This window comes from Kitasatospora sp. NPDC086009 (assembly GCF_044540385.1).
Classification (GTDB): Bacteria; Actinomycetota; Actinomycetes; order Streptomycetales; family Streptomycetaceae; genus Kitasatospora.
The window spans coordinates 1-57,671 of sequence record NZ_JBITSA010000006.1; the positions used below are offsets into that span (position 1 = coordinate 1).

At 73.6% G+C, this 57,671-nt stretch carries 34 protein-coding genes and 1 tRNA gene (1 of these 35 running past the window's edge); 26 read left to right on the forward strand and 9 right to left on the reverse strand.

Translation table 11 applies throughout. The features are described from left to right. The first annotated feature begins 501 nt into the window (after positions 1–501). The 3 genes from ACIF6L_RS16675 to ACIF6L_RS16685 all read left to right on the forward strand — a co-directional run bounded on the left by ACIF6L_RS16675 (position 502) and on the right by ACIF6L_RS16685 (position 2,123). Positions 502–583: transfer RNA gene (locus tag ACIF6L_RS16675), tRNA-Leu, on the forward strand. Positions 584–725: 142 nt separating this feature from the next. Beyond that, positions 726–1,637: a Bax inhibitor-1/YccA family protein gene (locus ACIF6L_RS16680; protein ID WP_396488666.1), complete on the forward strand. Its 912-nt coding sequence runs from the start codon at positions 726–728 to the stop codon at positions 1,635–1,637. A gap of 81 nt (positions 1,638–1,718) precedes the next feature. Continuing rightward, complete coding sequence (locus tag ACIF6L_RS16685; protein ID WP_396488664.1) at positions 1,719–2,123, forward strand: hypothetical protein; 405 nt, start codon at positions 1,719–1,721, stop codon at positions 2,121–2,123. 241 nt (positions 2,124–2,364) lie between these two features. On the opposite strand, the gene ACIF6L_RS16690 is transcribed toward ACIF6L_RS16685, so the two are convergent. The 3 genes from ACIF6L_RS16690 to ACIF6L_RS16700 form a co-directional block, all read right to left on the reverse strand. Beyond that, positions 2,365–3,318, reverse strand: coding sequence for a hypothetical protein (locus ACIF6L_RS16690; RefSeq protein ID WP_329489352.1), 954 nt, complete (start codon positions 3,316–3,318; stop codon positions 2,365–2,367). Between the two features lie 292 nt (positions 3,319–3,610). Continuing rightward, positions 3,611–4,831, reverse strand: coding sequence for an acetyl-CoA C-acetyltransferase (locus ACIF6L_RS16695; RefSeq protein WP_359806144.1), 1,221 nt, complete (start codon positions 4,829–4,831; stop codon positions 3,611–3,613). Positions 4,832–4,942: 111 nt separating this feature from the next. Continuing rightward, complete coding sequence (locus ACIF6L_RS16700) at positions 4,943–6,037, reverse strand: SGNH/GDSL hydrolase family protein (protein WP_396488662.1); 1,095 nt, start codon at positions 6,035–6,037, stop codon at positions 4,943–4,945. A gap of 271 nt (positions 6,038–6,308) precedes the next feature. On the opposite strand from ACIF6L_RS16700, the gene ACIF6L_RS16705 reads away from it, so the two are divergent. The 4 genes from ACIF6L_RS16705 to ACIF6L_RS16720 all read left to right on the forward strand — a co-directional run bounded on the left by ACIF6L_RS16705 (position 6,309) and on the right by ACIF6L_RS16720 (position 10,683). Beyond that, positions 6,309–7,709, forward strand: coding sequence for a cystathionine beta-synthase (locus ACIF6L_RS16705; protein ID WP_329489355.1), 1,401 nt, complete (start codon positions 6,309–6,311; stop codon positions 7,707–7,709). 563 nt (positions 7,710–8,272) lie between these two features. Continuing rightward, entirely contained in the window at positions 8,273–8,611 is a 339-nt protein-coding gene (locus ACIF6L_RS16710) for a hypothetical protein (protein ID WP_359806138.1), read from the forward strand. 187 nt (positions 8,612–8,798) lie between these two features. Continuing rightward, positions 8,799–10,085 (forward strand): Ig-like domain-containing protein, encoded by a 1,287-nt coding sequence (locus tag ACIF6L_RS16715; protein WP_396488659.1) that lies wholly within the window; start codon positions 8,799–8,801, stop codon positions 10,083–10,085. A gap of 106 nt (positions 10,086–10,191) precedes the next feature. Then, the gene (locus tag ACIF6L_RS16720; protein WP_396488657.1) at positions 10,192–10,683 is read left to right on the forward strand and encodes a DUF1203 domain-containing protein; all 492 of its coding nucleotides are present in this window, start codon (positions 10,192–10,194) and stop codon (positions 10,681–10,683) included. Positions 10,684–10,701: 18 nt separating this feature from the next. On the opposite strand, the gene msrA is transcribed toward ACIF6L_RS16720, so the two are convergent. Then, positions 10,702–11,367, reverse strand: coding sequence for a peptide-methionine (S)-S-oxide reductase MsrA (gene msrA, locus ACIF6L_RS16725; protein WP_359806160.1), 666 nt, complete (start codon positions 11,365–11,367; stop codon positions 10,702–10,704). A gap of 143 nt (positions 11,368–11,510) precedes the next feature. On the opposite strand from msrA, the gene ACIF6L_RS16730 reads away from it, so the two are divergent. Continuing rightward, on the forward strand, positions 11,511–12,665 hold the full coding sequence (locus ACIF6L_RS16730) for a cystathionine gamma-synthase (RefSeq protein ID WP_396488655.1): 1,155 nt from the start codon (positions 11,511–11,513) through the stop codon (positions 12,663–12,665). 6 nt (positions 12,666–12,671) lie between these two features. Here ACIF6L_RS16730 and ACIF6L_RS16735 read toward each other — a convergent pair whose 3' ends face one another. Next, complete coding sequence (locus tag ACIF6L_RS16735; protein WP_359806133.1) at positions 12,672–13,151, reverse strand: MarR family transcriptional regulator; 480 nt, start codon at positions 13,149–13,151, stop codon at positions 12,672–12,674. Positions 13,152–13,273: 122 nt separating this feature from the next. Between ACIF6L_RS16735 and ilvA the strand changes: the two genes are divergently transcribed. From ilvA to ACIF6L_RS16750, 3 genes are all read left to right on the forward strand, one after another. After that, positions 13,274–14,485 carry a threonine ammonia-lyase gene (gene ilvA / locus ACIF6L_RS16740; RefSeq protein ID WP_359806131.1) on the forward strand — a complete coding sequence of 404 codons (1,212 nt, stop codon included), beginning with the start codon at positions 13,274–13,276 and terminating at the stop codon, positions 14,483–14,485. 171 nt (positions 14,486–14,656) lie between these two features. Next, on the forward strand, positions 14,657–15,727 hold the full coding sequence (locus ACIF6L_RS16745; RefSeq protein WP_396488652.1) for an ATP-binding cassette domain-containing protein: 1,071 nt from the start codon (positions 14,657–14,659) through the stop codon (positions 15,725–15,727). 1 nt (position 15,728) lies between these two features. After that, entirely contained in the window at positions 15,729–16,586 is an 858-nt protein-coding gene (locus ACIF6L_RS16750) for an ABC transporter permease (protein ID WP_396488650.1), read from the forward strand. A gap of 74 nt (positions 16,587–16,660) precedes the next feature. Here ACIF6L_RS16750 and greA read toward each other — a convergent pair whose 3' ends face one another. After that, a complete protein-coding gene (greA, locus tag ACIF6L_RS16755; RefSeq protein ID WP_329489364.1) occupies positions 16,661–17,161 on the reverse strand; it encodes a transcription elongation factor GreA in 501 nt (166 codons plus the stop codon). Between the two features lie 287 nt (positions 17,162–17,448). Further along, positions 17,449–17,862: a DUF4307 domain-containing protein gene (locus ACIF6L_RS16760; protein ID WP_352289884.1), complete on the reverse strand. Its 414-nt coding sequence runs from the start codon at positions 17,860–17,862 to the stop codon at positions 17,449–17,451. A 271-nt stretch (positions 17,863–18,133) separates the two neighbouring features. Between ACIF6L_RS16760 and mca the strand changes: the two genes are divergently transcribed. Further along, entirely contained in the window at positions 18,134–19,039 is a 906-nt protein-coding gene (gene mca, locus ACIF6L_RS16765) for a mycothiol conjugate amidase Mca (protein WP_329489367.1), read from the forward strand. A 49-nt stretch (positions 19,040–19,088) separates the two neighbouring features. Then, positions 19,089–19,280 (forward strand): hypothetical protein, encoded by a 192-nt coding sequence (locus ACIF6L_RS16770; RefSeq protein ID WP_396488647.1) that lies wholly within the window; start codon positions 19,089–19,091, stop codon positions 19,278–19,280. Positions 19,281–19,363: 83 nt separating this feature from the next. Here ACIF6L_RS16770 and ACIF6L_RS16775 read toward each other — a convergent pair whose 3' ends face one another. Together ACIF6L_RS16775 and eccCa are read right to left on the reverse strand one after the other, a co-directional pair. Further along, positions 19,364–21,946 carry a hypothetical protein gene (locus ACIF6L_RS16775; RefSeq protein WP_396488645.1) on the reverse strand — a complete coding sequence of 861 codons (2,583 nt, stop codon included), beginning with the start codon at positions 21,944–21,946 and terminating at the stop codon, positions 19,364–19,366. Beyond that, entirely contained in the window at positions 21,943–25,878 is a 3,936-nt protein-coding gene (gene eccCa, locus ACIF6L_RS16780) for a type VII secretion protein EccCa (protein ID WP_396488930.1), read from the reverse strand. Before eccCa ends, ACIF6L_RS16775 begins: the two co-directional genes overlap by 4 nt. Positions 25,879–26,227: 349 nt before the next feature. On the opposite strand from eccCa, the gene eccD reads away from it, so the two are divergent. The 13 genes from eccD to ACIF6L_RS16845 all read left to right on the forward strand — a co-directional run. After that, positions 26,228–27,634 carry a type VII secretion integral membrane protein EccD gene (gene eccD, locus ACIF6L_RS16785; protein WP_359806122.1) on the forward strand — a complete coding sequence of 469 codons (1,407 nt, stop codon included), beginning with the start codon at positions 26,228–26,230 and terminating at the stop codon, positions 27,632–27,634. Positions 27,635–27,715: 81 nt separating this feature from the next. Then, positions 27,716–29,164: a type VII secretion protein EccB gene (gene eccB, locus ACIF6L_RS16790; RefSeq protein WP_396488643.1), complete on the forward strand. Its 1,449-nt coding sequence runs from the start codon at positions 27,716–27,718 to the stop codon at positions 29,162–29,164. 74 nt (positions 29,165–29,238) lie between these two features. Next, positions 29,239–29,580 (forward strand): hypothetical protein, encoded by a 342-nt coding sequence (locus ACIF6L_RS16795; RefSeq protein ID WP_359836713.1) that lies wholly within the window; start codon positions 29,239–29,241, stop codon positions 29,578–29,580. A 47-nt stretch (positions 29,581–29,627) separates the two neighbouring features. Then, entirely contained in the window at positions 29,628–29,915 is a 288-nt protein-coding gene (locus ACIF6L_RS16800) for a hypothetical protein (protein WP_329489373.1), read from the forward strand. Continuing rightward, positions 29,915–30,328, forward strand: coding sequence for a hypothetical protein (locus tag ACIF6L_RS16805; RefSeq protein ID WP_396488640.1), 414 nt, complete (start codon positions 29,915–29,917; stop codon positions 30,326–30,328). The genes ACIF6L_RS16800 and ACIF6L_RS16805 overlap by 1 nt, the downstream gene beginning before the upstream one ends. A 48-nt stretch (positions 30,329–30,376) precedes the next feature. Continuing rightward, positions 30,377–32,632, forward strand: coding sequence for a hypothetical protein (locus ACIF6L_RS16810; protein WP_396488639.1), 2,256 nt, complete (start codon positions 30,377–30,379; stop codon positions 32,630–32,632). Positions 32,633–32,706: 74 nt separating this feature from the next. Next, positions 32,707–33,180, forward strand: a complete 474-nt coding sequence (locus ACIF6L_RS16815; protein ID WP_396488638.1) for a YbaB/EbfC family nucleoid-associated protein — start codon at positions 32,707–32,709, stop codon at positions 33,178–33,180. Further along, positions 33,173–33,472 (forward strand): hypothetical protein, encoded by a 300-nt coding sequence (locus ACIF6L_RS16820; protein ID WP_396488636.1) that lies wholly within the window; start codon positions 33,173–33,175, stop codon positions 33,470–33,472. The genes ACIF6L_RS16815 and ACIF6L_RS16820 overlap by 8 nt, the downstream gene beginning before the upstream one ends. A 76-nt stretch (positions 33,473–33,548) precedes the next feature. Continuing rightward, positions 33,549–51,980: a protein-glutamine glutaminase family protein gene (locus tag ACIF6L_RS16825; RefSeq protein ID WP_396488634.1), complete on the forward strand. Its 18,432-nt coding sequence runs from the start codon at positions 33,549–33,551 to the stop codon at positions 51,978–51,980. Between the two features lie 99 nt (positions 51,981–52,079). Beyond that, on the forward strand, positions 52,080–52,523 hold the full coding sequence (locus ACIF6L_RS16830) for a hypothetical protein (protein WP_380387469.1): 444 nt from the start codon (positions 52,080–52,082) through the stop codon (positions 52,521–52,523). Positions 52,524–52,646: 123 nt separating this feature from the next. After that, on the forward strand, positions 52,647–53,933 hold the full coding sequence (locus tag ACIF6L_RS16835) for a hypothetical protein (RefSeq protein WP_396488632.1): 1,287 nt from the start codon (positions 52,647–52,649) through the stop codon (positions 53,931–53,933). A 124-nt stretch (positions 53,934–54,057) separates the two neighbouring features. Next, a complete protein-coding gene (locus tag ACIF6L_RS16840) occupies positions 54,058–57,501 on the forward strand; it encodes a right-handed parallel beta-helix repeat-containing protein (RefSeq protein ID WP_396488630.1) in 3,444 nt (1,147 codons plus the stop codon). A gap of 80 nt (positions 57,502–57,581) precedes the next feature. Next, on the forward strand, positions 57,582–57,671 hold the beginning of the coding sequence (locus tag ACIF6L_RS16845) for a S8 family serine peptidase (RefSeq protein ID WP_396488629.1). The gene runs 1,257 nt beyond the window's last position; only the first 90 of its 1,347 coding nucleotides appear in the window; it begins with the start codon at positions 57,582–57,584; its stop codon lies off the right edge, out of view.

Here is a 57,671-nt window from a genome sequence, read left to right on the forward strand (position 1 = left end):
GTCGAGCGCGACGACGCGGGTCTCCCCGTCCCCGTAGACCTTGTTGAGGCCGGTGGCGCGGGCGGCCGCCCGGCCGGTACGGACGGCGGTTGCGGTCGACGTGGTCACGGGGTGCTCCTTGGGGTCGGGCTGCGGACGGCGCCGGGGGTGCGGGACGGCTCCGGAGGGCCGGTCCGCGCAGGGGTTCGGCGGTATCTCCATGCTCGGCCACGTGGTCACGGCTTCTCGTCGCTCCGCCGGACGGTTGGCCTGACCACCGCTGGGCGTACGTCCGGAGAAAGCCCTCATCCTCGGGTATGACGTCAACCCTTACCTGATCCCGCTGGCCGGATAGCACGCTCGGATTGGCCAAATCACGAACTGTTCGTCAGATGGCAAGGAAACATGACAACTTCCCTGGCTGGGAACATGCGAAAGGGGGAGGCGGGCGACTAGGCTCGGGGATGGCCCGCACGGGGACGGAGCACCACCTCCGACTGTCGGCAGGGCAGGTCCTTGAAGGCCCGGATGGTGGAACGCAGACACGGGCAGCTTAAAACTGCTTGGCCGTGAGGCCGTGCCGGTTCGAGTCCGGCTCCGGGCACCGCTCGACCCGCGGGGACGCCACCGGGCGTCCCCGCCGGGCGCCGCTCCCCGGATCCTCCTTGCGGCGTATCCCTATTCTTTTGCCAACCCATTACCCTTGTGGTGCGGGCGGTGCAGTGCCGCCACGGAGGGAATGAGCAATGAGAAGCAGCAACCCGGTCTTCTCGCGGGAGGGGTCCTTCACCCGCGAGCCCGGCTACGCGGGTTTCGGTACCACGCAGGCCCCGCCGGCCGGGAGCCCGTACGCCGCAGGCCCCCCCGGCCAGAGCAGCCCGTACGGCGCCAACCCGTACGGCAACAACCCCTACGCCCAGCAGCCGCAGGGCCAGGGTCCGCTGACCGACGAGCAGCTGGTCGAGATGTACGGCGCGCCGTCCGCCGGCCCGCTGGACACCGGGCGGATGACGCTCGACGACGTCGTCGCACGCACCGCCATGACGTTGCTCACCCTGGTCGCCTTCGGCGGGCTGGCCTGGTTCGCGCTGCCGGACCGGAACTTCGGCCTGGCCATCGGCGCCTCGCTGATCGCCTTCGTGGTCGGCCTGGTGATCTCGTTCAAGCGGAGTGTCAGCCCGCCGCTGATCCTGCTCTACGCGGGCCTGGAGGGCTTCGCGCTCGGTGCCGTCACCAAGGTGTTCAACACCATCTGGCCGGGCATCGCGATCCAGGCGGTACTGGGCACGGCGGCGGTCTTCGCGGCGATGCTGATCGCCTACAAGACCGGCCGGATCCGGGTCACCCCGCGGTACACGCGGATCGGCATCGCGATCGCCATGGGCTTCGTGCTCCTGCTGCTGGTCAACGCGGTCGCGTCGATGTTCGGTGCGGAGATGGGGCTGCGCTCCGGCCCGCTGGGCATCGTGGTGGGCCTGGTCGGCATCGGCCTCGGCGCGTTCTTCCTCTCGCTGGACTTCGCGGCCATCGAGCAGGCCATCGCCCAGGGCGCCCCGCAGAAGGAGTCCTGGCGGGCCGCCTTCGGGCTCACCCTGTCGCTGGTCTGGATCTACATCGAGATGCTGCGGCTGATCGCGATCCTGCGCGGCGACGACTGACCACCGCGCCCCCCGCGCACTGCCGCCGGGCCCCGGAGCCTTCCGCTCCGGGGCCCGGCGGCTTTCGTCTAGGCTCGCGCCATGCCTGAAGCAGCCTCCCTCGCCGAAGCCGTCGACGCCCTGGCGGACCGTTTCCGCTCGATGCCGCAGAGCCGGCTGCTGGGAGCCGTCCCCGGTCACCCCTCCCGGGCCGCCGCCGCGCTGGCGCTGGCCGGCCGGCTGGCGGCGGCGGCGCAGGCCGCCGAGGGGGCGGCGGACGGCGCTGGCGGGCCGGCCGTGTCGCCGCGCGAGTTCCCGGACGCCGGTGCGTTCGCGGCCGGCGACCAGCTGGCCGTCGCCGGGCACGACCTGGCGGCCGCCCTGACGGCCCTGCCGGCCCAGGCGCGGGTGCCGCTCCCGGAGCCGCTGGGCGGGCCCGCGGCGGCCCCGGTGGTGCTCGCCCGGGCCCTGGCCGAGGTGGCCGCCACGGCCGCGCTCTGCGGCTGAGCCCGGGCCCGGCGGCAGCGGCCCGGCGGACGGCCGGAGCGGCGGCCCGGTACGTGGGCCCGGTACGTGGGCCTGGTACGTGGGCCCGGTACGTGGGCCCGGTGGGCGGCCGGTGCGGGCCGCCGGCGGGAAACGGCGGACGGGAACGCCGAGGGCCGACCGGATCGGTAACCCCTTGATCCGGTCGGCCCTCGGGTGAACGTCGGCCGCGGCTGTCGCGGCCGCGTCCGCGCGCGTGGTGTCAGATGCTGGCGACCACCCGGTCGGCGAGCACGTAGACGGCGTCGTCGTCGGTGGAGAAGGTCAGCGAGTACGAGCCGGAGAACCGCGAGCCGCCGAGCAGCCGGACGTCCTCGCCGGCCCGGACGGCGTCGATCAGCCGGTACGCGGCCTCCCGGTCGCCGGGGGCGACGCAGAGCGTGGTGCCGTCGGCGAAGGCGTACACGTCCAGCGTGCCGAGCGGGCCCGGGCGGACGTCCGTCAGCGCCACGCCCTCCTCGGCGAGGGTGGCCAGCCGGGTGTCGGTCCACTCGCGGGACGGCGCCTGGCTGGGCACGAAGTCCGGGTGCGAGGGGTGGCGGCGCGGGTCGGGGGCGGGCGCGGGCGCGTCCTCGACCATCGGCTCGGCGTCCAGCAGTCCGGCCTCCAGGCCGGTGGCCAGCAGGTCGGCCTCGCGGCGGGCCCGGGCGTCGCCGCCGCCCTCGGCGACCGGGACCCCCGCGGGGTGCCCCGGGCGCAGCGGGGCGCCGCCGTCGGTCCCGGGCGCGTCGGGCTCGGCGCCGCCCTCGTTGATCAGGTCCTCCAGCGCCGACCGCAGCGCCTCACCGAACTCCGGGTCCATGGTGCCCGCGTTGTCGGCGGCCTCCTGCGGACCGGTCGGCCGGGGGAAGAAGAGCGGCCACTCGTCGGTGGAGCCGAGCACGCCGGCGAAGGGGGAGTCGAACAGTGGCGCGTCCTCGGCCGCGCGGGCCTCCTGCTCGGCCCAGAAGGCGCGGGCCTCGGTGATCTCCCGCTCGCGGTCGGCGGCGAGTGCCTCGGCGACGGCGCGGCGGATCGCGGCCTCGTCGACCGGTGCGGGCGTGGCGGTGGCCGCGGCGCGGGCGTCCAGCCGGCGGGAGAGCCCGCGGAGGTGGACCAGCACGGCGGTCGTCACGGCGATCAGTATCAGCAGGAGGAGGGTGTAGACGGCGCTCACGGAACGTACTCCTAGGGAGGAGTGGAACGGGGTTACCTCTCCACACTGCCCCATACGGGGCTGTTACCGCAGTGGCGAATGTCTAATTTGCCCGGGACTTTCGCTCTTGTCCCCAAATTGTTAGGTAACACCGTTCTACGCAGCGGAGTTGATCCGCTCCGCACTGTCGATTTCCGGGCCCGATTCGAAAGAAAAGAGGGCCGGATCGACCTCGCGGTGTGATCCGGCCCTCAATTACTGTGCGTCACTCCAAATGGGTGGTCTGGACCCTTCGGGGTTGACGCCGGGAGGTTCAGCTGAGCCGCTCGACGACCATCGCCATGCCCTGGCCGCCACCGACGCACATGGTCTCCAGGCCGAACTGCTTGTCGTGCCACTGGAGGGAGTTGATCAGGGTGGTGGTGATGCGGGCGCCGGTCATGCCGAAGGGGTGGCCGACGGCGATGGCGCCGCCGTTGACGTTCAGGCGGTCGAGGTCGACGCCCAGGTCCCGGTAGGAGGGGATGACCTGGGCGGCGAAGGCCTCGTTGATCTCGACGAGGTCGATGTCGCCGATGGTGAGGCCGGCCCGGCGCAGCGCCTGCTTGGAGGCCTCGACGGGGCCGTAGCCCATGATCTCGGGGGAGAGGGCGCTGACGCCGGTGGAGACGACGCGGGCGAGGGGGGTGATGCCGAGTTCGCGGGCCTTGGTGTCGGACATGATGACGAGGGCGGCGGCGCCGTCGTTGAGGGGGCAGCAGTTACCGGCGGTCACGGTGCCGTCGGGGCGGAAGACGGGCTTGAGGCCGGAGACGGCTTCGAGGGTGACGCCGGCGCGGGGACCGTCGTCGGTGGAGACGACGGTGCCGTCGGGGAGGGTGACGGGGGTGATCTCGCGCTCCCAGAAGCCGGACTTGATGGCGGCCTCGGCGAGGTTCTGGGAGCGGACGCCGAAGGCGTCCTGGTCGGCGCGGGTGACGCCCTTGAGGGCGGCGAGGTTCTCGGCGGTCTGGCCCATCGCGATGTAGGCGTCGGGGACGAGGCCGTCCTCACGGGGGTCGTGCCACTCCCCACCGCCCTGCTCGGCGCGCTGGGCGGTGCGGGCCTGGGCGTCGTCGAAGAGCGGGTTCATGGTGCCGGGCATGCCGTCGGAGGTGCCGTTGACGCTGCGGGAGACGGTCTCGACGCCGGCGGAGATGAAGACGTCGCCCTCGCCGGCCTTGATGGCGTGCAGTGCCATCCGGGTGGTCTGCAGCGAGGAGGAGCAGTACCGGGTGACGGTGGTGCCGGGGAGGTAGTCCATGCCCATCTGGACGGCGACGATCCGGGCGAGGTTGTGGCCCTGCTCGCCGCCGGGCAGGCCGCAGCCGAGCATCAGGTCGTCGATGTCGCGGGGGTCGAGCTGGGGGACCTTGGCGAGGGCGGTGGCGATGATGTGGGCGGTCAGGTCGTCGGGGCGGACGTCCTTGAGGGAGCCCTTGAAAGCCCGGCCGATCGGCGAACGGGTGGCGCTGACGATGACGGCTTCGGGCATGACGGGCTCCTCGCTGAGTGACCTTCGGGCGGTGGGGTGTCCGGGTGGCGGTCCGACGGGAACGACCGGGTGCGCGGGGGACGCCCGGGAGGAAAGTTACCGTCTGGTAGATCAGGCGTCACCCGCCCCGGCGTGTGAGCTGGCCGACGTGTTCCCGCGGTCGGGCCCGGCGGCCGGGGCCGACCGCCCGGCGGGCCCCTCGGCGGCCCAGGTGCCCGGCAGGCCGACTCGCAGCCGGTGGCGCAGCAGGGCCCAGCGCCGACCCGCGCCCTCCGCGCCGACGGCGGCCACCTCGGTGCCGGAGCGGCCCGCCGCGGCGGCCGCGGCCACCGCCACCGGCAGCACCGTCTCGCCCGGCACGGCTCCGACCGGCCGCTCGTCCTCGGGCCAGAGGCCCAGCACCGCGCAGAGCGAGGGCAGCACGGCCATCGCGGCCGTCGCGTACCCCTGGGCCGACGGGTGGTAGCGGTCGGCGGCGAACATCTCCGGCCGGGCCGCGAACTCCGGCCCGAGCAGTGAGCCCAGCGAGACCGTCCGGCCGCCGGCCTCCACCACGGCGATGGTCTGCGCCGCCGCCAGCTGCCGGCTGACCCGCCGGGCCACCCAGCGCAGCGGCGGCCGGACCGGCTTGATGGTGCCGAGGTCCGGGCAGGTGCCGACCACCACCTCGCAGCCGTTGGCGCGCAGCGCGGCGACCGCCTCGCCGAGGTGGCGCACCGCGAGCTGGGCCGGGCTGTGCCGGGTCACGTCGTTGGCGCCCACCATGATCACGGCGATGTCGGGGCGGTGCGGCAGGGCGAGCTCCAGCTGGCCGGAGAGGTCGGCGGAGCGTCCGCCGGAGCGGGCCACGTTGACCAGCCGGACCGGCCGCTCGGCCACCGACGCCAGGCCGGCGGCCAGCAGCGCGCCCGGGGTGTCGCGGGCGCGCAGCACCCCGAGGCCGGCGGCGGTGGAGTCGCCGAGGAAGGCGAGCACCAGGGGCGGCTGGCCGGTGCTGCCGGCGTCGGCGAAGGCCTCGCCGTAGACGCCGTCGGCCCGGGGCGGGTCGCCCTCCAGAATGCCGATGGCCTGCACGGCCAGCTTGCTCTCGGTCAGCAGCACGCCGACCAGGCCGACGCCCAGCAGGCCGAGCCCGCCGCCGCCGTACGCCGCCGCGGTGGCGATGCGGCGGGCCACCCGGGCCCGCGACTCCTGTGCCCCTGGCATCCGGTGCCCCCTTCGCGTCCTCGTGCCGCCCCCAGTCGGAGCCGCCACTCGCGTTGCCTGTACACCTCCTACCCGTCCTCGGCCGTGCGCTATCGACGGGACTGGGCCATCCGTGGGCGCACCGCGCGGGCGGCGGTCGGGCGGCGGTCCGGAAGGGGGCCGCGTGGGGGCGGGACGCAGGTGCGACGCAGGGGAGGGCCGGGGCCGGTGGCACGGCCTAGGCTTTGCAGTACCGAAAGCACTCGCATGCCCACAGACCGGGAGGACCCCCGTGCGGTACCACAACTCGATCATCGACCTGGTCGGCAATACGCCCTTGGTCAAGCTCAACAAGGTCACCGACGGCATCAGCGCGACAGTGCTGGCGAAGGTCGAGTACTTCAACCCCGGCGGTTCCGTGAAGGACCGGATCGCGATGCGCATGATCGAGGCCGCCGAGGCCTCGGGCGCGCTGAAGCCCGGCGGCACGATCGTGGAGCCGACCTCCGGCAACACCGGTGTCGGCCTGGCGATCGTGGCCCAGCAGAAGGGCTACAAGTGCATCTTCGTCTGTCCGGACAAGGTGTCCACCGACAAGATCAACACGCTGCGCGCGTACGGCGCCGAGGTGGTCGTCTGTCCGACCGCCGTCGCCCCGGAGCACCCGGACTCCTACTACAACGTCTCGGACCGGCTGGTCCGTGAGACGCCGAACGCCTGGAAGCCGGACCAGTACTCCAACCCGGACAACCCGGCCTCGCACTACCACTCCACCGGTCCGGAGCTCTGGGAGCAGACCGAGGGGCGGATCACCCACTTCGTGGCCGGCGTCGGCACCGGCGGCACCATCTCCGGCACCGGCAACTACCTGAAGGAGGTCTCCGGCGGCAAGGTCAAGGTCGTCGGCGCCGACCCGGAGGGTTCGGTCTACTCGGGCGGCACCGGCCGGCCGTACCTGGTCGAGGGGGTCGGTGAGGACTTCTGGCCGACCGCCTACGACCGTGGCGTCGCGGACGAGATCGTCGCCGTGTCCGACAAGGACTCGTTCCAGATGACCCGCCGGCTGGCCAAGGAGGAGGGCCTGCTGGTCGGCGGCTCCTGCGGGATGGCCGTGGTGGCCGCGCTGGAGGTGGCCGAGCGGCTGGGCCCGGACGACGTCGTGGTGGTGCTGCTGCCGGACGGCGGCCGCGGCTACCTGTCGAAGATCTTCAACGACGACTGGATGGCCGACTACGGCTTCCTGCCCTCGGCCACCGACGAGGCGCACATCGCCGAGGTGCTGGCCCGCAAGGACGCCATCGAGCACGAGGGCATCCCGCAGTTCGTCCACATGCACCCCAACGAGACCGTCGCCGAGGCGGTCCGGGTGCTGCGCGAGTACGGCGTCTCGCAGATGCCGGTGGTCTCCCCGGGGGCCGGCCACCCCGACATCATGGCCGGTGAGGTGATCGGCTCGGTCGCCGAGAAGCTGCTCCTGGAGGGCGTCTTCGCGAACGAGATCCAGCTGGACGACACACTGGACAAGGTGATGTCCAAGCCGCTGCCCGTGGTCGGTTCGGGCGAGACCGTCACCAACCTGATGACGGTGCTGGAGAAGGCCGACGCGGCCGTGGTGCTGGTGGAGGGCAAGCCGCAGGGCATCGTCACCCGCCAGGACCTGCTGGGCTTCCTGGCCGCCCGCAGCTCGCACTGACGGCGGCTCATCGAGGCCGCCCGCCCAGGCGGCTGAGGGCTCGTCCGGGGGCGAAGTGGTACACCGGCGTCACCTGCGCGCAGCACGCGCTTAACACGCGTCGGGCATCGTTGAGGTCAACGGCAAGACGCCGAACGAGGCGACGACAACCGTCCGGGAGCGGCTCCCCGGTGGTCGTGGTCGTCTCCGGACACGTCGGACGGCCCTGACCCGGCCGGCCGTGTCCTGCCCTTCGTGCCCGGTTGCGGGCGCGGAGGGGCCCACCGCGGGGGGCGTCGTCGTCCCGCCCCTGTCCGGCTCCGGCCGGTCATCAGGGTGCGGCGGCTCCCGCGGTCGTCACCGCGCCGTTTCGGCGCGTCTCCGCGGCTCCCGGGTGGGGGAGCCCCGGCGGAGACGGCAGGGCCGGTCCCTCCTCGGAGGGGCCGGCCCTTCCCGTGCGTCCGCCCTTCCCGTGCGTCCGCTCGCCGCCGTGCCCGCGGGCGCCCCGGTCGGGAACCGCCGCCCCCCGCCCCTCGGACCCGGCGTGCCTTCGGGCCGGAGCGGTTTCCCGTACGCTCGCACGCATGACCAGCACTGACACGACCGGCCAGGACGAACCGCGCTACGTCCGGCTCAGCATCGAGCTCATCGCCGAGATCACCGACGAGGGGGCGCTCAAGGCGGCGGCCCTGCAGCAGGTGACGGACGACGAGTACCTCGACGACGAGGAGCGCGCCCAGTCCGTCGAGGCCATCGAGGTGGACCCGTCGGGTTCGCTCGCGCACTTCATCGACCCGGTCGCCCTGCTCGGCGACGTCCCGGGCGTCGAGCTCGCCTCGGCGACCTGGGAGTCCGCGCAGACCGAGTTCGACGCCGAGGGGGAGGGCTGGGACGAGTACACGGTGGACGAGCCCGCCGAGTAGTCCTCACCGACTTTCGTCACGGCCCGCGAGTGCCCGGTCTGCTTTCGCAGACCGGGCATTTTGTCCATATTTGGCAGGAAGTTGAGTAGTCTCATACGATCGCCACTCGTCGGTGATGGAACCGTGAAAGGGCGGATTGCGTTTCTCTATCCGTAATGCCCGGGATGATCAGCAGGGAGAAGGCGACGTGACGGCACGGGACGGGCAGGGTCGGGCGGCCGGCGGGAACTGGAGCCGGCGCGGCGTGCTGGCGGGTCTGATCGGCGCGCCGGTCCTGCTGCTGGCGGCGTGCAACGACAGCAAGGGCGACGGCGGGAGCGCCGCCGGCCCGGGCAGCGGATCCTCGGGCGGCGGTGCCACGGGCAGCGGCCCCGCGAGCGCGAGCAGCGCGCCGAAGACCTCCGTGGCCGTCATCACCGTCACCCCCGCCGACGGCTCCACCGCCGCCAGCTTCAGCGAGCCGGTCCGGGTCACCGTCACGGGCGGCACCCTCGGCTCGGTCAAGGTCACCGACTCGACCGGCAAGGCGCTGGCCGGGGAGCTCTCCTCGGACGGCACCGGCTGGACGTCCGCCGCCGCGCCCGCCAGCGGGACCAAGTACACCGTCACCGCCTCGGCCACCGACAAGGACAAGCTGGAGGCGGACGCCAACGCCGTCTTCACCACGGCGACCCCGGCCAACACCTTCGTCGGCTACTTCACCCCCGAGGACGGCTCGGTCGTCGGCGTCGGCATGCCGGTCTCGATCAACTTCAGCAAGCCGGTGACCGACCGCAGGGCCGTCCAGCAGGCGATCACCGTGACAGCCGAGCCCGGCGTCGAGATCGTCGGGCACTGGTTCTCCAGCACCCGCCTGGACTTCCGGCCGCAGGAGTACTGGGCCAAGGGCACCAAGGTCACCGTGCAGCTCCGGCTCAAGGACGTCCAGGCCGCCAAGGGCGTCTACGGCACCCAGTCCAAGGACGTCCGCTTCACCATCGGCCGCGCGCAGACCAGCGTCGCCGACCTCGCCGCCAAGAAGCTCACCGTCACCACCGACGGCCAGGTCAGCGCCGTCTACCCGATCTCCGGCGGCTCGCCGGAGTACCGCACCTGGGGCGGCAAGATGGTCATCTCGGAGCAGTACCAGCAGACCCGGATGAACTCGCAGACCGTCGGCCTCGGCAGCGAGTACGACATCGCCGACGTGCCGCACGCCCAGCGCCTGACCACCTCCGGCACCTTCATCCACGGCAACTACTGGTCCCCGGCGTCGATCTTCGGCAGCCAGAACACCAGCCACGGCTGCGTCGGCCTGAAGGACGCCAAGGGCGGCCAGGACCAGGGCCTGGACGGCTACAAGTTCTACAAGAGCTCGATGATCGGCGACGTCGTCGAGGTCGTGAACTCCGGCGACAAGACCGTCGAGCCCTCCAACGGCCTGAACGGCTGGAACCTGGGCTGGGCCGCCTGGAAGGCCGGCAGCGCGGTCTGAGGCCCCGGGCGGGCCGCCGCGGGCGCCGCGGGGCGGTCCGGGGCCGTCGAACGCGACGGCCGAAACCCGCCGGACACCGGGCGGTCCGGGCGGCAGGCTGGGCGGCATGAGCGATCCCACCGCACCCGCCCCGGCCGTCCGCCCGATCGAGCCGGCCGTCCACCTCGCCCTGCTGGAACGCGACGACGCGGGGCGCCCGCCGGTCCGGTCGGTGGACCGGACCGGCGGTGCCCCGCTGCGCTGCTGCCTCACCCGGGCGCTGCCCGGCGACCGGATCGCGCTGGTCGGCTACGCGCCGCTGCGCCGCTGGGCCGCCGAGACCGGCGCCGACCCGGGCCCGTACGACGAGGTCGGCCCGGTCTTCCTGCACGACCACGCCTGCGCCGGAGCGGGCCCGGCCTGGCCGGCCGGGTACCACCTGGGCGCGCGGGTGCTGCGGGCCTACGACCGGCACGGCCACATCCTGGGCGGGGTGCCCGTCACTCCCGACACCGCCGAGGCGGGCGCCGCGGAGCTGCTCGCCGACCCCGAGGTGGCCGTGGTGCACGTCCGCGCGGTGGAGTTCGGCTGCTTCCAGCACGAAGTCCGCCGGGTCTGAGGCCCGGCGCCGGGCGGGTCAGTCGCCGGTGCGGGCCACGCCGATCGGGCAGCTGGCGCCGGTGCCGCCGAGGCCGCAGTAGCCGTTCGGGTTCTTGGCGTCGGACAGGTACTGCTGGTGGTACGGCTCGGCCGGGTAGAACGGGCCCGCCGGGGCGATCTCGGTGGTGATCGGCCCCAGGCCGATCGCCGTCAGCGCCGGCTGGAACGCCTCGCGGCTCGCGGCCACCGTCGCGGCCTGGGCCGGGGAGTGGGTGTAGACGGCGGACCGGTACTGGGTGCCGACGTCATTGCCCTGCCGGTTGCCCTGGGTCGGGTCGTGCGCCTCCCAGAAGGTCTTCAGCAGCCGCTCGTACGAGACGACCGCCGGGTCGAAGACCACCCGGACCGCCTCGGTGTGCCCCGTCCGGCCGCTGCACACCTCCTCGTACGTGGGGTTGGGGGTGTGGCCGCCCTGGTAGCCGACCAGGGTCGTCCAGACGCCGGGCAGCCGCCAGAACGTGCGCTCGGCGCCCCAGAAGCAGCCCAGCCCGAAGTCGGCCACCTCCAGCCCGGCCGGGTACGGGCCGGTGAGCGGGTTGCCGAGCACGGTGTGCGGCTCGCGCAGGGTGAAGCCCGGCGTCTCCCGGCCGGGCAGCGCCTGGTCGGCGGGGACGAGCGAGGTCTTGTCGCGGTTGAACAGCACGGCCTGCTCCAGCTGGGTCGGGAACCGTTGTGCAGCTTTCAACGCTCACGGCCGCCGCCGGATTCCGGGCAGCCCCGGCGCTTTCCGGACGGCGGCGACCCTTCCGGGAGGCGCCCCGGCATTCGCCCACTACGCTCGTTGTCATGACCGAGCACCAGCTTCCCCAGGGCTTCGAGACCCTCGCCATCCACGCGGGTCAGGAAGCAGACCCCCAGACCGGGGCCGTCGTCACGCCGATCTACCAGGTGTCCACCTACAAGCAGGACGGGGTGGGCGGCCTCCGGGGCGGCTACGAGTACAGCCGTAGCGCCAACCCGACCCGGACCGCGCTGGAGGAGTGCCTCGCGGCACTGGAGGGCGGCTCCCGCGGCCTGGCCTTCGCCTCCGGCCTGGCCGCCGAGGACACCCTGCTGCGCACCATCCTCAAGCCGGGCGACCACATCGTGATCCCCAACGACGCCTACGGCGGCACCTTCCGGCTCTTCGCCAAGGTCCTGACCCGCTGGGGCGTCGAGTTCTCCGTCGCGAACTTCCAGGACCTGGCGACCGTCCGCGAGGCGCTGCGCCCCAACACCCGCGCGGTCTGGGTGGAGACCCCGTCCAACCCGCTGCTGGGCATCACCGACCTGACCGCGCTCGCCGAGGTCGCGCACGGCGCCGGCGCGCTGCTGGTGGTCGACAACACCTTCGCCAGCCCGTACCTGCAGCAGCCGATCGCGCTCGGCGCGGACGCCGTCGTGCACTCCACCACCAAGTACATGGGCGGCCACTCGGACGTCGTGGGCGGTGCGCTGGTGCTGGCCGAGGCGGGCCTCGGCGAGGAGGTCGCCTACCACCAGAACGCGATGGGCGCCGTCTCCGGTCCGTTCGACGCCTGGCTGGTGCTGCGCGGCATCAAGACGCTCGGCGTCCGGATGGACCGGCACAGCTCGAACGCGGAGAAGGTCGCCGAGCTGCTGGCGGGCCACCCCAAGGTGAGCCAGGTGCTCTACCCGGGCCTGCCCGAGCACCCCGGCCACGACATCGCCACCAAGCAGATGAAGGCGTTCGGCGGCATGGTCTCGTTCCGCGTCAACGGCGGCGAGGAGGCGGCGGTCGAGGTCTGCAACCGCACGCAGCTCTTCACCCTCGGCGAGTCGCTGGGCGGCGTCGAGTCGCTGATCGAGCACCCGGGCCGGATGACCCACGCCTCGGTGGCCGGTTCGGCCCTGGAGGTGCCCGCCGACCTGGTCCGCGTCTCGGTCGGCATCGAGTCGATCGACGACCTGCTGGCCGACCTCCAGCAGGCCCTCGGCTGACGGTGCCTAGCCGCCCTGCCGGCCCGCCGTGTACGACTCCATGGAGTGGTTGAAGCGGGCCAGCAGGGCGCAGAACGCGCGCTGTTCCTCGGGCGCCCAGTCGGCCACCAGTCGGCGGGCCAACTCGGCCCGCCCGGCCCGGACTTCGGCCAGCCGACGGGCACCGATCGGGGAGAGTGCGAGCCGTACGGCACGGCGGTCGGCCGGGTCCTGGACCCGGCCGACCAGCCCGGCCGCGACCAGTGGGGCGACCTGCCGGGTGACGGTGGAGGAGTCGACGCCCAGGGCGTCGGCCAGGGCCTTGACGTTGGCGGGTCCGTGCCGCTCCAGCCGGTCGAGCAGCAGATAGGCGGCCCGGTCCAGTACGCCCACCCCGTCGGAGCTGCGGACCTGTTCCATGCGCCGGGCGAACACCGCCAGCTGGTACTGGAGTTGGGCGTGCAGGGGGTCGGTGCGGTCGGTGGCCTGGGGCGAGGTCGTCGTCATCGCGGCTCACGATCGTCGTGCGGTGAGGGAGGCTCAGGACCAGCAGCGTACGCGGGCCGGGCGGGCCCGGGAACAGTGCCGACATCCCGGGTTGGCACTCCCGCCCGCCGTAGGCTGGCGCCATGCACAGCTGGCCGATCACCATCGACGATGTCCGCGGCGCCCAGAAGATGCTCGCCGGGGTCGCCCGGGTGACACCGATGGAGGGCAGCCGGCACCTGTCCGCGCTGATCGGCGCGCCGGTCCACCTGAAGTGCGAGAACCTCCAGCGCACCGGTTCGTTCAAGCTGCGCGGGGCGTACGTGCGGATCGCGGGGCTCTCGCCGGTGCAGCGGGCCGGCGGGGTGGTCGCGGCGAGCGCCGGGAACCACGCCCAGGGCGTGGCGCTGGCGGCCGCGCTGCTCGGGGTCCGCTCGACGGTCTTCATGCCGGTGGCCGCGCCGCTGCCCAAGGTCGCGGCGACCCGCGAGTACGGCGCCGAGGTCCGGCTGTCCGGTGCCACGGTGGACGAGGCGCTGCGGGCCGCGCAGCGCTACTCGGAGGCGACCGGCGCGGTCTTCATCCACCCCTTCGACCACTGGGACGTGGTCACCGGGCAGGCCACCGTCGGCCTGGAGATCCTGGAGCAGTGCCCGGAGGTGCGCACCATCCTGGTCGGGGTGGGTGGCGGCGGGCTGCTGGCCGGGATCGCGGCGGCGGTGAAGCCGATCCGCCCGGACGTGCGGGTGATCGGGGTGCAGGCGGCCGCCGCGGCCGCGTACCCACCCTCGCTGGCGGCGGGTAGGCCGGTGACGCTGGAGCGCTACGCCACCATGGCGGACGGGATCATGGTCGGCCGGCCCGGGGACATCCCGTTCGAGGTGATCAACGCCCTGGCGGACGGTGTGCGGACGGTCTCCGAGGACTCCCTCTCGCGGGCCCTGCTGCTCGGCCTGGAGCGGCTGAAGCTGGTGGTGGAGCCGGCCGGGGCGAGCCCGGTGGCGGCCCTGCTGGAACAGCCGGAGTCCTTCGAGGGCCCGGTGGTGGCGGTGCTCTCGGGCGGCAACATCGACCCGCAGCTGATGCAGCGGGTGCTGCGGCACGGCCTGGCGGCGGCCGGGCGCTACCTGTCGCTGCGGGTGCGGCTGGCGGACCGGCCGGGCGCGCTGGCGGACCTGCTCGGGGTGCTCACCCGGGTGGACGCGAACGTGCTGGACGTGGCGCACGTGCGGATCGACCCGCAGCTCGGGCTGACCGAGGTCGAGGTGGACCTCCATCTGGAGACCAAGGGGCCCGAGCACTGCGCGGTGGTGGTCGGGGAGCTGCGCGAAGCCGGGTACGTCGTCTCGCACTGAGCGAGCGCGCCCGGCGCCGGGTGCTTCCGGGGCCCCTCGGAGCGACGGCCGAGTCGCCCGCCCGGCGAGGACCGAGTCGCCCGCCTGCCCGCATTCGGGGCAGAGTGGGACAGACCGCTGGAATTCGCCCAAGCGACAGCGCCCCTATCGTCCGAGGAGATGAGGCAGGCCATGGCGCCAGCCATCCAAGCCGAGAACCTGGTGAAGACCTTCGGTGACGTACGAGCCCTGGACGGCGTCAGCCTCGACGTCCCCGAGGGCACGGTGCTGGGGCTGCTCGGCCCGAACGGAGCCGGCAAGACCACCACCGTGCGCGTCCTCACCACCCTGCTCCGGCCCGATTCCGGCCGTGCGGTGGTCGCCGGGGTCGACGTCCTGAAACACCCCAACCAGGTGCGCAGCCTGATCGGCCTCTCCGGCCAGTACGCCGCCGTCGACGAGTACCTCACCGGGTTCGAGAACCTGCAGATGGTCGGCGAGCTGTACCAGATGACCGGCCGGGCGGCGAAGGCCCGGGCGCTGGAGCTGCTGGAGTGGTTCAACCTCTCCGAGGCCAGGGACCGCACCGCCAAGACCTACTCCGGCGGCATGCGGCGCCGGCTCGACCTGGCCGCCGCGCTGGTCGTCCGGCCGCCGGTGATGTTCCTGGACGAGCCGACCACCGGACTCGACCCGCGCAACCGGCTGGCCCTCTGGGAGGTCATCGAGACCCTGGTCGAGCAGGGCACCACCCTGCTGCTCACCACCCAGTACCTGGAGGAGGCGGACCGCCTCGCCCACGACATCGCCGTGGTCGACCACGGCCGGGTGATCGCCCGCGGCACCGCCGACCAGCTCAAGGCGCAGATCGGCGGCGAGCGGATCGAGGTCGTGGTGCACCGCGCCGACCTCGTCGCCGAGGCCGTCGAGGCGCTGTCCGAGTACGCCAAGGGCGATCCGGCGGTGGAGAAGAACACCCGCCGGATCACCGTGCCGGTCAGTGGCGGCGCGCGAGTGCTCGCCGACGCCATCCGCGAGCTGGACGCTCGCTCCATCGAGATCGACGACATCGGCCTGCGCCGCCCGACCCTGGACGACGTCTTCCTCTCGCTCACCGGCCACGTCACGGCGGCCGAGGACGAGGAGGGCGGCGCCGCCGGCAAGGGCCGGGGCAAGGGGCACGGCGGGCACGACGGGGGCCGGGCCGGCGGGGACGGCCAGGACCCGGACCAGCAGGCCGTCCCCGCCGGAAAGGAACGGTGAGATGACCACTGCCACCGAGCACGCCATCGGCGGGGAGGTACCCAAGCAGCGCCGGGGCGCGGCGGCCACCCTGCACGACTCCTGGGTGGTCGCCCGGCGCAACCTGCGCCGGATGACCCGGATCCCCGAGATCGTGGTCTTCGGACTGATGCAGCCCGTGATGTTCGTGCTGCTGTTCTCCTACGTCATGGGCGGGGCGATCCAGATCCCCGGGACGCAGGCCAGCTCCGACTCGTACATCCAGTTCCTGATGGCCGGCATCTTCGCCCAGACGGTCACCTTCGCGACGGCCGGTGCCTCCGCCGGCATCGCGGAGGACATGACCAAGGGGCTGGTCGACCGCTTCCGCTCGCTGCCGATGGCCCGCTCGGCGGTGCTGGTCGGCCGCACCCTGGCCGACCTCTGCCAGACCGCCTTCACCCTGGTGGTGCTGGCGGTGGTGGCGCTGCTGGTCGGCTGGCGGATCCACGAGGGGGTGCCGAAGGCGCTCGCCGCGTTCGGGCTGCTGCTCCTGCTCGGCTACGCGTTCTCCTGGATCGGCGCGCTGATCGGCCTCTCGGTCCGCAGTCCCGAGGCGGCCACCTCGGCCGGGCTGATCTGGCTCTTCCCGCTGACCTTCATCTCCAACGCCTTCGTGCCGATCAGCTCGATGCCGGGCTGGTTGCAGGGGATCGCCTACTGGAACCCGTTCAGCGCCACCGTGCAGGCCTGCCGCAACCTGTTCGGCAACCAGGTCGGGCCGGTGGACAGCGCCTGGCCGATGCAGCACGCGGAGCTGATGTCGGTGCTCTGGTCGGTGCTGATCACCGCCGTCTTCTCCTGGCTGTCGGTGCGCAAGTACCGCTCCGCCTCGGGCTGAGCCCGGCCGCCGGGATGCCGCGAGGGCGGCCGTGGACGAGGTCCACGGCCGCCGTCGGCGTCAGGTGCGGGGGATCAGCCGTTGTGCGGCTTGGCGTCGGTGACGGTGACCGAGGCGGCCTTGCCGTTCGGCAGCTCGTACGTCGCCTCGTCGCCGACCTTCTTGCCGTCGATGGCGCGGCCCAGCGGCGACTGCGGGGAGTACACGTCGAGGTCGTCGCTGCCGGCCATCTCGCGCGAGCCGAGCAGGAAGGTCATGGTGTCGTCCTCGTCGCCGTCGAAGGCGACCGTGACGACCATGCCGGGGGCCACCACGCCGGAGTCCGCGGGGGCCTCGCCGACCTTGGCGCGCTCCAGGAGCTGGGTGAGCTGGCGGATCCGCAGCTCGTACTTGCCCTGCTCCTCCTTGGCCGCGTGGTAACCGGCGTTCTCCTTGAGGTCACCCTCCTCGCGCGCCGCCTCGATCTTCTGGGCGATCTCGATGCGCCAGGGGCCGCTCAGATGCTCCAGCTCGGCCTTGAGCTGGTCATAGCCGGACTGAGTGAGCCAGGTCACGTTCTCGCTGGTCTGGGTCACGGGTGCTCCTCGTAGGTGCTGGGGCTGTGCTGAGGGTGTGAGTCGTCAGCAGGGTGGCGGTGGAGATATCGGTCGTAACTACAAAGCAACGCCCGCTCCCGTACCTCTCGGTGCGGAAGGGGCGAAACCACGAGCCTAACAACTCCGGCCGACAAGCGGGAGAGTCGTCGGCGCGTCATTGACGACAGCATTGCGCCGAGATGTACAGGACCGGTGTGCGGGACATCCTGACGGATTCCCGCTCTTCCGATCGAATATGCGCCCGGGCGGGTCGCGATCGACGGCCGCTACTTCGCCGGCGTGCATCCCAGCAGCTCGGCGGTGGTGCCGCGGGCGGTGGTCCGCAGGCTGACCACGGCGTCGTAGTCGCCGCCGGCGGCCGGTACGGGGAAGTCGGCCACCCCGACCACCGCGCCGTTCTCGCCCTGCGAGCGGACGGTGCAGCTGCCCGCCGTGCCGTCGCTCTTGCGCACCGCCAGGTGCAGCTGCACCTCGGTGTCCGAGACGGCCTGGAAGGAGGGGACGCTGCCGTTGATGGTGGTCTCGCGGATCAGGTACGAGCCGCCCAGCCAGGCCACCAGGCCCAGCCCCAGCACGCCGCAGACCGCACCCGCCACCTTGAGACGGCGGTCGGACTCGCGGTCGCCGCGCCGGCCGTAGCGCCCCTCGGGCAGCTGCGGGGTGGTGGTGCCTGCGCTCATCGGGCTCAGTCCTCTCCGGGAGGTACCCCCCGCGGTGGTGCCGGGGGAATGCGACGCTCCTCCAGTCCGTCACTATAGGAGGGGCACGCCCGCGGCCGGTCCGGCGGGGGCGCTGCTCGGCCGTGTCGGCGTCGTGCCGGCGGCGTGGTGAGGTCCTGCCGCGGCGCTCCCGGCGGCGGGCCCGCGGTGACGCGGCCCGAACCGAGCGGCTCGGACGGTGGGCAGACCGGACTTCGCGGAAGGCCCAGACATTGTGGAAGGAACGCACGCGTTGACTGAGCAGTTGCGACTGATGGCGGTGCACGCCCACCCGGACGACGAGTCCAGCAAGGGCGCTGCCACCATGGCCATGTACGTCGACCAGGGGGTGGATGTGCTGGTGGCCACCTGCACCGGGGGGGAACGCGGGTCGGTCCTCAATCCGAAGCTGCAGGGCAAGCCGGAGATCGAGGAGAACATCCACGAGGTCCGGCGCAAGGAGATGGACGAGGCGCGCCGGATCCTCGGAGTCCGGCAGGCCTGGCTGGGCTTCGTCGACTCGGGCCTGCCCGAGGGCGACCCGCTGCCCCCGCTGCCCGAGGGGTGCTTCGCCCTGAAGGACGTCGCGGAGGCGGCCGAGCCGCTGGTCCGGCTGATCCGCGAGTTCAAGCCGCAGGTCATCACGACCTACGACGAGAACGGCGGCTACCCGCACCCGGACCACATCATGACCCACAAGATCACCATGCTGGCCTTCGACGCCGCCGGTGACCCGGACGCCTACCCGGAGTCCGGTGAGCCCTGGCAGCCGCTGAAGGTCTACTACAACCACGGCTTCCCGATGGGCCGGATCCGCGAGCTGCACGCGTACCTCACCGAGCACGGCCACGAGTCGCCGTACGGCGAGTGGATCGAGGGCTGGGAGAAGAGCGGCCGCAAGGAGCGCGAGATCACCACCCGGGTCCGCTGCGACGACTGGTTCGAGACCAGGGACCGCGCGCTGATCGCGCACGCCACCCAGATCGACCCGGACGGGCCGTGGTTCCGCGTCCCGCTGGAGGTCCAGCGCGAGGTCTGGCCGACCGAGGACTACGAGCTGGCCCGGACCCTGATCGACGTCGACCTGCCGGAGGACGACCTGTTCGCCGGCCTGCGCACCCCCACCCTGGCCGCCGAGGCCACCGACACGCGCGACTGAACCACCCCCCGGTGGCCCGGCTCCCCGTGAGCCGGGCCACCATAGAGATATGAGTGCCCCCGTGAACCTCACCCACCTCGCCGCCGAGCTCGCCCTCGACGAGACCAAGGTGACCCCCGGACTGCTGGGCTTCGTCGTCTTCGCCGCCCTCGGCGTGGCCACCTGGTTCCTGGTCAAGTCGATGAACCGGCAATTCAAGCGCGTCGACTTCGTCGAGGAGCCGGAGGCTCCGAAGGAGTGAGGGCCGCCCCCTCCACGCGCGCGATGCGCGAGGACGGGGGCATGCCGAACCGTCTCGCGGACGCGACTGCCGCCCCGCGTGCCTCACCCGACGGCGACTCCCGGCGTCAGACGGAGCCGCTCCGGGCGGGCCGGCGGGCGCAGCCGCGCGGGCGGCAGCAGATCGCGGCGGTCCTGCCACGCCAGCAGCCGGGTCCGGGCCTGCGCGTCGTGCTCCTCGGCCGCCGCGTCCGCGGCGGGGCCGGTCGCGGCAGGGCCGGGGGCCGCCTCGCGCAGCAGCACCCGGACCGGGCGGTCCTCGCCGCCGGGCAGGACGTCCAGGACACGGAAGCGCGAGCCGGGCGGGAAGACCACCTCCGGGTCGCCGTCGTCGGCGATCACGGACGTCCGGCGGCCGGTGGCCGACCAGACGAGGAACTCCGTCGACGTCCCCGGGGCGAGGTCGGCCTCCGGAGTCCCGACGACCGGAGCGGGCTCCGTCAGCAGCGCCCCCCGCACGTAGAGGCGCAGCACCTCCTCGCCCGCGTCCGAGCCCAGCAGCACGGCGCCCCGGTGGTTGGGCAGCCGGCGCAGCCCGGAACCCAGGCACGCCAGGTACAGCTCCAGCGGTCCCGGTCCGCCGGGCCGGCGCGCCGCGGCCACCAACTCGGCGCGGGACGCGGGGATCCCGGTGTCTGCGTGGTGCAGGTACACGGCCGCGAGGTCGTCCTTCAGGTCGTCGCGGGGCTGTGAACGCAGCGCCGGCAGCCGCAGGGCGACCTGCTCGGCCTGGCTGGCGTAGCGGTGGAAGTGCGGGCCGAGCAGGGCCCGGAAGGCGGCCCGTTCGGCGGCGGTGGACGGCCGCCCCGAGCTGAAGGCGGCGTCCGGCGCGATGAGCCGGGGCACGGCGGGGACCTCGGCCGTGTCCTCGCCGTCGCCGTCGCCCGCGCCGCCCGGTGCGGTCGTGGGCTCGGCGGCGTGGTCGGTGGTGGTGGGCAGGATGACGGTGGGTTCGGTGTCCGGCCCGGGGGAGCCGGTGGACTCCGGGCCCGTCTCCGCGGGCACGAGCGCCGGTCCGGCCTCCGGGCCGGGGGCGTCCGTGCCGTCCGGGCCCTGCCCGGCGGGGCCGGGTGCGGGGGAGGGGCCGGTGGACGTGGCGGTCGGCACCGGCGGGGCCGGGAGGCCGGCACCGGTGGCGGGTTCGGTCGCGGGTGCGGTCGTGGGCGCGGTCAAGGGGGCGGGCGCGCGGGTGGGGCCGTTCAGGAGCAGTCCCGGTACCGCCGCGCCCGGGACGGTGAGGGCCGTCAGCAGGCCGTCCACGACAGCGAGCACCTCCGCCGGCACCGTCCGGTCGGCCGAGCCGACGATGAGCAGGGGGCGGTCCGGCCCGGGGTCGAGCAGCCGCGGGCCGTGGTCCGGCGGCGGGTCGTCGGGGCGCAGCCACAGGCCGGCCGGCACCGCCTCCAGGCGCCAGCCCGCCACCGGCGCGGGGTAGAGCGCGGGGCCGTCGGGCGGGGTGCCGTCGGGCAGGGGGCGCCAGGCGGAGGCGACCACGCGGCCCCGCCCGGGTGAGGCGGTCAGCTCGGTCAGCCACGGCTCCCAGCCGGGCGTGCCGTCGGCGGCCAGGACGCGGGCGGAGCAGCCGTCCGCGGTGCGCATCGGCAGGCCGACGGCGGCCCGGACGTCGCGGCCCAGCTCGGCCGCGAGGGCGGCGGTCAGCGCGACCAGCGCCGCGGTGGCCGCCCAGGGCGCGCTCACCAGCAGCTCGGCCGGAGCGGGCCGGACCCGGGCCAGCCGTTCGGCGACCCCGGCGGCCGCGGGCAGGGGCGCGCCGGGGTGGCCGACGACCAGGACCAGGGTGCCCGGCGCCGCCGTGGCGAGGTCCAACGGGCCGGAACGGACATCGGGGGCGGACTCGCCGTGGAGCCAGTAGCCGCCCGGCAGCTCGGTCACCAGCGGGCCCCCGCCGAGCGGGTCGCGCTCGTCGCCCGCCATCGGCGCCGGGGCAGGCGGAGGTGCCTGAGGGGCCGTCGCGGCCGGTACGGGTGTGCCGGCTGCCGGTACGGCGGGGGCGGACGCAGCCCGAGGGTCCGGCCCGGCGCTCCCGGGCCGCGGTGTCCGAGGCTCCGCCGGGTCTGCCGCCCACGCCCGGGCGGCCGTCCCGTCCGCCGTCTCCGGCAGCGGCCACACCGGCCCGAGCCGGCGGGCCGGGCCGGCCGGAGTGAACAGCCACCAGGAAGCCGGCGATCCCGGCCCGGCCCCGTCGGCCAGCAGGGTCCCGTCGGGCCGCAGGGTGACGACGCCGTCCGGGGCGACGATGCCGGTGGCGGCCAGTTCGGCGATCCGCTGGGCGGGCCGTCTGCCGTCCTGCTGGGCGGTGGCCAGGCCGGAGGCCGCCAGGACCAGGATCCCGGCCCGCCGGACGGCCGCGGTGCGCGCCAGCTCCGCCAGGCTCGCGAGCAGGACGGGCTGCGCGTCGGCGGCCGCCGCCAGCACCGTCACGGTCCCGACCACGGACGGCAGTGCGGCGAGCGCGGCGGCGAGTTCGGCGGGCAGCGCCGGCGCCGCCGCGGCCCCGTGCGCCGCGCCGGGTGCGATGACGAAGTGCGGACCCGCCTCGTGCAGCACCGCGGGGGCCGGGGCGTCGCGGTGACGGGTCAGCCAGCGCCGCACCGGCGCGGCGCTCACCGCTGCGCCCCTGCGTCCTCGTCGACGGCGGCGGTCTGCACCTGCACCGTGCGGCGCCGGGTGATGTGCAGGGCCCGCCCGGGCGGGAGGGCGCGGGGCTTGGTGTTGCCGAACAGGAAGCCCTCGCTCGGCGGGCAGGACAGCAGCACCGCCGGGGTGTTGACCTCCTCCAGCTTGCGCAGGAGCTGGTCCGAGGAGGCCCGTCCGATGCCGTTGGCGCTGCGCGCCACGATCAGGTGCAGGCCCAGCTCGACACCCTGCGCCAGGTAGTCCAGCAGCGGTGCGAACGGGTGGGCGGACATCCCGCCGGGGGAGCCGGCGACCAGCTCGTAGTCGTCGACCAGGATGAACAGCTCCGGGCCCTCCCACCAGTCCCGCAGCCGCAGCCGTTCCGGCGGGATGTCCACGCCGGGCAGCCGGTTGGCCATCGCCCGCGCCGCGCCGTCGACGATCTGACGCAGCGCGTCCACGGCGACCGCGTGCCCGAGCCGGTACTCCTGCGGTACCGCGCCCTGCAGCACCCGGCGGTAGTCGACCAGCATGATCCGCGCCTGGTCGGGGCGGTAGGCACTGGTGATGCCGGCCGCCACCAGTTTCAGGAGGTTCGTCTTGCCCGACTCGCTGTCACCGACCACCACCAGGTGCGGCGTCTCCTCGAAGTCGTGCCACAGCGTGTCCATCGAGACGTCCTGGAGCCCCAGCGGGACGCGCAGTCGGCCCTCGGGGGCGGGCAGCGCGGAGGCGGGCAGCTGCAGCGGCAGCATCCGGACCTCGGGCGCGCGCGCCCCCGTCCAGTGCTCCGCCACGGCGTCGACCAGGTCCGCCACCCCGTCGCCGAGGTCGTCGGTGCTGCCGGTGCCGTCCATCCGGGGCAGCGCGGTGAGGAAGTGCAGTTCCTCGGCGGTCAGACCCCGGCCGGGGAGCTTGGGGACCGTCGCGGCGACCCGCATGCCGATCGCGGAGTCGACGGGATCACCGAGCCGCAGCTCGAACCGGGTGCCCAGCAGGTCGCGCAGCGCGCCGGTGACCTCGCCCCAGCGGGTGGTGCCCACGATCAGGTGGATGCCGTAGTTGAGGCCGCGCTGGGCGATCAGGGTCAGCGCCGGCGCGAGGTCGGGGAACTCCTGGCGCACGGTGTTCCAGCCGTCGATCACCAGGAAGACGTCGCCGTGCGCCTCTTGCGGCAGCTGACCTGCGGCCAGCATCCGGCGGAAGGCCGCCACCGAGTCGATGCCGAGCTCGGCGAAGCGCTGCTCGCGCCGCGCGAGGATCGCGTTGACCTCCGCGACCGTGCGCACCACCCGCTCGGGGTCGTGCCGACCGGTGACCCCGCCCACGTGCGGCAGACCGCGCAGCGCGGAGAGCGTGCCGCCGCCGAAGTCCAGGCAGTAGAACTGCACTTCGCGCGGGGTGTGGGTGAGGGCGAGCGCCGTCATCAGGGCCCGCAGCAGGGTGGACTTGCCGCTCTGCGGACCACCCGCGATCCCCACGTGGCCGTCGGCCCCCGAGAGGTCGGCGGTGAGCAGGTCGCGCACCTGGTGGAAGGGCCGGTCGACGACGCCGACCGGAACGCTCAGGGTGCCGCGGCCCGAACCGCCCTCGGTGGTCAGCCCGTACTCCGGGTGCGGCGCCAGCGGCGGCAGCAGCTCGTCCAGGGTGGGCGGCACCCCCAGCGGCGGCAGCCACACCTGGTGCGCCGGCGGTCCCGCGTCCAGCAGCTTGTCGGCCGCGATGGCGAGCAGGGTGCCACCGTCCTGCGCCTCCTCCACCTGCGGCTCCTCCGGCACCGCGACGGGCTGACGCGGCGCCACGTACCCGGTGCCGTAGACGGCGACCTGCCCGGCCGCGGCCTGCTGGCGCGCGGCCGCGGGACGCGGTGCCCGGTAGGGGCCGGAGACGTACGCGGCCTTGAACCGGGTCAGGGTGGCGATGTCGCTGCGCAGGAAACCGTTGCCGGGCTGGGAGGGCAGGTGGTAGGCGTCCGGTACCCCCAGCACGCCCCGGCTCTCCATCGCCGAGAACGTCCGCAGTCCGACCCGGTACGACAGGTGCGACTCCAGCGCGTGCATCCGGCCCTCGTCCAGACGCTGCGAGGCCAGCAGCAGGTGCACGCCTAGCGAGCGGCCCAGGCGGCCGATCATGACGAACAGGTCCATGAAGTCGCGGTGCGCGGCCAGCAGTTCACTGAACTCGTCGACCACGACGAACAGCGTCGGCAGCGGCTCCAGATCGGCCCCGCCCGCCCGCGCGGTCTCGTAGTCCAGCAGCGAACTGTAGTTGCCCGCCGCCCGCAGCAGCTCCTGGCGACGCACCAGCTCCCCGTGCAGCGCGTCGCGCATCCGGTCCACCAGCGCCGCCTCGTCGGCCAGGTTGGTGATCACCGCCGAGGTGTGCGGCAGCCGGTCCAGACCCAGGAACGTCGCGCCGCCCTTGAAGTCGACCAGCACGAAGTTCAGCACCTCCGAGGAGTGCGTCAGGGCCAACGCCAGCACCAGCGTGCGCAGCAGCTCCGACTTGCCCGACCCGGTGGCCCCGATCAGCATCCCGTGCGGGCCCATGCCGCCCTGCGCCGACTCCTTGATGTCCAGCTCCACCGGCGTGCCGTCCGCGGCGATGCCCAGCGGCACCCGCAACCGGTCGGCGATCCCGCGCCGCGCCCAGTTCTGCGCCACGTCGTGCCGGTGCAGGTTCCGGATGCCCAGCAGCGACGCCAGGTCGAAATCACCCGCCAACGGCTCCCCGGCCTCCAACTGGTCCCCGAGCCGGTAGGGCGCCATCAGCGCGGCCAGCCGCCGCACCGCCGGCAACGACAACGCGTCGGGCCGCCCCAGCTCGGTCACCTCGTCACGGTGGTTGCGGTCCGCGCCGACCATCGCCAGCCGGCCCTCCTCGATCCGCAGCCGCAGCCGGTGCCGCAGTGGCTTCCACTCCAGCGCCTCACCCAGGTCCAGCAGCACCGCGTTGCGCCACCCCGCCAGCGCCGCCCGGCTGCCGGGACCGGCCGGTGCACCGTCCAGCACGATCACCGTGAACGGCTCGTCCCGGCCCGGCTGCGCCTCCGGCTCCCACGGCCCGCGCGCCGCGAACTCCTCGCCCATGACCTGCTCCAGCTCCGCGACCGACCCCGCCACCAGCCGCACCGGCCCCAGCGCGTCGGTGTCCACCGGGTGCAGCGCGTGCGGCAGCCACTTCGCCCACTCCCACTGCTCCCGGTGCTCCGCGTCCGCCACCACCGCGATCCGCAGCTCGTCCGGCGCGTGGAACAGCGCCAGCTGCGCCAGCATCGCCCGCGCCAGTGCCTGCGCCGCCGCCCGGTCGTCACCGCGCAGCAGCACCTGGGCGTACCCGCGCACGTACACCGCGATCGGCTGGTCCGCGACCGTGCCGTAGGCGTGGATGAACCGCCGCAGCGCGTGCGCGCACAACGGCTCCAGGTCCTCCACCGGCTTGGTCGACAGCGGCGCCAGCCGCACCGCCAGCCGCTGGTGCCCCACCCCGACCCGCACGTCACCGAAGTCCGGGTGCGTGCCGCGCCGCTCCCACAGCCGCGAGGTGCGGATCAGCGACGCCACCGCTCCCGGCGCCGGGTGCCGCCAGGCCGCCGCCTCCTGCTGACGCACGGTGTGCCCGCGCACCTGCCTGCGCATCTGTGACAGGTACCGCAGGTAGTCCCGCCGCTCGGCCCGCAGCTCCCGCTTGCGGTCGCTGGAACCGCGGATCAGCTGCGTCACCAGCATGCCCACCGCCGACAGGCCCATCATGCCCATCGCCACGTAGCCGAGCACCCCGCCGCCCTCACCCGGGCGCAGGAACACGAACACCATCGACAGCGAACTCAGCGCCATCGGCGCCATCGAGATCACGCTCGACATGCCGCTCTGCGACTCCGGCAGGACCGGCGGCTCCTGCAACTGGATCTCGCCGTCGGGCATCGCCGGACCGGGACGCCGCGGCGGACGGTCGACCAGCACCACACTCAACGAAAGCGCTCCTCGCACCAGGGGACGGCCCGCACCGTGCGCCGTCGCCCGGGACGCACACCGTCCACCCGGACCACGGCCACCACCCCGCCCCCGGTTCACCCCGCCCGGCCCGCTCCCGCCCGCGGTGAACCAACCACCCCCCGCCATCCGTGCCACCGGGCGGGGAGTGGCCGCCCGACCCGCCACCCCCGGACAGCCCCAGGCGGCCGCGCCCTCTTCCGAGGACCAGCCACCGCCGAGCCGGCCCCGCTCCCAGGCCCCCCGGCCCGGCCGGGGCCGCGGACCACGAGGGAGAACCGTGAACGGGAGTGCCAACGGGGCCGCCGTCGCCGCACTGTGCCGACTGAGGTTCCACGCCCCCCGGGCGGTGTTCGAACTCGCCGTCCCCGCCGACATCCCCCTGGCCGACCTGCTGCCCGCCGTCCTCGCCCACGCCGACCTCGACCCCGCCGAACCGGGTCTCGACGAGCAAGGCCTCGAACACGACGGCTGGGTCCTCCAACGCCTCGGCCACCCGCCCCTGGACGAGGAGCTCGGCGCCGACGCCCTCGACCTGCGCGACGGCGAGGACCTCTACCTGCGCCCACGCCGCGACGCCCTGCCCGAAGTCCACTACGACGACCTCGCCGACGGCGTCGCCACCGGCATGCGCGAACGCCCCGACACCTGGCGCCCGGCGCTCACCCACCACACCGCCCTCGTCCTGGCCGTCACCGCCCTGGCCGGCGGCATCGCACTCCTCCTCCTGCCCGGCCCGCCGCAGCTGCGCGCCGGCGCGGCCGCCATCACCGGCCTGTTCCTGCTCCTGGGCGCCCTCAGCGCCTCCCGGGCCGTCGGCGACGCCGCCGCCGGCACCGCCCTCGGCGCCACCGCCGTGCCCTACCTCGCCCTGGCCGGCGCCCTCCTCACCACCGACACCGGACCCTCCGCCACCGGAGCCCGCCTCCTCGCCGGCGGCTGCGCCGGCGCCGGAGCAGCCGTCCTCGCCATGGCCGCCGTCGGCTGCTCCGCCCCGCTCTTCCTCGGCCTGGTCCTGTTCGCCCTGCACGTCACCGCCACCGGCGCCCTGCTGCTCACCGGACTGACCGCACCCGCCACCGCCGCCGTCCTCGCCGTCCTCCCGGTCGCCACCGCCGGCTTCCTGCCCGGCCTCTGCTTCCGCCTGTCCGGGCTGCGCCTGCCCGCCCTGCCCCGCAACGCCGAGGAACTCCAGGAAGGCATCGAGGCCGTCCCCGCCGCCTCCGTCCGCTCCCGCAGCGTCGTCGCCGACGGCTTCCTGACGGCCTTCCACCTCGCCCTCGCCCCCGTCCTCGCCGGGTGCCTGACCGCCCTCGCCGGTCAGGACGGCTGGGCCCCCACCGCCCTGACCTGCGCGCTGTCCCTGCTGCTCCTGCTGCACGCCCGCGGCATCGGCGCCATCCCCCAGCGCCTGGCCGTCCTCGTCCCCGGCGCCCTGGGCCCCGCCGTGCTCACCGCCCACCTCGCCGTCGGCCAGTCCCCGTCCGCCCGTCTGGTCCTGCTCGCCGCCCTGCTCGCCACCGGCGCCGTCCTGGCCGCCGTCTCGTGGACCGTCCCGGGCCGACGCCTGCTGCCCTACTGGGGCCGCGCCGCCGACCTGCTGCACACCCTCGCCGCCATCACCGTGCTCCCGCTCGCCCTCTCCGCCGCCGGCGCCTACCAGGCACTACGCGCCATCGCCGGCTGAACCCGCACCGGCGGCACACCCCACGCCCGGCCCCCGCCCACGCGAGCAACCCCACGCCCCGCCACCGAGGAGAACCACGCCATGCAGTCGAAGCGCGACCAGGTGCAGGCCCACCTGTTCGTGATGGGCCGCCTCGCCACCGGCATGCTCCGCGGCGAACCCGACGCCCCCGACGCCCCCACCGGGCGCACCTCCCGCGGCATCGTCACCGGCATCGTCATCGCCGTCCTCGCCTGCCTGATCGCCGCCGTCTACGGCGTCCTCGTCCCCGGTGGCGCCACCGGCTGGAAGAAACCGGGCACCCTCGTCCTGGTCAAGGAGAGCGGCGCCCGCTACCTCTACCTCGACGGCACCCTCCACCCCCTGCTCAACGAGACGACCGCCCGCCTGATCGCCGGCGAGCAGCTCACCGTCGACCAGGTCAGCGTCCGTTCCCTGGCCGGCACCCCCCGCGGCACCCCGCTCGGCATCCTCGGCGCCCCCGACGGCCTGCCCGCACCCGACCGCCTCGCCACCGCCCCCTGGCTCGCCTGCGCCGCCCTGCGCCCCGGCCCGTCCGGCGCCCGCCGGCCCCAACTGGCCGTCGCCATCGACCCCACCACCCGCGGCACCGCCCTCTCCGACAACCAGGCCCTCCTGGTCACCGCCCCCGACGGCACCACCCACCTGCTGTGGCACGGCCGCCGGCTGCGCCTGGACACCCACAACGGCGCCCGCCTGGCCCTCGGCCAGAGCACCGCCACCGCCCAGCCCGTCCCCCAGGCCTTCCTCAACGCCCTGCCCGTCGGCCCCGACCTCGCCGCCCCCGACATCGACCAGCGCGGCACCCCCGGCCCCGACCTCGCCACCCGCCCCACCCGCATCGGACAACTCTTCACCGGCCCCGGTGGCGACCCCTACCTGCTCACCTCCGCCGGACTCACCCCGCTCACCACGATGGCCTTCGAACTGCTGCGCAACGACTCCCGCACCCAGCAGATCGCCTACCAGGGCGCCGCCGTCACCCCCGCCGCCCTGCGCCCCGCCGACCTCGCCGCCCACAGCGCGCCCCCCGCGACGGCCGCCACCCCCACCACCGCCCTGCCCACCACCCCGCCCGAGCTCCTGACCGCCCCCCAGGGCCGCAACGTCTGCGCCGAGCTGCGCCCGGGCGACCCCGCGCCCACCACCGCCGTCACCCTCCTCGACGACACCGCCCTCCAGGGCCCCGCCCCCGCCGCCCAGCCCGGCGTCGAGGCGGCCTGCGCCACCGCCGACACCATCGCGGTGCGCCCCGGCGGCGGCGCCCTGGTGCGCGCGTTGTCCACCGCCGGCACCGGCACCACCCTCTACCTGGTCACCGACACCGGGGTGAAGTACCCGCTGCCCTCGCCCGAGGTCGCCAAACAGCTCGGCTACGGCGAGGTCGCCCCCCCGGGCCTGCCCGAGGCGCTGCTGACCCTGCTGCCCACCGGACCCAGCCTCGACCCGGCCGCGCTCACCGGCGCCGCCGCCGCACCGAGCCCGGCCGGCCCCACCTGCCTGCGGTGAACCGCCGCCCCCCGCAGTTCCGTTGAGTCGAGTGAGCCCGGCAGCCGAAGCCGGGCCCGGAGGAAGGAACCCCCGTGGCGGCACTCAACCTGAAGACGGACGACGCGGTCGTCCGGAGCGTCCTGGCGACCCTGGAGGGCCACATCGACACGATGATGCGCGCCGCGACGCAGGTCCAGGACGTCAACGGCGAGATCCAGCAGCACTTCCAGGCCGCGTGCAGCTCCAAGTACCAGGAGAAGATCGCGGACTGGCAGAACCGCTACCAGCAGCTCAAGAACGCGTACCAGTCCTTCCACGGCAGCTTCGCCGCCGGCCACACGCAGGTCAACACCGCCCACGACGAGGCCCTGGCGGCCGGCGGAGGCTGGGGCGGCGCCTCCGACGAAGTCCTGAACGGCCTCAACCCCCGCTGACCCCGGCCCCCTTCAGGCCACCCGACGACCCGACCGAGAGGACCCCCATGGCCAGCATCCTGCTCAACCACGCCAATATCGACGAGGCCGCCGACGCCCTGACCCAGGCCGGCCAGGGCATGCACGCCGCGATGGACGACTGCATGGCCGCCATCAAGGCCGCCGAGGCCCAGCTCAGTGGTGACCTCGCCACCGCCGCCAATGCCTTCTACCAGGCGCTCGCCAACCAGAACAGCGCCATGAACAACGACATCATCCAGGGCGCCGACGTCCTGCGCGTCATGCACGGCCTGCTGCGCGACGCCGACAAGCGTGCCGCGGGGGGCGTCGGCTGATGGGGACGCCGGCGCCGCCGAACTACGAGCACACCCTCAGCGTCAACAAGGACGACCTCGAGTACTTCGCGAACACGGAGATCGGCGGCCTCCTGGACGACCTGAACCAGAACCCCGGCTACAACGTGATCCAGCGCTACGCCGGAATGCTGGACAGCGCGGGCAACTCGCTGCTGGTGGGCAACAAGCTCTTCTTCGCGGACTCGATCGTCCGCGACTTCAAGAACCTGGCCACCGGCCTGGCCACCGACCTCGGCACCCTCAAGGCCCAGATGCGCCAGGCCCAGGTGAAGATCCAGCTCACCCTGACCATCATGGAAGAGGCCCACGAGGAGGCCATGACGGCCGCCGAGATGATGGAGGTCCTCACCAAGGTGTCGACCGCCGCCCCGCCCAAGACCGGCTCACCGTAGAAGCGCTGACCGCAGAAGAGTTGACCGTACAAGGCAGGTGGGGGACTGGTGGCCGGGACCTGGGAGCAGGTGCTCGCGTTCTTCGGGGGCGCGGATCAGAAGATCGTCGACAGGACCAAGATCGCGGAGCTGCCCTCGGGGAGCAAGTCCTGGATCAGGCCGGAGCTGGTCACGAAGGGCACGATAGGTGCCGATTTCTACTTCGGGAAGCAGTCCGACGTCGGCAAGACGGACATGGCCAAAAAGGGTGAGGGCAAGCCCGACGTGTGGTGGGCGTGGAACTACACGCAGAAGAGCGGTAGCCACAGCCACATCCTGGTCGGGGTCCCGGTCAACTACACGGACTGGGGCAACGACGCGGACAAGCCGCTGTCCCAGTTCATCCACCAGCACGAGGGGGTCTTCGGACCGCTGGCATCCGGCGGTGGGAACGGCGCGATCGACCCCCGCACCCTGCGGGTCGCCGCGCAGGGCCTGCGGGACGTGGGCAAGTGGCTGGAAACCTGGTACCCGAGGGTGAAGAAGTGGGCCGAACTGATCGACGGCCCGGACAGCGACTGGCAGGGCGACGCGGCCGGCGAGTTCAAGATGCTGTTGAAGCGGTACGCGCTGGAGATCGAGACCATCCGCCTGCAACTGGACACGACCCAACACCCGCAAGACCTGGACGCGGCAGCCGCCCAGATCCCGAGGACGGTCACCGGCCTCTACACCGTCCACCAACAGTGGTGGGACTCAGGAACCCTGTGGCCCTCCCACGCCATCTACCAGGCCTTGGAAGAGGCGATGAGGGGCGTCACACCGACGCTCGACGATTCCGGAAACGTGACGTCCATCGCCTCCAACACGCTCGGTGATGCTACACAGGACTCCTTCTACGTCCTGCTGGAGCAGCGGGCGAAGGAGATCTGGCGGACCGACGTCGCCAGGTTCCTCGACCAGCGGAAGGGCGCGGACGGTGGCGGGACTGATCCGACGGACGCCCTGAACACCGCCTACACCAAGCTGATCACGGACTTCGGCCGCGGGTACGTCAACGTGAGCCTGGACCTGCCCACCGCGGCGCCGCCCGGCCCGGGGACGGGTGACGGCGGCGGCGGAGCGGGCGGCGGAGCAGGCGGAGGAGCGGGCGGAGGAGCGGGCGGCGGTGCCGGTGACGAGTCCGACCTGGGTGGTGGTGCCGGCGGAGGTGGCGGCGGCGACGGCAAGGGCGGCGGCAACACGACCCACCTTCCGCCGCCGCCCCCGGTCATCGGGTCCGGCGGCGGTGGCGGCGGTGGCGCCGGCCTCGGGGGCGACGGCGCCGGCACGCCGATCCTCGACAAGGACCACAAGCCCGTCCTGGGCGCCGACAAGAAGCCGGTGATGCTGCCCCCGGGCGGCTACATCGGCAAGGACGGCCAGGTGTACGACGCCAACGGCCAGAAGGTGACCGGCAAGGACGGCAAGCCCGTCGTCGTCCCCCCGGGTTCGGACGTTCCGCCGGGCACCGGCGGTGGCATCTACGGGCAGAACGCCAAGGTGCCCAAGGGCTCGAAGGTCCGCGACGACGGGACGGTCATCGGGCCCGACGACAAGGAGGTGCTGGACCGCGACGGCAACCCGGTGGTGCTGCCCAAGGGCGGATCCATCGCCGGCGACGGCACGCTGCTCGACTCGACCGGTCGTCCGATCTCCGACATCTCCCAGCGCTACACCGACCGGCAGCACGCCATCGACGCGATGGTCGGCAGCGGCAGCGGCGGTGGGACCGGGAGCGGGGGCGGCATCCGCCCGCCGTCCACGGGTTCCGACTGGAAGCTGGACCTCGGCTCCTCCTTCGGTGACTACGGCTCCGGCTCCGACTGGTCGTCGGGCTCCGGATCGGGGTCCGGCTCCGGCTCCGTGCCCACATACGCCAACCTCTTCGGTGGCACAGGGGGTGCGGGCTCAGGCTCCGGTGGCTCGTTGCCCCGGCTGGTCGGCTCCGGCGGCGGGCTGAGTCCGCAGGCCATCGAGAACAGCGGCGGGCTGGCTCCGGGCGGCAAGACGGCAGCCGTGGCGGCCGCCGAGGCCGCGGCCGCGGAGAAGGCCGCGACACAGAAGGCCGCCGCGATGGCTGCCGAGGAGCAGGCCGCGATGCGCGGCCGGTCGGTGTCCACCAGCGGCGGCGGAATGCCGATGATGCCGCCGATGGGCGGCATGGGCGGCGGCATGGGAGCGGGCCAAGGCGAGAAGGACCGTCAGCGCACCACCTGGCTGGCCGAGGACGAAGAGGTCTGGGGCACCGAGACCGGCGCGGTCGACGGTGTGATCGGCCGCTGAGCGCCCGGCGCACCGGCAGGAAGGGGCGGCGTCCCGGGAGGGACACCGCCCCTGGACAAGGAAACGGAGAAGGTATGTCGCACTCGTTCGAGGACCAACTGAACCAGGCCATGGCCTCGTTGGAGGAGCAGAAGGAGAGGCTGGCCGAGTCGACGCGCAAGATGCAGGCGATGACCGCCTCGGCGACCAGCAAGGACCGGATGGTTACCGCGAAGGTCGGCCCCCAGGGCGAGCTGCTCGCGTTGAGCTTCCACACCACCGCCTACCAGTCCATGGCCCCGGCCCAGTTGAGCACCGTGCTGAAGGACGTGCTCAACGAGGCCAAGGCCCGGATGGGTGACCAGATCACCGCCGAGATGCGCAGCTTCGAGGGCGTCGGAGAGACGCTGCGGATGGACTTCACCGGTGAGCGCGGCGACGAGGAGGGCCTGTTCGGGATCGGCGGCGGACTGGACCTGGACGCGCTGCTGGCCCCCCTCACCGCGATGCGCCCCGGCGCCGACCGGACGGTCAAGCCTTCCCGCAACCAGGAGGAGTTCCATGGCTGAGAGGCTGCGCAAGGAGGAGGGCCTCAAAGCGGCGTTCGCCAACTTCGACGACGTGGCGGCGCTGGTCGAGAAGATCAACACGGAGATGGAGGACATCAACCAGAAGAACGTCAAGGCCGGCGGCGGCGACGAGATCGGCAAGCAGTACCACGAGAAGATCGACAAGCCCACCGCCGACCTGTACAGCCTGACGTCGCAGATCCGCAACAAGCTGAAGGCGATGTCCGCGCACGGCCAGGGCACCGCCGACCTCTTCGACGCCACCGACGAGCACAACGCCGGCATGGTGTGAACAACCTTCGTTAGGGCCCGAGTTCGCCCGCCCCGCACCTTCGTACCGCCAGCCCCGCCCCCGGAGGCCCTGCGCCATGTCCCATTCGTCCATCCACGTCTCCCCGGGTGTGGCGGCGTTCTTCCACGCCATCAGCGGCATGCCCTGGCCGGAGAGCGACGAGGGGCTGCTGCGGGACGTCCGGGACGACTACCTCGCGCTGGCCCAGGACCTGCCGAAGCTGAGCGAGTACATCCTCGACGCGGTCCAGACCTGCAACACGAGGATGGAGGGCGAGGCCGCCAAGGCCTTCCAGAAGGAGTGGGGGCGGTTCACCAGCTCGGACCCGGCCACCGACCCCCTGCGCAACGCCGCCGGTCTCTGCACCCAGCTGGCCGAACTGGCCGGCAAGGTCGCCAACACCGTCGAGTACACCAAGTGGATGGCGATCGGCCAGCTCGTCCAGCTGGTCATCGAGATCGCCTTCGCCATCGCCTGGTCCATCTTCACCGGCGGTGCCTCCCTCGTGGCGCTGGAGTGGAAGAAGATCCTGACGAGGCAGTTCCTGATCCAGCTGCTGAAGAAGCTCGCGCAGCTGATCGCCCTGCACGCCTTCGGCGGCATCGTCGGCGGCCTGATCCTGGACTCGATCATCCAGGGCATCCAGTTCAAGCGCGGTGACCGGCACGAGTGGGACACGGAGCTCACCAAGCAGGCGGCGATCTTCGGCGCTCTCAGCGGTGCGATCGGCGGGCCGCTGAACCTGCTGGGCCTGGGCCTGGGCAAGCTGCTCGGCCCCCGCCTGGCCAAGCTGTTCGTGCAGAGCGCCCTCAACGACGTGATCAAGGGGTTGGCCGGGGGTGCCCTCAAGGGGGCGGGCAAGGAACTCGGCGAGGGAGTGGCGGCCGGTGCCCTCAAGGGGATCGGCAAGGGACTCGGTGAGGGCGCGGCGGCCGGAGCTCTCAAGGGGGTCGGCAAGGAGCTCGGTGAGGGCGCGGCGGCCGGTGCCCTCAAGGGCGCGGGCAAGGAGGCCGGTCAGGGCCTGGGCCACCTGCTCGGGAACGAGGCGGCCGAGCGGTTCGCCAGGGGCATCAGCACGCTGCTGAAGGAGAACGCCCAGTACCTGTCCAAGGGCTTCAAGGCCGGGCGCAAGGTGGGCGCCGCGACCGGCGAGAAGTTCGTGCGCCAGCTCGGGGAGCTCTTCGAGAAGGAACTCGGGCAGGAACTGGGCAAGAAGCTCGCCCGGGAGATGGGCGAGCACGTCGGGAAGCAGTTCGCCCAGCACTCGCTCAAGACGGTGGCGAAGGAGAGCAGTCAGGAAGCGCTGAAGGAAACCCTGGAGAACCTCGCCAAGGACGCCGGCAAGGTCGCGCTCACGCCCGAACTCAAGCTGCTGGTCGAGAAGATTCCCGAACTCGCCGGCGGCGTCAACAGGATGAACAAGATGTTCTACCTCGGGCACGTGCTGGGCAGCATGATCGAGTCGGGCATCAACCAGTACCTCACCGAGGGCATCTACAACACGATCTACAACGGCGAGTGGCAAGCCAGCGGCATGAGCTTCGTCGGCGGCTTCATGATGGCCGGCATGCGGCACATGATCATCGGGCTGGCCTCGCCGCTGACCCTGCGGTACGCGGACTTCGTCCGCGGCCTGGAGAGCTCGCGCGTCACCCCGGAGAGCGGTGACAACTACGGATACCTCCACCCGCTGACCTTCCTCTCGGTGATCAGCAACATGGGCGGGTACTCGGCGCCGCTCCCGGTGCCCCGGCCCGGGCACATCGACCAGATCGCCGGGACGCGACTGTCGGGCGGCGACGGCGCCGGGCTCAAGTCGGGCGCCGGCTCGCTGGCGTCCGTCCTCGGGTCCGGGAGCCACCACCCGGCGGAGAACGGCGAGGGTGTCCTCGCCGACCCCAAGGGCAAGACCAGCCACACCTCCTCGGTCGACGGCGGGTGGGATCCGAAAGCCCCCGCGCGACCGGTCGAGACGCAGTCCCGGGGCGACGGCCGGACGGGCGCGCCCGGTTCGTCTTCCGCGTCCCCGGCAGCCCCCGGCCACCGGGACGGCGCCGCTCCCTCACCCGCGCCCAGGACCCGAACGGGTGGCGGGCCCGAGAGCCCCGAGACCCCGAGGCCCGAAAGCCCCAGGCCCGAGAACGCCGGCGCCGGGGAGCGCGGCAGGACCGCGACGGCGTCCGCGGACGCCAACAACCAGGGCAGCACGAAGCCCCAGCCGCAGGCGCCCGCGCCCGACCCGGCGCGCCGCACCACGGTCGTCGACGAGCACGCCGAACCGCCCCTGAGCGAGCCCAGGAACGCGACGGGCGGCCCCGGGGGAGCGGGCGGACGAGCGGGGACGGACAACGGCCCGCAGCCGCAACCGCAGTCGCCCGCGAACGGTGACCGGAGCACGGCCCCGGTGCCGCCGCCCCTGCGCACCAGCACCGACGGCCCCGGCGACGCCACCGCGCCGACCCCGCCCGGCCGCCTCGACCCGAACCGCCCGGACGTACCGGCCGAGGGCTCGAAGACCCCGGACCCCCAGACCCCGGACCCCAAGGGCCCGGAGCCCAGGACCCCGGACGTGCCGGTCGCGGACCCGAACCGCCCCGCCCCGAACGGGCCGGTGCCGCCCGCCACCCCGCCCCGCGGTCCCAGGCCCGACGGTCCCACCGACCCGCACGACCCCGACGGCCCGCCCGTCCCCATCACCACCCACACGCCCTCCGGTCACGCCTACCACCGGGTCGACGCACCCGAGCACGCCAAGGTGCCCGCCGGCGACGAGCGGCGCACGGCCTGGCAGGACAAGCAGCAGGAGCTCGCCGAGCGGCACGACACCGTGCTCGCCGAGGCCGAGGCGAAGGAAGCCCTGCACAGCGAGGTCGAGGAACACCTCATCGAGGGCCACGCCGAGCTGCCCCGGGAACTGCGCGCCCTGACCGGCCCGGGCACCGAGGCGTGGCGACGCACCGCCGCCGACGTGCAGAGCGACATCGAGGCCCGCCCGCACGAGCGGGAGGAGATCCTCGCCGGCGCCGCCGACCGCCTGGAGCTGGCCGGCGCCCGCGAACTCGCCCTGCGGATCGCCGTCGCCCGCTTCGACCACCTGCTGACCGAGCGCGGCCTCGACCCGGCGGCCACCGGTGGCGACCACCCGAGTGCGGAGATCCGCCGGGAGGTCTCCGAGCGCTTCCGCTCCGACGCCGAACGCGACATCTCCCAGCTGTACGCCACCCGCGCCGATCTCACCCCCGAACGCAACGCCCTGGCCACCCGGGCGCTGGAACACCGGCTGCGCCGGGCCGCCGGGGACCTGGAGGTCCGGCAGGCCCGCGCCACGCAGACCGCGCGCATCGAGCGGGCGGTGGAGGACGCCCACGCCGACTGGAAGCGGGAGAACCTCTCCGAGTCGGACCGCGCGCTGCTGGACGCGCTCGGCGTGCCGAAGGACGCCCGGGTGTCGGAGGAGGCGCGCGACCAGGTCGCCGAGGCCATGCGCGAGCGGCTCGCCGAGGTCCACGGCCGTCACCAGGAGCGGACGGCCCTGGACGCCGACGAGAACGGGCCGGGCACCGGCCGCCGGGACGAGGACACGTTCCTGACGATCGAGGACGAGAACGGCGACGACCTCGCCCCCTCCGACCCCACCCGCAGGGGAAGGGACCGGCTCGAAGCCGACTTCCGGGACGTCTTCGAGAGCCACCGCGGCGGCCTGTCCCACGACTTCACCGTCCAGGCGGTCCGCGAGACCGTGTTGAACCGCTCCATCGACGCGGTGAAGGACGCGGTCGGGGCCTGGAAGACCAGTGCCCCCGAGCAGTTCGGTGCCGAGGCGCTGAGCGCACTGGGCCTGGCCGCCGGCCCGTCCGAAGGCGCGGTGGCCGCCGCCCGCGCCCAGCTCGCCCGCCTCACCGACCGCGCGGTCACCGAGCACACCGCCGCCGATCGCGACCCGGCCCGGCTCAAGGAGGAACTCGACCGGCTGACCGACCCGGCCGAGATCAACCGCCTGCTGGCCCTGCACGGCGCCCGCGAGGAGGCGCTGCGCGCCGCCGAGGACACCGCCCGCACCAAGGTCCCGCACGATCTGGGCGGCCCCGACACCGCCGACGGCACCGGCCACGGGACGGCGACGGCCGCCTCCGTCGAGACGGCCCTGGGACGGCCGGCGCGCGGCAGCCGCACCGACCGCTCCGAACCGCCGGCCTCCGCCGCGGCCCGGCGCGTGCGCGAGGGCTACACCGAGCGGATCCGCGCCGCGTTCGAGGAGAACTTCCGCTCCCTGCTGCGCGACGCGGACGCCGACCACAAGGCCGGCCTGCCCGAGCGGCTGGAGCAGTGGCGCCTCGAACGGGAGCGGCTGACGGAGGGCCTGGACCGGCACGTCGCCTTCGAACGCGCCGTACTCCCCGCCCGCGAGCACGCCGCCGTCGGCTACGACCGCCTCGCCGAGAGCCGCAAGGTGTCGGACGAGACCGTCCAGGAGCTGAAGACCCGCTACGGCGGCGAGTTCTTCGACGCCTACAAGGACCACTGGGGTCCGGAGGACCTGAACGGCGAGCACTGGCGCGGCCACGAAGCGGCCAACGAGAACGTCTTCGGCCGCCGCCCGTCCGAGGAACGGCCCGAGCCCAGGCCCGAGGCCGAGACGAAGCCCGAGGCCGAGACGAAGGCCGAGGCCGAGACGAAGCCCGAAGCCGAGACGAAGCCCGAAGCCGAGACGAAGCCCGAAGCCGAGACCAGGCCCGAAGCGGAGACCAAGCCCGAAGCCGAGACGAAGCCCGAGACGAAGCCCGAGCCGACCCCCGTACCCGGGCCGCTCACCCCGTCCGGCCCCCTCGTCCGTCCCCGGGACAGCGTCCGGGAGCCGTCCTCGGGCACGAAGCGGGACGGGGTCCGGCCCGAGGGTCACGAGCTCGCCGAGCAGGGCGACCGCCGCCCTCACACCCCCGCACCCGGGGACGGGGGGCCCGCGACCGCCGGGCCGTCGCAGGAGCGGGCACGCCCGACGCTCCTGACGACCGGGCAGGACCACGAGGGCACCGGGTCCCGCCGTGAGGTGCAGGAGCCGGTACACCAGGTGCCGGCCGGGAGGGAGCGTCAGGCCACCGAGGACGCCGTCTACCCGGTGGCGCAGCGCACGCCCGCGCAGGCCCCGCCGCCTCCGCCGCCCCCGCCGCCGGGCGGTCCGTTGGCGCCCCCGGCCCAGGGTGGTCCGCCGCCCCCGCCGCCGCCGGGCGGTCCGTTGGCACCCCCGCCGCCGGGCGGTCCGCCGCCCCCGCCGCCGGGTGGCCCGTTGGCGCCTCCCGCACCGGGTGGTGGTGCGGGACAGCCCGTCGCCGCGCCGTTCGTGTCGGTGCCCTCGCACGGGCCGGTCCAGGAGATCCGGGAGCAGCACCGCGCTGAGGACGAACAGCACCTCGCCGCACTGCCGCCGCACACCGGCGGGACGCCGACCGTGTCCCCGGCCGACGCCGCACTCGGGCATCAACTGAGCGAGCGCTACCCGCGGATCAGCCTGGTCGACCCGGGCTCACCCGGCAGCGGCCACCAGGTTGCCTTCCTGCGAGTGCTGGAAGGCCTGGCCAGGATGGGCTATTCCGGCGAGGTCCACCTGACGTTCGCGCGCGGCAAGGCGCCGTTCTACGCCGAACGGCTCGGCCGTTCGGCCGACCTGGCGCACCCGCGGCGCTCCTACGAGCTGTTCCACAGTCCGTGGACGGGCGTCCACCAGGGGATGCGGGTGACCGCACACCCGGCGGGAGCGCCGCTGGACGTCGCGTACAACCCGGTCGCGCGGCGGATCGCCGCCGACGTGGAGACGTACTGGAAGTACTTCGCCTGGAGCGGGGCGAGGCCCGAGGGGGCCTGGCTGGACTCCAGCAGGCCGAGCGCACCCGTGCGCAGCCGGTACCTGGGCGACAATCCGCAGATCCAGCAGGACTTCCGGGACTCCGTCACGAGGGAGGACAACCGCGACCGGCCGATCAGTCCCGACCAGCACCTGACCTCCGACGTCCTGACGGCCGGCGCCCAGTCCTCCGGGCAGGGCCGGACGCTGACCGTCTTCGCCGCCCTGGACGCTCCGCACGGCGGGGACACGGCCGGCTACTTCGAGCAGAACCTGACCTCGTCCCTGCGGGAGATGACCGGGGAGCAGGATCCGGACGTCCTGGTCCTGCAGCCCTTCCTGTGGGACAGCCACCCCCGGCAGATCCGCCGCGGGGACGACGTCCTGGCGGAGCTCTGGCACGACCAGGGCGCCACCGTCACCTACCCCTTCCGCCCGCAGCCCGTCCCGGAGGACCTCCCGGGCCACGTCCGCGACCACTGGCCGGCGGCCACCGGCGCCGACGACCCGGTTCCGTACCTGGTCGCCGACCTCCTGCGGCGCGCCCAGAACAGCGAGATCCGGCTGGCCACCGCCTACTACGGAGACTCCATCGACGGCACGGTCCGCCACCGGGACATGGCCGCCCGGATGGAAGCCGCGCTGCGGGATGTCCCCGGCCCGCCCCGTCCGTCGGTCGTGGTCCTGCTGGGAGCCGGGCCGAACGAGCGACAGAACCCCGCGGAGCTGCTGGCCGGCCTCCGGGGCCTCTCCGACGCGCCGTCCGACGACCGCGGCGCCCACCAGCTGCGGCTGGGACGCGTGGAGCCGGCGGTGATGGAACTGTTCGAGCGCTACTCGACCCTGGTCGTCACCGAGGGCGCCAACACGTGGCAGGAGATCCTCACCCTCGCCACCCCCGGCATCTCGGCCCGCCCGGGCGGCGAGACCCGCCCCTGGACGCTGGCACCGAACGGCACCCCGTCACAGGGCGGCCACCGGATCGGTGAGGCCTCCGCGGCGCTCGCCACCGGGAACACCGCGGAGCTGGCCACCTTCCTGCACGACCTGGACAACCCGACCGGCGAAGTGCGCGAGTACCTGGACGCCTGGCGCGAGTCCCTGAGCGCCGACGCCAACGACCAGTTCCGCAGCGCGGTCGAACAGCTCCTCGGCCAGCCGGAGCCCCCGGCCGGCGGGAACACCGGGGCGGCGACGGCGGTGCACCAGCCCGCCCAGGCGCCGGCCGGGCCCGCCGCCGTACCCTTGCCGGTGCGGGAGCCGGGGCCGGTCGCGCCGCCGGAGGGCACGGGCACGGTGCTGCCCGCCTCGTCCTGGGCCGACATCCGCACGTCGGCGCCGCCCGCGCGGATGGAGACGGTGCGTTTCGACCCCCTGGTGCGCGGTCAGGGGGGGCCGGGCGCCATCGCCGGGCCCGGGGTGCGCGAGCAGTACGAGGCCCGGCAGTTGAGCCTGGGCGGGCTGCACGGCGCCGACACCACGATCAGCTACGACGCGCGGCGCTTCGAGGTCCGTCCCGGGCACTGGGTCACCGAGTTCACGCTGAACCTGCACCTGCAGGGGCCGGACGGCCGCCCGCTGCCCGCGCACGAGGCCACCCGGATGCTCGACCGGGTCCGGTCGGTGGTCGACGAACGCTTCAACGAGCGATTCCGCCTGCCCGGCGGGGACCAGGTGCACCTGCGGGTGGACGGCACGCCGGACGCGGCCGGCGCGCACCAGACGGTCACCGTGGTTCCCGGTCGCGAACGCAGCGACCAGTTCACCTGGTCCGACGAGAGCCCGCCCGGCGTGCTGCTGCACGAGGCGCTGCACTACCTCGGCCTGCCGGACGAGTACGTCGAACCGGCGGCGAAGCCGGGCGACGCGTTCGCGCTGCGCCGCCGCGACCGGTGGGCGGGCGAGAACGGTGTGATGGGCACCTCGGCCCACCGGGACGACTTCACGGTGCTGCCCCGGCACCTGGAGCGGATCGAGGACGTCCTGCGCTCGGGCCCGGTCCTGCGTGACCTGCCGCTCGGGCAGGAGCGCCCCCGCCCGGAGACGGTGGACGTGCCACCGACGCAGCGGCACCCGGAGACGGTCGAAGCGCCGCTGACGCAGCGGCACCCGGAGACCGAGGGCTCCGGCGCGCTGACCCCGACCGGCAGCGCCACCCGCGCCGGCGACGTCGCCACCAGCAGGGCGCCGAACGCTCCCGCCCCGGTGCACGAATCACGCGTGAACGTGCTGGACGGGGGCCGGCTGTACCACGTCGTCGATGTGCCGGGCGACGGCGACTGCCTGCTCCACGCCGTCCTCGCCGGCGCTCGTGAGCTGGCCGGCTGGCAGCACGGCGACCTCACCGTCGACGGGCTGCGCGAGCTGGCGTCGCAGTGGTTCCGCAGTGACGCCGGCGCCGTGCTGCGCCACAACGCCGACAACACCGGCCAGCGGCCCCAGGACCGTCTGGAACCCGACGAGCGGACCCGGACCTGGCAGGTGCGCCGCAACCCCGGGGACGAGCCGTCGACGCTCTCCGCCGACCAGCTCGGGAACCTGCGCATGAGCGACCTGTACGACATGGGGCTGCGCAACCGGTCCCTGTGGAACACCTCCTTCTACGACCAGGCGCCGGTCATCATCGCCCACGCCCTCGGCATCCACCTCGTGGTCCACCAGGGGAACACCCGCGCCGCGTACAACTCCGACGTGCAGGGCCGCGAGGTGCACGTCTACCGCGATCCCGGTGAGGGCCTGGCCGCGCACTACTCGGCGCTGCGCCCCGACACCCGGGCGCCGGTGGCGGTGGAGACCACCCGTCCCGTCGACCCGCAGGTGGCGAAGGAGCTGGCCGGCCGCGTCCAGCCGGACATGGTCGTCGTCACCATGGAGCCCGGGCAGCCGGTCTTCCGGGTGACCGATGCCGTGACGCTGCGGGGGTACCTGATCCAGGGCAAGATCGGCGCGGTCAAGAACAAGGAGGGGTGGTCCCAGCTGGGGCCCGGGCTCTACACGGGCCACGACTTCGGTCACGCCGCCGCCTACAGCGACACCCTCTCCAACCTGCCGGTGGTCATGGAGTTCGCCCTCTCCCGCGGGGCCACGGGCCTGAAGGTGGAGAACATCACCCAGAACTGGACGGACAAGGAAGTTCCGCAGACGCTGGCGAAGTACGACTTCCTCACCGACGGGACGCAGTTCAAGTTCCACCCCCGCTTCTACGACGGCCTCCTCCGGGAAGGGACGCAGCCCGCGGACAAGCAGAGCGGCCTGCGGATCGCCGGTCTGAAGGTGAAGGAGGGCGAAGCGCTCTGGAACCACTACCGGACCGAGGACTTCGTCCCGGAGTTCGACGGCTACCTGATCAAGGCGCACCAGGACAAGGCGGCCCAGCACCCGCGGAGCCAGGACATGCCCGGCCCCGTCCGCGAGCCGGATCCGGTCCCGATGAACGCCGTCCTGGACGCCGCCCCGCCCGCCTCGCCCAGGGACCTCAGGCGCATCGCCTACCGCGAGCACGCCGAGGCCTTCGAGCAGCGGCTGGCCACTCACCTGCTCCAGCGCGAGGACGTCCAGCGCGAGGTCAAGAAGGTCGTGGACCTGGCCTGGGCCATGACCACCGGTGACAAGGACAAGGTCAAGTTCGGCTCCAGGAGCACGGGCACGACCGGCATGGTCGGTACCGACCGGCACCTGCTGCAGGAGGTCGTCGACCGCGGCAACCTCCGGGAGCGCATGGCGCTGCTCTACAACGGCTACACCTCCAACCACTTCGCCAAGCTCGTCCGACAGCGGCAGCTGCCGCGACCGGAGCAGCTGACGCGGGAACGGGCGGACCGCCACGACATCGGTGCCGAGGTCGTCAACCCGTTGACCGCGGAGATCAAGAAGGTCTACGGGGAACTGCTGAAGGGGCCCGTCGGCGAGTCCGAGCAGGAGGCGCCATTCGGATCGTTCCGCACCGACGAGCCGTACGGACCCGTCATCGACCGCATCCGGGACGACTACGCCCAGCGCCGGAGCGAGCAGATCGGGGACTGGAACCGCAAGCAGGTCGTCGACGGCGCGCAGAAGGCGGCGGAGCGCCGGGCCAGGAGCATTCTCGAAACCGACCGCAACCCCCTCGACGTCAACCCGCCGCTGGGCCGGGGCGAGTGGTACAGCGCCGTGGACAAGGACGGCCGGCTCGGTTGGCAACCGGGTGCCAAGAGCTTCCACTACAAGCTCGGTTCCAAGTTCCAGCAGGACGCCCACGACAGCGGGGGACTGGTCGTCAGCGGCACCTCCGGCACGGCCTTCGGGATGCTCCAGGCCGTCAAGGAGCTCGCCAGGACGAAGGAGGGCAGAGCGGCCCTCGCCGACATGAAGGCCGAGCCCGTCGACTTCGAGCTGTTGAGGCTGGGGCTGCTCGGCTGGATGGTGGAGTCGGACGACCACACCTTCCACGAGATCATGACCGGTTCCCGGTTGTTCTCGGAGAGCCTCACCCCGGAGGAGCGCGCGGATCCGAACCTCACCAGGACGGACCTCGCCTACAGCGACACCTACCACCGCTACCGCTTCCTCGCACCGCTGACCGAGCACGAGCTGCGGACGGACGTGGCGCCGGAAGGGCGCTTCCCGGACGAGCACCTGGTCGGGGACTGGTCACTCGACGACCTGGCCGACCCCCATCCTGACCCGGACCCCGACCCGGACCGCGTCCCCGACCCGGGCGGCGACCTCCACCGGCCGGCCGGCGCGCCGCCGGTCCCTGTCGATCCGGTCGCGGTGGACCTGGCCCGGCGTCACCTCACCGCCGCGGCCGAGAACCCGGCACTCCGCGAGTTCATGGGGCGGATCAGGAACGGCGCGTTCACGAGCAAGCGCGACGACGAGGGCATGCTCAGGGTCCGTGAAGGAGAGCGGTACGAGTCCCTGCTCGGAGACGTGCAGGCGTTCCTCGACCACGCGCAGGCGATCCAACCGGCCGGGGCGCAGGCGACGGAGGGATCGCTGAACCTGTACCGGGCGGTTCGGATGGACCCCCAGGGTCGCGAACGGGACGTCTTCACCGAACTGCTGCCGTCGTCCACCTCCTTCGACCGGCAGTTCGTCCAGGACTGGATGGCGAACGGGGGCGGAGCCGACAACTACGCGCTGTTCGAGATCCATGTGCCGCTGTCCCATCCCATGCTGGCGCTGTCGTTCCCGCCGGGCCACGCCAGGGCGGAGAACGACCCGGCGCCGGTGAACGAGAACCAGTCCGAGGTGACGCTCGGCCCCAGCCACCTGAGAGTGATCGCGCGGGAGGAGGACGGCCGTTTCCACGTCATCCGGGTGGACACCGACCCCATGTCGGTCGACGACATCCGGGCCGAGGTCGCGAACTCGTCCAGCAGCATGTCGATGCCGGATGCGTTCCAGGCGTTCACCCGGTTCTTCAGCGAGGGCTCGCTGCGGACCGCCTACCCCCACGACCTCGAGCCCTACCACCGCATCACGGAGTCGTGGTCGCCGGACGGCTCCCAGAAGACCGTCAGGATCGAGCACCCCCACGAGAAGTTGAGCGGACAGTTCCTGGAGGTGACGATCAGCCACCAGGGCGAATCCGTCTCGGTCCTCTGGCGCTCCAGCGACGACACACCGTCCGATGGAGGCGAACCCTACGTGCGGGATCCGCTGGTCTACGACGCCACGAAGATCGGCGACGTGAGCGGGAGCCTTCGCGCGCAGAAGCTGGCCGAGCACGTCAGCTTCGAGTCGATCGAACTCCCGTTCGACTGGTACGACCCCGACGTGGTGCCCGAGGCGCCGGACGCACCGAGCGTCCTCGACAACGGCTCCGACCGGCACCAGCTTTTCACCGACGGCGAGTTGGTGACCCACGCGATCGTCGGCGAGGACGGCGCCGACGTGGGGCGTTCCTTCCACACCGAGGCGGACTTCGGCCTGCGCCGGGAGACGCACCTGAACTTCCCCTCGGAGCGGACGGCCGCCGAGAACCAGGTCGCCAACCCGGACTTCGCGCCAAATCGGGCCGTCCGCCCCGACGGCGGCTTCGACTGGGCGGCCGTCCATCGGGGCGAGAACAAGCCCGGCGAGCGCGACGGCGACGACGCGGACGTGCACGTGCCGTGGGACCCGAAGAGCAAGCCGTACTTCGCCAACCTGCACGGCGCCGGGAACTGGTTGAAGGTCGCCGTGCGCACGCCGGCCGGCACGGAGGGCTACAAGTCCGTCTCGTACCGGGACTTCGGCGGCATGCTGAACCGCCGGGCGAGCCTGTCCGCCCGGGCGGAGGAGTCGCCGGTCGTGTTGCTGGCGTGCGAGGCGGGCCTGTCCCGCGTGAACCTGGGGCTGATCGCCGACGCCACCGGGCGCACCGTGCACGCGACGACCGGGAAGACCTACGTCGCCAAGGAGGCCGACGGCAGCACCAGGCTGGTCCAGCTGCGCCGGCCCGGCCAGGACCGCCCCGGGTTCGTCACCGTCCACCCCACCGGCAGGGACACCGGCGGCGACCCGGGCACGGCCGCTCACCGCACCGTCACCGAGACCACCGCCGCGCACGGGACCGACGAGAACACCCCCACCGTCCGCACCGTCATCGACGCCCACGACGAGATCACCGTCCTGGCGGAACACGGCGAGAGCACCGCGCCGGCCGCCCAGGACGGGAACGCCCGGCCGCCGCTCGACGGCGGGCCGATGCGCCTGACGGACCACCCGTCCGACGTCCCGGTGCGGATGCCCGGCCCGGACGCCCTCGACCCGTTCCGGGCCGAGCGTGCGGGGGACCAGCTGGGCGACCTGCGCCGGCGGCTCGCCGACCTGCCCGAGGGCAGCCCCGAACGCCGGCAGCTGCAACGGGAGATCGACCGGACGCAGGAGAGGCTCCGGTCCGCCTTCACGACCTTCCTCGACCACGACGGGAGCGACCTCGCCGCCGCCGCGCGGGTACGCGAGGAGGAGATCGAACGGCTGCGGACCCAGACGCCGGCCCCGGGGACCTGGCAGGAGGACCACCGGCGCCGGCAGCTGGACACGCTGGAGCTGGAGGTCCGCGAACTCGAGGCCGAACTCGACCGCCACGCCCTGGACACCGAGTCCAAGCAGCGGATGGTCCCCAGCGCGCGGGACCTGGCACTGGTGGCGCACCTGCGGGAGCCGCAGAAGCACCCACTGGAGGATGGGGCACACGAGTCGGCGCTCCTGGACCGCCTCACCGGCGCCCGAGTCGACTGGACCGCCCTGCACCCGGTCCAGGCGGCCGCCCTGGTCATGGTCGAACGCAAGGCGATGGCCTTCGAGCAGCGCGACCGCGCCCTGCTCGCCGAGCGGCTGACCGCGCCCACCGGCGAGTGGCGGTGGGCGGCGAAGTACCCCCGGGACACACCCGAGGCGGTCGACCGGCTGATCACCGACGTCGAGAACCACATGCGCGACACCATGTACATCGCCACCAACTTCCACTTCGACCAACCGCTCAACGCCAACCGCCAGACCACCTTCGGCACGTCCGGCCGCGGCTTGGGCGGGTGGGGATCGAAGTCGAAGACCCTGCTGGACAAGCTGATGGCCGACAAGCAGGGGCTGTTCCGCAACGCCTGGGAGACCGGCGCCTCGCAGGCCGCGGTCGTCCCCTCGCGCCGCGGCGGCGTCGAGGAGCACTTCGGCTACGCGCCCGCTCTGCGCCGCAGCCACGACACCCGCCACCTCTACCAGGACACCGGCAGCGACGACAGCCGGTTCAAGCCCGCGAAGGACGACCGCGCCCTGCTGCCCAAGTACGGGGCGCTGGTCTCCGACCTGCAGCCGTTCGGCGTGGCACGCCGCTACGGCGCGTTCGCGCTGCACTGGTCCGACGACATCCGGGGCCGCGTCACCCACACCCCCAACGACTCCTGGACGGCGCGCGAGAAGGGCGCCCTGTCGGTGACCTCCGACTCCCACCTGCTGCCGCTGCTGCTGTGGGGCGAACCGGCGATGGTGGAACGGGTCTTCGGCGAGGCGACCGGTTTCCGGCACGACCCGGACTTCGGCGCGCGGATGCTCACCGAAGGCATGGACACCAACAGCTACTTCGAGACGCAGATCCACGGTCCGCTGTCCTGGCGCGACCTGCGCCACGTCGTCATCAGCCACCAGCGGCCGAGCGACACCCCCGTCCCCCGGCGCGACCAGCAACTGCCCACCCGGGAGCGGGCCGAGGAGATCGCCGACAAGCTCCGCGCGTTCGCGGCCAAGAAGGGCCACACCTTCACGGTGGAACTGCGCCCGGCCGGCACCATGCCGGAGCGCAACCGCCCGCAGGACGTCCTGGTCCCCACCGCCGCGCCCGCCCCGGCCCCGCAGCCGCACCCGGGTGCCGGCACCGGCCTGACCACCAGCGGCGACGGCCAGGTCCACAGCACGGCCGAGCAGCTCGTCGGCCAGCCCGAACCCCCGGCCGGTGGGAACACCGGTGCGACGACGGCGGTGCGCCGGCCCGCTCAGGCTCCGCCGGTTCCCGAGCAGACGCCGCCGGTTCCCGAGCAGACGCCGCAGGTTTCCGAGCAGGCTCCGCCGCAGAGCGCCCCGCTGCCACCTGCCGTCCAGCCACCTGCCGTCCAGCCACCTGCCGTCCTGCCGCCCGCCGCGAACCGGGACGTCCCCGCCACCCGGACGGGCCTGCGGATGGCCTCCGGCGCGTTCGTCGGGGACGAAGGACGGAACAACAACCGCCCGGCCGACGTCCTGGCACTGACCCGCCGACTGGAGGACCTCGGCGCCGTGGCACCGGACCGGGCCGAACAGGTCCGGCAGGACACGGAGCCGTTGCAGCGCCGTATCGAGGCCCGGGCCAGGAACCGCAACGCCCCACCGCTCAGGCTGCCGGTGCCCCCGGCGACCGTCGAGCCGCTCGTCCGGGCCACGGCCGAACACCTCGCCTCGCCGCTGATACCCGAGCACGCCGGCGCGCTCGGCCTGACGCTCTCCGCCAGTGTCGGCCCCGGCGGTGCCAACCGCAGCGCGGACGTGACGGCGGTGGGCCGCAGGCTGCACGATCTGGACCTGCTCGCCGGCACCGACCACAGCGCCCTCGACCACCCGGCCGACGGCGCCGCACTGCCACCGCCCGTCCTGGACGCCCTCCTGACGCTGCGCGCCGACCACCTGGCCGGCCGCTTCGACCTGCCCGCCGCGGAGGGCGGCCGGCAGCTGGCGCAGGCCATGCACGGCCTGTCCGAGCGCGGGGTCGTCCTGGACTGGCGTGCCTCGGGCGCCCTCGACCTGGAGCGCACCGCCTTCGCGGACTGGGCGCTGGAAGGCCCGGCGGACCAGCCGCCGCCGTTCGCGCAGGACACCACGCTCAACTGCTGGGAGTCCGTCCTGCTCACCGCCCACACGGCCGGGCTGATCAACTGGGACCGGATCCACGACCTCTACGCGGCCGACCTGACGGGCCCCCAGTGGACGGCCAACCTGATCGCCGGCCTGCTGCCGCACACCAGGACCACCTACGACGCGAACGATCCGCACACGCCGCTCCCGCGTGCGGGCGACATCGTCGTCTTCGGTCGGGGCGACCACGTCGCCGTCGCCACCGGCCGCACGGATGAGCACGGCGCGCCGCGCCTGCTGAGCTTCGGCGTCAGCCCCAAGGACGACCCGGCCGAGGTCAACCGGGTGATCGAGCTCAGCGCGCCGGACCTCTACGTGGGCCCCGCCGAGTTCGGACCCGGCCCCTGGAGCGAGCGCCCGGCACCCGACCAGGTGGCGTCGCAGGAGTCCGCGCACCCGGAGGCCGCGCTGACGACGGTGCCCGACGCCGGGCACTTCGGTCCTGGCCCCGAGCACACGCCGGTTGCGGACCCGCCGGTCACCGGCCGCCGCGGCGAGCTGCGCGAGGCGCTGGTCCACCACGAGGCCTCGGGCGCCTACCGGCTGGACGACCCGGCGGTCGGCGAGCAGGCCCGCCGGCGGATGGCCGGGACGCTGGACCGCTTCCCCGCCGACGAACGCTTCCTCACCGTGGCGATGCACACCGGCCCCGACGGCGTGCCGCGCTGGCAGAACACCCGAGTCACCGAGGGCGAAGTCGCCGACCTGCTCGCCTCGTTGTACGAACAGCGGGCCTGGGACGGGAACAAGCCGGTGCAGCTGGTGGCCTGCTCGTCGGCCCGCGAGGGCGAGACGTCGTTCGCCGCCGGCGTGCTGCGGGAGCTGCGCCTGCGCCTGCCCGGCCTGGACCTGGAGGTCTACGCCCCCAGCGGTCTGGCCTGGTTCGCGCCCCCGGTCTCGGGGCCGTTCCGCAGCGACCCGCACGGCCCCGGGGCGCTGGTGGTCGCCCGGCAGGTCGCCTTCGACAGTGCCGGCCGTCCCGTTCTGGTGGAGGACGGCGGCTGGGTGAGCCTGACGGCCCCGCGCGGCGCGTCCCCCGACGCCCCGCCCGTGGTGCGTACCCTCGGCGCCCACCTGCCGGTGAACGGAACGCTCCCGCCGCGCTCGACGCCGGCGCCCGAGGGCTACACCGTGATTCCGGACCGGTCCGCGCCGAACGGCGACCGGTTGGCGTCGCACAGCGACGCGGTGGCGTTCTCCGGACGCCGGCGCAAGGGCGGGATCGTGGACTCGGACTCGGACTCGGACTCGGACTCGGGGTCGGGTTCGGATCCGGGCGAGGGCCCGAGCTCGGGCAAGCGCGTCCGGCCGAACGATCCCTCCGATTCGGACGAGGAGATGGTGTCGGACGACGACACCGGCAGTGAGCTCGCCGATTCGGCGGAGGACTACCGCGACCTCCTGCGGGTGGTAGGCAGGCGTTCCGACCAGCTCGCGGCCTTGTGGGGGAGGGCCGAGGTCGGCAACGCCCCGAATGCGGTCTTCACCCGGATCAGGGCCGAACGCGATGTGCTGACGGCCATCCAGAACGTCGGCCTGGTGCACTCGGTGCGGGCGGCCGACGCGCTGCTGGGGCTGCTGAACCACGAAACGGAGAACCGGCGCCAAGACCTGACCGACCGCCGCGACGCCCTGGCCGAGCACGCCGTCCCACTGCCCTCCGCCGACCGGTTCCAGGCGCTCCACACCGAGGTGATGGGCCGCTACAACCCCGAGGGCGGCAACCTCGCCCAGAACTGCGAGTTCCGGGCCCACGCCCTGTCCGAGCTCATCGCCGCGGCAGACCCGGGGATCGGCCGCCAACACCTCGCCAAGGTCTGGGCCTATCCCGCTACTGAGCACGGGCGGCTCCACCCGGACCACGAGTGGAACCACCACGTCGCGGTGCTGGTCGAGACAGCGGGAGAGAGCCGGGTGATCGATCCGCTGCTCTTCCCCGACCGTGCGGTCCGGTTGGCGGACTGGCAGGCGGTGCTCGCCATGCCCGGGCAGGGCGCACCGCTGACGCACCGGGCGCCGTGGGAGTTCTTCGGCGCCCCGGACCGCGAAGGCCGGCTGGACACCGAGTCCGCTGCTCTGATCGACGGGGCGACCAGGCAGCAGATCGACGGCTGGAAGCGCCAGGGCCCGACCTCGGTGGACGGCGCGCACGTCTTCGGGGACGCCGACGCCAAGAGCACCGAGTCCAAGAGCACCGAATCCAGGAGCACCGACGCCCTCACGTCCGACCTGGTCGAAATGGCGCTGTCGGGCAAGCGGACGGCGGCCGACGCGGACGGGGAGGGGAAGCCGGAGGAGGCGACGGAGGGCAAGGGCAAGGACAGGGCCGAGGACACCGCCGAGGACACCGTCGTGAAGCCGGACCCCGACACCGTGGAGGTGGCGAGGGCGGTACTGGACGACTCCCTCCTCGCTCCGCTCTTCGCCGGCACCGACGTGACCAAGACCTACGCCGTCATCGGCCTGGAGTTGAAGGGCGACAAGAGCTGGCAGACCACGGAGGCCGTCACCAACGGCAGGGACGAGTCCATCAACGGCAGCCGGTCGCTCCAGGCCGCCGACCGCTGGGCGCAGGAGAACGGCCTGAGGACGCAGCGCTACGACGCCGAGGTGAAGGGGCTGGCGAAGGCCTACCAGCAGATGAAGGACTGGGGCTTCGCGCCGGTGCCGTCTTCCGGCAAGCCGCCGGAGAAGGCCGCCCTGCGGCCCGGTGCCCAGCTGCCGCCCCAGCCCGAGGGTGTGCTCACCGTGCTCTCCTCCCGAGGCACGTGCGCGAGCTGCAAGGACGTCGTCAAGGACTTCCGGGAGGCGTTCCCGAAGGTCAGCACCTACGTGGGGTACACGATCGCCGCCAAGCAGAAGTCGACGTCCTCGGACCAGGAGCGCACGTACACGAGGGATGGTAAGGAGGTACCGGGCACCATCGAGTACGGCTGGAAGCAGACGTCCAGGCTCAACTCCACCAGCGCGTACCTGCCCAAGGGGAAGGACATCGCCTTCAAGTACTTCCCCTCGAAGGACGGCGAGGCCGCCTGGAACGAGAGGCTCGCGGACAGGGCGGCCGAGGAGGCGGCCGCGGCACGGCGGGCGGCGGAGGCCGAGGCCCTGAATGTGATCGACGGAGCGGTCAGGCCGAAATCGGCGGAGAGGGTGATGAAGTTCGTCGAGGACTACACCGGTCCGGAGGACGACTTCGTCACGCAACTCGACAAGCACATGAAGAGCGGCTTCCTGGCGTGGAAGCTCACCCCCGAACTGCGAGCCGCCCTCCCGCTCTGGTTCAAGCGCAACCCGCGGCCGGCCATCAAGGGCAGCAGCTGACCGGCTCCGCGCCCCACCCGGTGAACACCGCCCGCTCCGGGCGCCGTTGCCCCGGGTGGGGGCACCCGGGGGCGGGGCCGACAAGCGAGGGAGCAGGACATGGATCAGCAGCAGGAGCACGAGGATGTCGGGGAGTTCCGGCTGGCGGCGGTGTTCGACATGGTCGACCCGGTGACCGGGCCGGGGTTCTCGGACCGCGCGGTGGTCGAGGACGCGACGGAACGGGCCGCGCTGGCCGGGTACCTGCGGGCCGGCGCGGAGGTGTTGATGACGCCGATGCTCATGGACGACATCTTCGACACCTCCCGGCAGGGCGCCGTCCCGCTGAACTACCGCACCGACGGCGAGTGGATCTGGACCGACACCGTCACCTACTACCTGGAGGAGTACGACATCGCTCCCGAACCCGGGCTGCTGGCTCACCTGCGCGAGCGGGGCGACGCACGGCCCCAGCCGGATGCGGCGACCCTGGAGCGGGCGGCCGACTTCGTCCTCCACCCGCCGCAGCCGGCCGAGCCGGCCTGGCGCCTGGACACCGACTGAACCCCGCGTGCCCCGCCGTCCGTGAGTTCCTAAGGGACGGCTGTGTCGGGCGGCCGCTGAGGCCGGGACGGGCCGTCCCGGTCGGGTGTCGTTGTCGAGAGCCAGGAGGCCCGGGTGGGCAAGGTGCGCAACGGACGTGAGAGTCAGCCGTCGGGCGGGGGCGTCCAACTGCCCGCCGTGGCATGGGCGGTGCCCGAGCCGGCCGAGGAGGCCGGGCAGCCGGCGGAGGCCGCGGCCGGGCCCGCGCGGCGGGCGCCCGCCGCTGTGGGCGCCGCCGGGGCGATGCCCCCGGTCGGGGAGAGCGGCGCCGCGGCGCCCGGGCAGGCCCGCGCCGGGGTGAGCGCCGTGCCCGCACCGGCGGGAGCGGCCGAGGAGGAGGGCGGCCAACGCCGCCTCCCCAAGTCGATGGTGGCCGCCGCGGTGATCGCCGGCCTCGTGCTGGTCGGGGTGCCGCTGGCCCTCTCCGGGTTCGGCGGGGACGGCCCCCACACCCCCGGCGCCGACGGCCCGCCGCCCGCCGGGTACTCCCAGCCGGACGGCGGCGGCGACGGCTACGTGCCGGGCCCCGACGCGCCCGGAAACCCGCCCGGTAACCCGCCCGGCGACCAGCCCCCGCAGCCCGGCCCGCCGGCCGACGGCCCGGCACCCGGGGACGGCGTGGTCCCCGCCGCCGCCGGGGCCGCCGCCCTGCCCGACGCCGTCCAGGCCCCCGACCCGGGCCCGAGCGCACGGCCCACCGGTCGTCCCGCCACCGGCACCGCGGCGAGCGCCCCCGCACCCGCCCAGGGCGCCGGACAGAGCACCGCCCAGACCACCGGACAGGCCGCCGGCACGCCGCAGCCCCAGCCGCCCGCCGCCGAGCAGCCCGCCGTGCCCCCGGCCAAGCCCACCCAGCAGGCGGCCCCGCCGCCCCCGCCCCCGCCGCCGACCTACTACGCCGTCGCGGGCCCCGGCTGCGGCGGGTCCACCTCCATGCAGCTGAACGGCTGGTACGACAAGGGCCAGGAAGGCTGGCGTCGCAACTCCGGCGGCTACACCGGCGACGGCTGCGGCGGTGGCTTCAGCTCGGTGCCGATGTCCGGCGACGCGAACGACGACAAGAGCAACTCGGTGGTGTGGACCTTCACCACCGGCCCGGTCACCACCGGCACCTGCAACCTGTCGGTCTTCGTGCCCGACGGGGACATCAAGGCGGTCGGCGGCGCCCCGACCTACTACACCGTGCAGGACAGGTCCTTCGAGGTGAACCAGGTCGCCCACCGGGGCCAGTGGGTCTCCGCGGGCACCTTCCCGCTCAGCGGCGGAAGGATCGCCGTGGTGCTCCACAGCCGCGGCAACGACTGGAAGGGCGGCACCCAGACCTACGCCCACCACGCCGCCTCCGCGGTCAGGGCCAACTGCACCGGCTGACCCGCGGCCCGCACCACCGGCGGCCCATCGACCGCCGCCCGCACCACCGGCAGCCCAGCGACCGCCGCCCGCACCACCGCCCGACCAGCGTCACCGCCCCACGAACGACGGAGGAGAACGCCCGATGAGCCGCCATGTGCTGACGGTCTGCGCGGAACCGAGCGGCGGCGGTTACCGCACGATCGGCGCCGCCCTGGAGGCGGCCCGCAGCGGAGCGGTCATCAGCGTCCGCCCGGGCCGTTACGAGGAGAACCTGGTGATCACCAAAATGGTGACCATCACCGCCGAGGAGGCCCGCGGCAGCGTGCGCATCTCACCCCGGCGCGGCGCGGTGGTGCAGGTGGTCGCCGAGGCCGTCCAGCTCACCGGCCTGGTCCTCCAGGGCCAGGACGAGGAACTGCCCACCGTCGACGTCCCGCGCGGCCAGGCCGCCCTCCAGGACTGCGAGGTGGCGGGCAACTCCTGGACGGCCGTGCTGGCCCGCCAGCAGGGATCGCTGGCGATGCGCGGCTGCCGCGTCGTCAACCCCGCCGGGGCCGGCATCGTCGAGACCTCGACCGGCACCAGCGTCATCGAGGACTGCGTGATCGAACACCTCGGCAGCTCCGCCGTGGTGATCGGCGAACGCGCCAACCCCGTCGTCCGCGGCTGCGTCATGCGCGACGCCCGCGGCAACGGCGTGTGCGTCAACGGCGAGGGCCGCGGCTCGATCGAGGACTGCGAGATCTCCGCCACCGACAAGCCCGGCATAGCCCTGGAGGAGAACAGTTCCACCCGGGTGCTGCGCACCACCGTCCTGGACACCTCGATCGGCGTCTACGTCAGCTCCGCCGCCCAGGTGGTGCTGGAGGACTGCACCGTCAGCTCGACCCGCGGCCACGGCGTGGTGCTGGCCGGCGGCACCGACCCGCTGCTGCGGCGCTGCCGCACGGTGCGCACCAAGGGCCACGGCATCCACGTCACCGGCCGCTCCCGCGGCCGCTTCGAGGAGTGCGAGGTGGCCGCCTCGGAGCTGGCCGGGATCCTGGTGGACGAGTCCTCCAGCCCCGCCCTGACCCGCACCGCGGTCGCCGACAGCGCCGGGGCGGGAGTGGAGCTGACCGGCGAGAGCGCCGCCGAGTTCGACCGGCTGGAGGTGCGCGGCGCGGCCGGGGCCGGGGTGAGCGTCCGCGACGGCGCCAACCCGCTGCTGCGCCGCCTGGACATCGCGGAGGTGCGCGGCCACGGCGTCGAGGTGTTCCGGGAAGGACGCGGACGGCTGGAGTCGTGCGTGCTGTCCGCCACCGGGCGGGCCGCACTGCGGGTCGCCGACGGCGGCAACACCCAGGTCGGCGGCTCCACGGTGCGCGGCGGTGCCCCGGCCGCCGGCCCCGGCCGGGCCGCCGCGGTGGCCGGGGTCGAGGTCGGCCCCGGCGGCGTCGCCTCCCTGCGCGACTGCGACATCGCCGAATGGACCGGCGACGGCGTGCTGGTCGAGGACGGCGGCGAACTCACCATGGTCCGCGCCCGGGTGCACGGCAACCGCGGCCACGGCGTGCTGATGGCGGCGGGCAGCCGGGCCGCGCTGAACGGCTGCGAACTGACCGACAACGCCGGCGACGGCCTGCGGGTGGACTCCGAGGAACCGGTCCGGGTCACCGGGTGCACCGTCGCCGGCAACCGCGGCTCGGGGCTGCGCCAGACCAGGGCCGGCAGCCGGCTGGCGGTACAGGACCTCACCAGCCGGGACAACGGCCGCGCCGACAGCCACGGCAGCGCGAGCGCCGGCGCCGAGGACGGCCCCGCGGCGGTCCGGCCGGCCGGCGCGCAGGACGGCGCCGGCGCCGGGGACCGCGACGACGCCACCGACCCGGCGCGGCACTCGGCCGCCGCCCCGCCGCCGCCCGAGCCGGAGGGACCGCAGGCCGCGCTGCAGGCGCTGGTCGGTCTGGAGGGCGTCAAGGACCAGGTGGCCACCCTGGTCAACCTCAACAAGCTGGCCCGGCGCCGGGAACAGGCCGGCATGCCGGCTCTGCCGATGGGCCGCCACCTGGTCTTCGCCGGGCCGCCCGGTACCGGCAAGACCACCGTCGCCCGTCTCTACGGCGCCATCCTCGCCGAGCTCGGCGTGCTGCCCAGCGGCCACCTGGTGGAGGTGGCCCGCGCCGACCTGGTCGCCTCGATCATCGGCGGCACGGCGATCAAGACCACCGAGGTCTTCCAGTCCGCGCTCGGCGGCGTGCTGTTCGTCGACGAGGCGTACACGCTGTCCGCCGGCTCCGGCGGCACCGGACCGGACTTCGGCCGGGAGGCGATCGACACCCTGGTCAAGCTGATGGAGGACCACCGCGACGACGTGGTGGTGATCGTCGCCGGGTACTCGGACGAGATGCGCGACTTCCTCGCCTCCAACCCGGGCCTGGCTTCCCGTTTCAGCCGCACCGTGGACTTCCGCAACTACTCGCCCGAGGAACTGGTCACCATCGTCGAGCGGTCCGCCACCGCGCACGGCTACGAACTCGACGCCGTCACCGTGGACGCGCTCGGGACGCACTTCACGCGGATGCCCAAGGGCGCCGACTTCGGCAACGGCCGCGCCGCCCGCAAGGTGTTCGAGGAGATGGTGGACCGCCAGGCGTCCCGGCTGGCCGAGCTCGCCGAAGTCACCGACGCGGACCTGCCGCTGCTGCTGCCCGAGGACCTCGGCGCGGAGGCCGCCGCCGCGGCCCGGGCGGAGGCCGGCGCGGCGGGCGCCGACGGCGGCAGGGGCACCGAACTGCTGGAACAGCTGCGCTCGATGGTCGGCCTGGCCGCCGCCAAGGAGCAGGTCGAAAACCTGGTCAACCTCATCACCCAGGTGCGCCGCCGGGAGGAGGCCGGCCTGCCCACCGCGAAGATCAGCCACCACCTGGTCTTCGCCGGGCCGCCCGGTACCGGCAAGACCACCGTCGCCCGCCTGTACGGCGAGCTCCTCGCCGAACTCGGCGTGCTGCCCGGCGGCCAGCTGATCGAGACCGCCCGCGCCGACCTCGTCGGCCGCTACATCGGCCACACCGCCCAGCTCACCCGCGACGCCTTCGAACGCGCCCGCGGCGGCGTGCTGTTCATCGACGAGGCCTACACCCTGACGCCCCGCAACGGGGCCGGCGGGGACTTCGGCCAGGAGGCGGTGGACACCCTGATGAAGCTGATGGAGGACCACCGCGACGAGGTCGTGGTGATCGTGGCCGGCTACCAGGAGGAGATGGAGGGCTTCCTCGCCTCCAACCCCGGCCTGGCCTCCCGCTTCTCCCAGCAGATCGCCTTCGACCACTACAGCGCGGACGAACTCGTCACCATCGTCCGCCTGCAGGCCGAGCAGGCCGGCTACGTCTGCGCGCCCGAGACCCTCGCCGCCCTGGCGCAGCTGTGCGAAACCGTCCCGCGCGACCGCAACTTCGGCAACGGCCGCTTCGCCCGGCAGACGCTGGAGGCGATGGTGACCCGGCAGGCCGGGCGCCTGGCCCGGCTCGACATCGGCGACGTCTCGGAGCTGAGCCTGCTGCTGCCGCAGGACATCCCCGTGCCGGCGCGGGCGAGGGCTGTATGACCGGCGCTCGCTCCCGTGCGCGCCGCGCCGCGCGGATCCGACCGGCTGCGGGGGTGCGGCGGACGGGGGCCGGTCCGGCGGTGTGCGCTGTGCTGTGCCTCGGCATCCTGCTGGCGCAGGCCGCCCCGGCCGGCGCCGCACCCGGTGCCCCGGTCCCCGGCGCCCCGGTC

What these genes read in the sequence shown, in the direction of transcription:
- eccB (WP_396488643.1), top strand. Translation starts at nt 27,716, where the DNA reads ATGCAGTCGAAGCGCGACCAGGTGCAGGCCCACCTGTTCGTGATGGGC.
- ACIF6L_RS16750 (WP_396488650.1), top strand. Translation starts at nt 15,729, where the DNA reads ATGACCACTGCCACCGAGCACGCCATCGGCGGGGAGGTACCCAAGCAG.
- ACIF6L_RS16825 (WP_396488634.1), top strand. Translation starts at nt 33,549, where the DNA reads ATGTCCCATTCGTCCATCCACGTCTCCCCGGGTGTGGCGGCGTTCTTC.
- ACIF6L_RS16685 (WP_396488664.1), top strand. Translation starts at nt 1,719, where the DNA reads ATGCCTGAAGCAGCCTCCCTCGCCGAAGCCGTCGACGCCCTGGCGGAC.
- eccCa (WP_396488930.1), bottom strand. Translation starts at nt 25,878, where the DNA reads ATGCCCGACGGCGAGATCCAGTTGCAGGAGCCGCCGGTCCTGCCGGAG.
- ACIF6L_RS16770 (WP_396488647.1), top strand. Translation starts at nt 19,089, where the DNA reads ATGAGTGCCCCCGTGAACCTCACCCACCTCGCCGCCGAGCTCGCCCTC.
- ACIF6L_RS16730 (WP_396488655.1), top strand. Translation starts at nt 11,511, where the DNA reads ATGACCGAGCACCAGCTTCCCCAGGGCTTCGAGACCCTCGCCATCCAC.
- ACIF6L_RS16805 (WP_396488640.1), top strand. Translation starts at nt 29,915, where the DNA reads ATGGGGACGCCGGCGCCGCCGAACTACGAGCACACCCTCAGCGTCAAC.
- ACIF6L_RS16840 (WP_396488630.1), top strand. Translation starts at nt 54,058, where the DNA reads ATGAGCCGCCATGTGCTGACGGTCTGCGCGGAACCGAGCGGCGGCGGT.
- ACIF6L_RS16735 (WP_359806133.1), bottom strand. Translation starts at nt 13,151, where the DNA reads ATGACGACGACCTCGCCCCAGGCCACCGACCGCACCGACCCCCTGCAC.
- ACIF6L_RS16695 (WP_359806144.1), bottom strand. Translation starts at nt 4,831, where the DNA reads ATGCCCGAAGCCGTCATCGTCAGCGCCACCCGTTCGCCGATCGGCCGG.
- ACIF6L_RS16815 (WP_396488638.1), top strand. Translation starts at nt 32,707, where the DNA reads ATGTCGCACTCGTTCGAGGACCAACTGAACCAGGCCATGGCCTCGTTG.
- ACIF6L_RS16745 (WP_396488652.1), top strand. Translation starts at nt 14,657, where the DNA reads ATGGCGCCAGCCATCCAAGCCGAGAACCTGGTGAAGACCTTCGGTGAC.
- ACIF6L_RS16820 (WP_396488636.1), top strand. Translation starts at nt 33,173, where the DNA reads ATGGCTGAGAGGCTGCGCAAGGAGGAGGGCCTCAAAGCGGCGTTCGCC.
- ACIF6L_RS16680 (WP_396488666.1), top strand. Translation starts at nt 726, where the DNA reads ATGAGAAGCAGCAACCCGGTCTTCTCGCGGGAGGGGTCCTTCACCCGC.
- ACIF6L_RS16700 (WP_396488662.1), bottom strand. Translation starts at nt 6,037, where the DNA reads ATGCCAGGGGCACAGGAGTCGCGGGCCCGGGTGGCCCGCCGCATCGCC.
- ACIF6L_RS16830 (WP_380387469.1), top strand. Translation starts at nt 52,080, where the DNA reads ATGGATCAGCAGCAGGAGCACGAGGATGTCGGGGAGTTCCGGCTGGCG.
- ACIF6L_RS16720 (WP_396488657.1), top strand. Translation starts at nt 10,192, where the DNA reads ATGAGCGATCCCACCGCACCCGCCCCGGCCGTCCGCCCGATCGAGCCG.
- ACIF6L_RS16760 (WP_352289884.1), bottom strand. Translation starts at nt 17,862, where the DNA reads ATGAGCGCAGGCACCACCACCCCGCAGCTGCCCGAGGGGCGCTACGGC.
- ACIF6L_RS16710 (WP_359806138.1), top strand. Translation starts at nt 8,273, where the DNA reads ATGACCAGCACTGACACGACCGGCCAGGACGAACCGCGCTACGTCCGG.
- ilvA (WP_359806131.1), top strand. Translation starts at nt 13,274, where the DNA reads ATGCACAGCTGGCCGATCACCATCGACGATGTCCGCGGCGCCCAGAAG.
- ACIF6L_RS16800 (WP_329489373.1), top strand. Translation starts at nt 29,628, where the DNA reads ATGGCCAGCATCCTGCTCAACCACGCCAATATCGACGAGGCCGCCGAC.